This window comes from Thiobacillus sp., from assembly GCF_030696885.1.
GTDB lineage: Bacteria > Pseudomonadota > Gammaproteobacteria > Burkholderiales > Thiobacillaceae > Thiobacillus.
Genome location: NZ_JAUYRI010000021.1, coordinates 1 through 45,798, shown reverse-complemented (window position 1 = coordinate 45,798; position 45,798 = coordinate 1). Strand labels below are relative to the sequence as shown.

Below are 45,798 nucleotides of genomic sequence, written 5' to 3'. Positions count from 1 at the left end.
CGACGGCACCGCGCTGCTCGGCGACGACTATACGGCGGGACTGGTTTTCAGCAACGGCGTGACCCTCAGTGGCGGCAACGTCACGGTCCCGGCCGGCGTCACCAGCTTCACGGTCACGGTGCCCACGGTCGACGATGCGATCTACGAACCGACCGAAGCCTTCAATCTGTCGGTCGGCGGCGTCGCCGCCACCGGCACCATCACCGATAACGACGCGGCACCGGTTTTCAGTATCGCGGATGCCTCGATCACCGAGGGCGGATTGATGACCTTTACGGTCACCCGCAGCGGCGATGCCCAGGCCAGCCAGAGCGTGAACTTCAGCACCAGCATCGGCGGCAGCGACACCGCCAGCACCGCCGACTTCACCGCCAACTCGGGCACGCTGACGTTCGCTACCGGTGAAACCAGCAAGACCTTCACGGTGCAGACGACGCAGGATACGATCAACGAGGGCAACGAGACCTTCACCGTCAGCCTCGCCGGCGCCACCGCCGGTGCGACAATCAGCACCACCAGCGGCACCGCGTCCGGCACCATCATCGACGACGACACATCGACCTTGAGCATATCGAGCCCGAGCGTGGCGGAAGATGGTGGCTTTGCGCAATTCACGGTCAGTCTGTCCAATGCCAGTACCCAGAGCACCACATTAAGCCTGGCACTGACCAACGGTACGGCAACCGGCGGCGGTGTCGACTACGGCAGCACCGGTGCGGCCAATCTGCAGGTCTCGACCGACGGCGGCGCCACCTGGGTGAACGCGACCAGCGTCACTATTCCAGCACTGCAAACCAGTGTCCTGGTCCGCACGCCGATCATCAATGACACACAGGATGAGCCTAACGAGACATTCACCCTGACCGCTACGCGTACGGCAGGCACCTCGCTGACCAACGTCGGCGGTGCGGCGGCCGGCACGGCAACCATCACGGACGATGACCCGACACCCAGCCTCGTCATTACAGACGTGACGGTCAACGAAGGCGCAGGCACCGCAAGCTTCACCGTCACCCTGAGCGCGGCAAGCGGTCAGACCGTGAGCGTGAACTATGCCAGTGCAAACGATACGGCAACCAGCGGCGCGGGCAATGACTACACCGCAGTGACCGGCACGCTTACCTTTAATCCCGGCGTGACCAGCCAGACCATTACGGTGCCGATCCTCAACGATGCAGTGTACGAAGGTTCGGAACAGTTCTTCATCAACCTTTCAGGCGCAACCAATGCCACGATTGCGGATGCTCAAGGCGTCGGCACCATCCGCGACGATGGCACCGGCGGACCGCCCGGGACCGACAACGATACGCCGACCCTGAGCGTGACGAACACAACCGTAGATGAGAGTAGCGGCTTTGCGCAATTCACGGTCAGCCTGTCCAATGCCAGTGCCCAGAGCACCACATTAAGCCTGGCACTGACCAACGGTACGGCAACCGGCGGCGGTGTCGACTACGGCAGCACCGGTGTGGCCAATCTGCAGGTCTCGACCGACGGCGGCGCCACCTGGGTGAACGCCTCGACGGCGACAATTGCAGCAGGTTTGATCAGTGTCATGGTACGCACACCGGTCATCAGCGATGCACTGGATGAAGCCAACGAGACCTTTACCCTCACCGCCACACGTACGGCAGGCACACCAGTGACCAACGCCGGCAGCGCAGCCTCCGGCATGGCAACCATCGTAGACGATGATCCGACACCCTCGCTCATCATCAACAATGTGACGGTCAATGAAGGTGCGGGCACCGCAAGCTTCACGGTCACCCTCTCTGCCGCATCGGGGCAGACGGTGAACGTAAATTATGGAACCAGCAACGGCACCGCCACAGCAGGAGCAGACTTCACTACCGCCACGGGCAGTCTGACGTTCAATCCGGGAGTCACCAGTCAGACCATTACGGTGCCGATCCTCAATGATGCGATCTATGAAGGCTCAGAAACCTTCAACGTCACCTTGAGCACCCCGACCAATGCCACGATCGCCACCGCGACCGGCGTCGGCACCATCCGTGATAACGGCACCGGCGGACCGCCCGGGACCGACAACGATACGCCGACTCTGACAGTGTCGAGCCCGACTGTGGCGGAAAACGGCGGTTTCGCGGTCTTTACCGTCGCCCTGTCCAATCAGAGCACGCAGACCACCACATTAAGCCTGGCGCTGGCCAACGGCACGGCAACTGGCGGCGGTGCGGACTACGGCAGCACCGATGCAACCAATCTGCAAGTCTCGACCGATGGCGGCACCACCTGGGTGAACACGTCCAGCGTCACTATTCCAGCACTGCAAAGCAGCGTCCTGGTCCGTACGCCGCTCAACAACGATACGTTGGTGGAAGGCAGGGAAAACTTTACGCTCACGGCGACGCGTACAGCAGGTACCCCACTGACCAACGCCGGCGGTGCGGCGGCCGGTACGGCAACGATCACGGATGATGATACTTTCAGCGTTTCGGCAATCACGGGTGACGACGACGACGTCGACGAAAACCGCGATGCCAGCGGCACAAACGATATTGCCTACACGGGAACCATCAGCAATGTAGCGCCCTCGGTCGTTCTGTCCATCAATGACGCAGTGGCATCGGGGCTGACATCCAACGGCCAGGCGATCAGCTATTCCTGGAATGCAGGTACACAGACCTTAACCGCAAGCACCACTAGCGGTACGGCATTTACCGTAACGCTGAATGCAAGCAATAGCGGCTATACCTACAAGCAGTTCCTGGCGATTGACCATACAACCGTAGCAGGTGAAAGCCACAGCCTCACTATTCCCTTGACACTCATTGCCAAGGAGTCAGGCGGCACCACGATTACAAGCTCGACCCTGAATATCACCGTTTTTGACGATGCGCCCGCGGTGAGTGGCGCCAAGGCAATCTTGGCAGACAACGACGGCAGCCATTTTGAGTCGGGATTCCTGGCGCAGGCCACGTTATCCAATGACGTTACAAGCGTGAGCTGGACCACCACCGGTCTGCCCAACCTGGTATTCGAAGGCAAAGCCGTTCAATACGTGGATAACGGAAATGGCACCCTGACCGGGCAACTGGCCGATGGCACAGTCATTTTCCGCGTCGCAATCAACACAGCGGTCGTGGACGGCAACAACAGCCCTCAGTACACCTTCGAGCTGCTCAACACGCTTGGACGTCTGGGTGTGGCGGGTTCGGAAAACAACTACACGGTCATTTCGGGTGGCAACAACAGCAATCTTGACCTGGGCTTTGGTGGCTTCCTGATCGACCAGATGACCGCTACGGAAAATGGCTCTACAGCCACAGTCAACACCAACAATGGCTGGGTTGGCGTCGCGGGTAACTGGTTTGATCCAGGCGACACGCTGTTCATGAACTTTATCGACCCTTCTGGACAAGCCGGGCAGGTAACGGGCCTCAACATGTTGGTAGAAGGCCAAGGCAGCGGGGCCTATACCCTGAACTGGACCGTGACTGCTGCAATTGATGCAGTGGGGAATACGGTGACCTACTCAGGCAGCACCTCCGGTGCGGGGAATGCAGACGTACCATTCACCATTCCATTGCAAAATGGTGCGCTGTATTTCACCAACCTTACCGTCAGCGCCCCAGCAGGCTCAGGCGACTTCAGGATTTCCTTCGCGACCATTTCAGCAAACAACTACTTTGCTGATATCGCGTTGCCCTTGAGCTATACCCTGACCGACGCTGATGGCGACACGGCTACTGGCGCAATGAATATTGCGCTCGACACCAATGCCCCGCCTGTCATCGATCTGGACACAAACGACAGCAGCGGTGCGACAGGTACAAGTTATCGGGCCACCTACACTGAAAACGGTGCGGGCATACCCATTGCCGATGCAGACGTGCTCATTTCCGATGCGGATAGCACCACACTAGCCAATGCAACAATCCGTCTTACCAATGCGCAGGCTGGCGATGTTCTGGCTGTCGGCACGTTGCCCGCTGGCATCACCGCTAGCATCAACACGTCGGTAGCAGGCCAGATTACGGTCACGCTTACGGGCTCATCGTCGCTGGCGAACTATCAGGCAGCTATTCAGGCGGTTACCTACCGCAGCACCAGCGATGACCCAAGCACGATAGACCGCAATATCGACGTCACCGTAAACGATGGGAAGGCAAGCGCTTCTGCTTCGACGACGATTACGGTCGTTGCGGTCAATGATCCGCCGGTCAACACGGTGCCGGGGGCGCAGACTACGGCCGAGGACACGGCAAGGGTATTCAGCACGGCCAATGGCAATGCGATCACCGTGTCCGATCCGGACGCCAGTAGCCTGACCACGACCTTGACTGCCGCCAATGGCATTCTGACCTTGGGCTCGACTGCCGGTGTAACCGTCACCGGCAACGGCACCGCAACGGTCACCCTTTCGGGCTCGTCTTCCGCTATCAACACGGCGCTGAACGGGACGGCTTTCACCCCCGCAACCGACTACAGCGGTAATGCTCAATTTACCGTCAGCACGTCGGATGGCACGGCGACCGATGTCGATACGGTGAATATAACGGTCACCCCTGTAGCCGACATGCCAACTGTATACGCGCATCTCAGCAGCAACGGGATGATCGCATCGGCTTCCAACAACCTCTTCACCGCCGATTTCAACTCGGGCGGATTGACCGGGTGGACAGGTAATGGCCTCTTTGGCAACAGCTTTGCCGAGATTCCAGGCGGTACCGGCAAAGGCTCGAGCGAAGCCGCGTTGTTCAATTCTGTGGCGTGGAGCGGACAGACCGGTAGCAACACCAATGAGGAAGCCAACTTCTCGGCCCGCTGGGCCGTCAGGACCAATAGTGGCGAATCGGCCAATGGGACGCCGTTTGCCGTCTACAACCAGAGCGGTGCCGCTGGTTCCGACGATGCGCAAGGCTTCCTGCAATACACCGGTTCGGCCCTGACGACTGCCGAAAAGACATCGACAAGCTACGTCATCAATACGCAGATCTATGCGGATGCCAACTCGGCGCAGGCCAACGGTGTCGGATTTGTGTTCGGCTACCAGAACGACAGCAACTATTTCCTTGCGCGCTGGGAAAACCCAAGCCCCGATTACGCGCCCGGTGGATCGCTGTTCAATAGCTATCCGGGGCAATATCAGGAGCTTTCGCTGGTGCAGATCGTAGGCGGCGTGCCGATCGACCTCGCGCGGGCCGTGTTCAATGGCGACGACTGGTTCAGTCTGCGGATTGCTGTCAGCGATACGGGTATCGCTGTCACCGCAGTCGATCTCACCAGCGCAGTGACCACCAGCCTGAACTACAGCTACGGCTCGGTCACAGGGGGCGCCACGACCGCGCCGCCACTCAGGGAGGTCGGTTTTTATTCCTTCGACAACGACTCGGCAGTACGCTTCGACAGTCTGACCATCGATGCCGGCGTCTACAGCTACACGATGAAAACCATCACGAACCTGAGCGACACCGATGGCAGCGAGACGCTCTCAGCGATCACGCTGACGGGCCTTCCGTCTGGCGTCACGCTGACGAATGTGACGACCGGCACGGCCATTGCTGTCTCGGGCGGGACTGCGACCGTACCCCGCGGCGACGATGTGACCATGCTGTCGCCAACCCCGCTGACCAATGCCCAGATCAATGGCATGACGGCATCAGTCACTGCGACCGAAACCGTGGGTGGCAGCACTGCCACGAATTCGTCTTCGGTCAAACTGGACGTGCTCGGGACCAGCAGCGCGGACACGCTCAATGGCGGCACGGGTGACGACTGGATTTCCGGCGGCGCCGGCAACGATACACTCAGCGGCGGCAGCGGCAACGACGTCCTGATCGGCGGCGCCGGCAACGACACGCTGACCGGCGGCCTTGGCGCCGACGTCTTCAAGTGGGAACTCAGCGACCGCGGCACGCCGGGCACTCCGGCAGTCGACACCGTCACCGATTTCGACAGCGCGGTGAACAGCGACAAGCTCGATCTACGCGACCTGCTGCTGGGCGAAAGCCATGACGGCACGGATGCGGGCAACCTCTCCGACTACCTGCACTTCGAGGTGTCGGGCAGCAATACCGTCATCCAGATCAGCAGCACCGGCGGCTTCTCGGGCGGCTACAGCGCGGGCGCGACCGATCAGCGCATCGTGCTGAACAACACCGACCTCACCGGCGGTGGCACGCTCAGCGCCGACCAGCAGATCATTCAGGACCTGCTGAGCAAGGGCAAGCTGATCACCGACTGATGAGCCACCCTGCCTGCTGTATGCTGATGCCAGACGCTGATAAAAGGGGTAAAGCGTGCCTTATGTAAAACGTGACGAACAGGGCCGGATCTCCACGCTGAGCCTGGTGCCCGAAAGCGGGCTGGAAGAGATCCCGGCCACCTCGCCGGAGCTGCTCGATTTCATGCGCAATGCGGGCATGGAACAAAGCACGCTGCAGCAGTCCGACATGCGGCTGGTGCGGGTGCTGGAGGATTTGATCGATCTGCTGATCGACCGCGATGTGATCCGCTTTACCGACCTGCCGTTGCCGGCGCAGGAAAAGCTGATGGAGCGCCGCTCGATGCGTCAGTCGCTGGGCGCGCTCGACCTGCTCGGCGGCGCCAACGAAACCATCTGAGCCGGCGAGCCCGGTTCAGCCGAGCACGATGCCCGGCCCCGTCATGCCCTTGAAACCCAGCTCTTTCAGGCATGCAGCTTCCTGCTGATTGAGCACACCCTCAGCGATGGTCATCATGCCCATGGTGTGGGCAATCGTGCACAGGCCGCGCAGGAAGGTCTGGTTGCCGGGACTGTGGTCGATGTCGCGAATGATCGCACTGTCGATTTTCAGGTAGTCGAGCCCCACGTCATGCAGCTCGCCGATGTGGCATATATGGCTGCCGGCATGCTCGAGGCCGATGGTGCAGCCCAGAGGTTTGAGCGTATCGCAGAACATGCGGAACTCCCGGGCATGGCGATAGGCGACAAACTCCGGGATATCGATCCAGAGTTTTTTCGCCAGCGTGCGGTTGCCCCTGAGTGCCCGGTAATAACGCGCGCCCAACACCGGATCACATACGGATTGCGGCGACACGTTGATGCAAAGTGGACCCTCGTTCGCTTCCAGCCAGTCGAGCGCGCGGTCAAACACAGCCTGGTCGATACGCTCCGCCAGCCCCAGCCGGCTGGCCCAGGGCATGAAGGACTGCGCCGACATCCACTCGGACCGCTGTACGTTCTGCATGCGCGCCGGCGCTTCGTAATGAATCAGCGCCCCCTGCGCATCCAGCACCGGGTAGGTCACAAACTGGATCCGCTTCTGATTGATCGCCGTTTCGATCAGCACCTTCCAGGCGGCGGCCATGCTGGCAACCGGCTTCCATTCCCCTTCCGAATCACCTGTCTCGATCGCGCTGCCGCCTTCCATCTCGGCACGGGCCAGGGCCATGTCGGCACGCGACAGCACCTGCGATATCGGGTCGCCATGCCGGTAGACGGCAGCACCCAGCAGCACGGTGCGCTCCGCAGCCGCGCTCGGATCGCTGATCGACAGCTGCACCCGTGCACTGATCCGCTTTGCCAGCTCCTCGACCGACTCCGCATTGGAGGCAAGTACCGAGAAATCGGAACCGTTCAGGCGTCCAATCAGGCAGGATTCGTCCGCGCAGCAATCCTCTAGCGCACCCGCCACCCGTGTCAGCAGCGCATCGGTAGCCTCCCGCCCCAGCGTCTTGTTCAGCCCGATCAGGTCGGGCAGGCGCAGGATGAACAATGCGCCGGCTGGCGCTGCGCTTTCGTCTTCCAGCGCATGCTGCGTCTTCTTCAGGAAATGTTCGCGGTTGAGCACGCCAGTCAGCGCGTCATGCTGAGCCCCGCGACGCAGCTGCTCGAGCCGCGCCGACTCTTCGTCGAGCATGCTGCGCACCTGCGACGACAGGGTATTCATCGCACGCACCACGCTGCGAAACTCCCGCGTGCGCGGTTCGTCGATCGTGATGAAACGGCGTGCACCGATCGCCTCGGCCTGCCTGACCACGTCGCCCAGCGGGCGGGTAATGACCCGCAGCACCAGCGTGCCGATCAAGCCGCACAGCAAGGCACTGATCAGAAACCAGCCAAGCAACCTGAGGTTGCCGTGCCACAGCGCCTCATGGGCGAAGCGCTCGTGGCTGACCACTGTCAGCGTGCCATACTGCCGCCAGCCGTCCTGAACCTGGGCCACGCCGGGCTCGGTATTGAGGGGAATCATGCGGACAAACCAGGCCGGTATCTTGTCGGCGCCGGCCTCGCTGACTTTTTCCACCATCGGCGTGCCGGTGGGGGACACCAGGCTGATCCGCTTGTAGTGGCCGATGTCGAACTGGGCGGACAGCAGCAATTCGATCAGGACCGGGTCCTTGTCGATCTGCGACATCGACAGCGCCAGCGAATTGGCATTGTCGACGTTCTTCAGCCGCAGCTGATCTTCCAGATAGGTTTTTGCCGACCACGCACTGACCAGAAAACTGATCCCGAATGCGAGGGTCATGATGGCCGCGATGGCAATCCAGAGCTGCTTGTTGAGTGTCATGACGTTTCCCTGGGCACAAGATGGTTCATTCGATTCCTTCTTCACGCATCCGGACAAGCAGCGACTGCCATTTCGACAGCCGCTGCGACCCGCTGGCGGCACGCGGTACCACCCCACCTACCCACAGCCCCTCGGTGTTGAAACCGAAGATCGTGGTCAGGTCAGTGCGGCGCGATGCAGGCCGAATGTCCGAAATCAGGTTGTCCAGGACCAGCGGCTCGGCGTCTGGTGCCGGATAATAGCTCAGGACCATATGCGCCTGGACCAAGGCGCTTCGCGGTCCTCCGATGCGTGCCTTGACGTAGGTGAGCCGCATCTTGCCGGACGGCACGCCCAGCAGCTTCAGGGTCACATACTTGGCAATCGCAAAATCCTCGCAGTCGCCTTCCCCGCGTCCGAGCGTTTCCAGTGGCGTTGCCCAGTAATCCGGCTGGCCCCAGATCTCGCTGTCCTCGCCGAAACGGGTTCTGCGGTTGAAAAAATCATTTACCCGCTGCAGCTTGATGGCATCGGTCTGTTGCGCCGACTGGGTCACCAACTCGCGCCAGGCCGTCACCGCAGTCTTTCCCGATTCGCCATAACGCTGGCCAGCCAGGGTCAGCATGCGGTCCAGATCGGACTGGGCATACACCAGCCCCACGCCGAGAACCAGGAAAACAAATCGTTTCCAGAAGGCAAATTTTCCGACGAAGGGTCGATAATTCAGCATCTATCCGTCAGGCAGCGTGAATATCAGCGCGCAGGATGGCCGCTGAATCCATCGAATAGCAGCACCACACACACAGGACGCAGGCTGCCATGCAACTCAACATCAGGCAAAGCCGGCGTGCCCGGCACAGCCGAGGCGATGGGGAGAGCTCATGAGGTTTGTGCGGACAGGGCAGCCATGCTGGCGCCATAGCTGGTATGATTTTTGCGCATGACTTCCGGCATCACTCAATATTATTCAAAGTTAACGGACATGTTCCCCGAGGCTGAAGGAATGACCAGAAGAAAAACAGCGCTGTGCCTAATTGCATCGATCGTGGGCCTTCTTTCGCTCTCCGCTTTCGCCCAGCAACCGGCCACGCTTCAGGATGTGGTTAAAAAAGCCATTGTAAGCAACCCGGAAGTGCAGGCCCGCTGGCATGCCTTTCTCGCTGCCGGCCACGAGCAGGACGTTGCGCGCGGCGGGTATTTCCCGCGCCTGGACCTCACCTCGGGCGTGGGCCGCGAAAGCCTGAAGCAGCCCAATCTGCCGACCACCCAATATACCCGTCGTGGCGCGGCACTGACGCTGAACCAGATGCTCTACGACGGCTTTGCCACCCGCGACGAAGTCACGCGGCTAGCACACGCCAGGCTGGTGCGCTACTACGAGGTGCTCGACGCGTCCGAGACGACTGCGCTGGAAGCCACGCGCGCCTACACCGACGTGCTGCGCTACCGCGAACTTTCACGGCTGGCGCAGGAAAACTTTGCCCAGCACGATCAGGTGTTTGGCCAGATTCAGGAACGCGTGCAGGCCGGCGTCGGCCGGCGCGTCGACCTCGAGCAGGCCGGCGGCCGTCTGGCGCTGGCGCAATCCAACATGCTCACCGAGGCCAGCAACCTGCACGACGTCAGCGCGCGCTATCTGCGTATCGTCGGCGAATTGCCGCCCGGCGAGATGATTGCCCCCGCCCTGCTCGACCAGGGCATTCCGCCCGACGTCGAAGCCGCCCTCAAGCTCGCCTATCAGGGCAGTCCCGCGTTCAACGCGGCCATCGAAAATGTGCGCGCAGCGCAGGCCGAAGCACGCGGCCGCCAGTCGAATTTCCACCCGCGCATCGATCTGCGTGCCAGCAAGGATATTTCCTACAACCAGGAAGGCATTGCCGGGCGGCGCGACGACCAGGTGATCGAACTGGTGCTCAACTACAACCTGTTCAAGGGCGGCTCCGATCGCGCCCAGGCGCGCCAGTATGCCGAACAGCTGGCGCAGACCAAGGAACTGCGCGACAAGGTTTGCCGCGACACGCGCCAGACGCTGTCCATCGCCTACAACGACATCCAGAACCTGAATCGCCAGTTGGGCTACCTCGACCAGCACCAACTGGCCATCGAAAAAGCGCGCGAAGCCTATCGCAAGCAGTTCGACATTGGCCAGCGCACTCTGCTCGACCTGCTCGACACCGAGAACGAATACTTCCAGGCACGCCGTGCCTACGTGAATGCCACCCACGACCATGCCATCGCCCATGCGCGCACGCTGGCCGGCATGGGCACGCTGCTGTCCGCGCTCGACGTCGGGCGTGACGGAATGCCCACGCCGCAGGAACTGGGGCAGGACAAACAGGGCGTCGACACCGACGGCCAGTGTCCCGCTGTCGCCCCGGTGAGCGTGGCGGCGACGCAATTCCAGCCGACGCCCCGCACGCCCGCAGCCAGCGCGGCACAACCGGTCGTCCCGGCCGCCGTTGCGCCGGTTCCGGCCGTGCCGGCCCAATCCGTCCAGCAGGCGCTGGACAGTTGGGCTTTGGCCTGGTCGGCCAAGGATTTCCCGCGCTACCGCGGCTATTACGCGCAAAGCTTCGCCCCCGAAAACGGCCGCACGCTGGAGCAATGGGCCAGCGATCGCGCCGTGAATCTGGCCCGCCCAGGCAACATCACGGTCGGCATCGACAGTCTCAAGGTCGAGACCCTGACAGCCGACCGCGCGGTGACCGAGTTCCGCCAGACCTATACCTCGCCCAACTACCGCGATGTTTCAATCAAGCGACTCGACTGGGTGCGTGAAGGCGATCGCTGGAAAATCCAGCGCGAGCGGATGATCGGCGCCCCGCAGCAGGTCTGGGTACCGGACCTGATGAAGCCCAAGCCCAAAAAGAAGCGCGCAAGCAAAGCGGCCAACGACTGCAAGTGCGACTGACGAAGGCGTAAAAACAGGCGCCCGGCAACAGACCGGCGCGTCGGAGTACGGCAGCCTGTTAAAATGGCGTCCTGCTTCGTACCTGCTCCGCCTTCCCGATGGAATCCATTCCGACCGCACCGGCACACACCGGCGATCCCGCCCTGGTGCGCGACGTCAAAAAGCGCCGCACCTTCGCCATCATCTCGCACCCCGATGCGGGCAAGACCACGCTGACCGAAAAGCTGCTGCTGTTCGGCGGCGCGATCCAGATGGCCGGCACGGTGAAGGCGCGCAAGAGCGGCAAATACGCCACCTCCGACTGGATGGAAGTCGAGCGCGAGCGCGGCATTTCGGTGGCGAGCTCGGTGATGCAGTTTTCCCACGGAGACTGCGTCTTCAACCTGCTCGACACTCCAGGTCACAAGGACTTCTCGGAAGACACCTACCGCGTGCTGACCGCGGTCGACGCCGCCATCATGGTGGTCGACGCCGCCAAGGGCGTCGAAGAGCAGACCATCAAGCTGCTGGAAGTGTGCCGCCTGCGCGACACGCCCATCATCACCTTCATCAACAAGATGGACCGCGAAGTGCGCGAGCCGCTGGAACTGCTGGACGAGATCGAGTCGATCCTGAAAATCCAGTGCGCACCGGTGACCTGGCCAATCGGCATGGGCAAACGCTTTCATGGCGTATACCACCTGATCAACGACGAAATCCTGCGCTTCAAGGCCGGCGAAGAGAATGCCGGTCAGCAGTTCGAATCGCTGCAGGGCCTGGGCGATGAGGCGCTGCGTGAACGCTTCCCGCTCGAAGCCGATACCCTGCTGTCGGAAATCGAACTGGTGCGCGGCGCCGGCGTCGGATTCGAACTGGATGCCTTTTTGAAAGGCAAACAGTCGCCGGTGTTTTTCGGCTCCGGCATCAACAACTTCGGCGTGCGCGAAGTGCTGCGCGCGCTGGCCGACTGGGCGCCGCCGCCGCAGCCGCGCGAGGCCGTCGAGCGCGTGGTCGATCCCACCGAGCCCAAGTTCACCGGCTTCGTGTTCAAGATCCAGGCCAACATGGATCCGCAGCACCGCGACCGCATCGCCTTCTTCCGCGTCTGCTCCGGCCGCTATACGCCCAACATGAAAGTGCGCCACCGTCGCACCGGCAAGGACATGAAAATCGCCAACGCCGTCGTCTTCATGGCCAACGAGCGCACCCGCATGGAAGATGCGGTGGCCGGCGACATCATCGGCATCCACAACCACGGCCAGCTGCATATCGGCGACACCCTGACCGAGGGCGAGGCGCTGCAGTACAAGGGCATACCTTATTTCGCGCCCGAACTGTTCAGCCGCCCGCGCCTGCGCGACCCGCTGCGTGCCAAGCAACTGAACAAGGGTCTATTGGAACTCGGCGAAGAAGGCGCAGTGCAGGTGTTCGAGCCCTTCGTCGACAACACGCTATTGATCGGCGCGGTCGGTCAGCTGCAGTTCGAAGTCGTCGCCCATCGTCTGAAAACCGAATACGGCGTCGATGCCAGCTTCGAGAACGCCGGCATCTACACCGCGCGCTGGGTCACCTGCCCCGATGCCGCACATTTGGCCGAATTCACCAAGGCCAACACGCTCAAGCTGGCGAAGGACGTCGACGGCAACCTGGTGTATCTGGCGGATACGCGGGTGAACCTGCAACTGGCGCAGGAACGTTGGCCGAAGGTCGCGTTCCACGACACGCGCGAGCATGGGCAGGTGATGGGTTAGTCGCTCGCGCCGCACGTCAGGCAAGCCCACACTGCTCGCAAGGACTGAACGGGGGCCTGGCCGTTTTGGACAGGCAACGGCGTGCGCCCGACTTTGCTATACAAAGAGCGCGCCCGCCGCCATGGCTGGAGCCGCAAAACAAATAGCGAGGCAACCGTCATGATCAGCCCCAAGCGCATATTCGATTTGGGCCGCAAGGCCGTCGCGGCCTACATGGCCGATAACGCGATGAGCATGGGGGCGGCGATCGCCTATTACACGACATTCTCGCTCGCCCCGCTGCTGGTGATCGTGATCGCCGTGGCCGGCGCGCTGTTCGGTCGGGAGGCGGTAGAGGGACAAATCGTGACGCAGCTCGGCGGGTTGATCGGCCATGAAGGCGCGGTCTTCGTGCAAACCTTGCTGCGCAGCGCCAGCGATACCGGGCGCGGCATGGTAGCGGGGTTGGTGAGTCTGGCCGTGCTGGCAATCGGCGCTACGACTGTATTCGCCGAGTTGCAGCGGGCGATGGATCGCATCTGGAACGTGCCTGAGTCTGTCAAGCCTTCGGGCATCTGGGCACTGCTGAGGACGCGGCTGCTGTCTTTCGGGCTGATCCTGGGGCTGGCATTCCTGCTGATGCTGTCGCTGGTCGTCAGCGCTGGCCTCGCCGCGCTCGGCCAGTGGACCGACGGCCTGATGCTCGGATGGGAAACTGTGCTTCAGTGCCTCAACATGCTGGTGTCGGTGTTCATCAGCACCTTGCTGTTCGCGATGATCTTCAAGCTGATGCCGTCTGTCCGTATCGCCTGGCGCGACGTGTGGATCGGCGCGGGGGTGACCGCCGTGCTGTTCGAGATCGGCAAGCTGCTGATCGGACTGTACCTCGGCAAGAGCGCCGTGACCGAATCCTTCGCGGCCGCAGGCTCGCTGGTCGTGCTGCTGGCCTGGGTGTATTACGCCACGCAGATTTTCCTGCTGGGGGCGGAATTCACCAAGGTGTATGCGAACGAGGGCGGTTCGCTGAAAGCCGGCGCGATGCCCGACCCAGGTGACACGCGCCCCCGTCCGCCGTCTCCGGACTAAGCGGCTTCCAGATTTTCATCTCGATCAGGCCGCCACGGGGCAGGCGCTGACGGTGCCGCTTGAGCAGTCGGCTTATATGTGGGCATTCTTGCCCCGATACTTAAGATTCAGGCTCGGCTGTCCAGGTCGCCGCGCCCGATTCGATCGGCAGCTTGTGGGCCAGCCGAAGCGCCCGCAGCATGGACCGCTTTTTCGCCTGGTGCGCATGCATCCGCCGCAGGATGTCGTCCAGCGCCCGCACGGCGCTGAGGACATAAGGCCCCTTGTTGAGCATGACGCATTCGGCCCGTAGCCCCATCGCGGCATCGGTGATCTCGGCGCGCGAAGGTCGGCCTTCCTTGGCGAGCGTTTCCAGCACCTGAGTCGCCCAGATCACGGGGACGTGTGCCGCCTCGCACAGCCACAGAATTTCCTCCTGAACTTCCGCCAGCCGCTCGAAGCCGCACTCGACGGCGAGGTCGCCGCGGGCGATCATCACCCCGCACTGGGGCGCACGCATGGCGGTCAACAGCATGTCGGGCAGGTTCTCGAAGCCGCGCCGCGTTTCGATCTTGAGCACGATGGCCGGCTGCCGGCTCCCCAGGCTTGCCAGCCGCGCTTGAAGCGCGGCAACGTCCTGGGCGCAATTGGCGAAGGACAAGCCGACGATGTCCGCATGCTGGGCCACGAAGGGCAGGTCCTCGATGTCCTTGTCCGTCATGGCTGCAATGCGCAGGTCGCTGTCGGGCAGGTTGATCCCCTTGTCGGCGCGCAAGTTGACGGCCCTCAAGTATTCCTGCGTGATGCGGACGCGCACCTGCGACGGTTCCACTTTTTCGATGACGCCGCCGATCTTGCCGTCGTCGAACCAGATCGTCTCCCCCGCCCGCACGTGCTCGAAAACGTCCGGAATGGTGCAACCGATCATCGCCGGGGTCAGGAGTGCGCCCATGCTGTCGTAAGTTGCCGCGCGTCCCGGCTTCAGATCGCGGGTCACGATCAGCAGGTCGCCCCTTTGCAGGGCAATGGCGGTATCTCCCGGCGGCAACGCGCCGAGTCGGCACGCGCGCGCATCCGCGTCGCCTTCACCCGGCGCCGCCTGAAGACGCGTCCCCGGGACGAGGTAAGCAGTGCGGCCCGCTTCCGCCCAGCATCCCTGATCGGTCACGTCGACAATCTTGAAAGTGCGACGGGAATCCCGGGCATCGGTGAACTTCACGACCTCCCCGACCTGCAGCCGGGACAGCCAGTCGGACGGCACGGGCAGGCACGCACTCGCCGGCGAAGGCGGCTGCACAGGGGCGTCTTCCGGGCTCAACCAGACCCGCGCCGGCGCCGTGACCCGCCCGTAGGCATCGCGGCGAGGGTGGATCCGGATCACGGCGGGACCGGGTTCCAGCGGACCAGTACGCAACTTTGGACCGGCCAGATCCATGAATACGCGGCAGGCGCGTCCCAGCGCGCGCTCCGCCTGTTTCAAATGCTCGATCATGCGGGCCCAGGCTGCGGCATCGTCGTGCGCGCAATTGATGCGCATGCAGTCCATGCCTTGCTGCAGCAGATGATGAACCAGCAGATAATCGTCGGCCGCCTCGCTCGGCATGGTCACCATGATCCGCACCGGACGGCCGTTCGTCGCCGGCCCGAGCAAGGCGTCGGTGTGTTCGGCCAGCAGGCGCTCGCCGCGAGCGAACTCAAATTCGTCTGACGCCCGCGGAGCGTCCTGACAGGCGCCTCGTACAAGGGTGCCCAGCACCCGCAGCACCGCATCAACCGATGCCAGAACATTTGACTCGGCACGTCCGAGTGAAGACACCCCCATCGCGGCCAGGGCGCGCTGCAGCGGTCGCAGGTCGCGGCGCCGCAGCGCCAGGTAATGCAGGAGATTGCGGGAACTGTCACGGTAATTCGCGTGAATATCGGCAAGATGCGGCTGCGTCCTGGACTCGTTGGCGAGCATGTCCGCCCGAATGCGCGTGAGTTCCGTAAGGGCCAGCTCCACGCCCGGCGAATCCGGGCAGACCGGGTTGGGGCCGCTTGCCTCGGCGACCGTCATCGAAACCGCCTAGTGGACCGGCTTGAGCGCATAAACGCCCGTCGAACGGGACATGTCGAGATTGCGCACCAGGACCACTACGTTATGGGTGTCGAGGTGGTTGATGAACACTTCGCTGGCAAAAATCCGGCCATCGCGGCACCGGGCCTGGAAGGCAAAGGCGCAATGGCAGAGGAAGGCCAGACGCGAGTTGATGCGGCCTTCCTGAACCAGGTCGGCATCCGGCAGCTGCGGCAGGAGAACGGAAATGGGACGGCCGATCAATTCGTCCGGCCGATAGCCGAATACAGGCTCGCACGCCCGGCTGCAATCGCGGATCACGCCCAGATCATCCAGGGTCAGTGTTGCCAGATCGATGGCCCGCAGGCCGGAACTCTCCGACGGGGCATGTGGGTGGGGGTGAGGGGTTTTCAGCTGCAGGCTGCTTGCTCTCTCCATGGCGGACTCCAGTGCAAACAATGTTCCAGTGGGACTGAAATTTTGACGCCTGAAAATGAAGCATTCGTGACCCAAAAAAGAAGCTTTTTTTGCATGCTTCTCTTGCGCAAAGCGCGTGTAGCCTACCGGCCCGATTGTTACAGGCCGAGGTAGCCAATCAATCGCATATGGGTGTAGCTTTGAACCTGAGTTTCTAAAAATGAAGGAAACGTTGCGATGAGAAAACCCGCGGATGAATACCTCGAAAAAGCTGGGCAGCTGAAGCAGGAGGAAACCGAGCGCTTGTTGGCCAGAATGCGGACCAAGCTCATGCGCAGACTGGAAGACAAGAAAATGAGCGTGCAGGAAGCCGTGGCCATTCAGCTCGAAATCGAAGACGAGGAGCTGCAGGAGTGGCGCGCGCGTATGGCCGAAATCAGCAAGAAATCCAAGCAAAAATAGCAGCCGTGCCGACCGGATCGGCGACGCGCGCTGAAGTAAAGTCACAGGTGTCATCACCTTACAAAAACCCTAGCTGCCCGGTAGCCTGCATGCCGGCAGTCACACTCTAGCGCCCATGTCCGAAGCAACAAGCAAGACCGAAACCTTTATCCACAAGCCGCGGGTGGCGTATTTCTCCATGGAAATCGCGATGGAGAGCGATATCCCGACCTACAGCGGTGGCTTGGGGGTGCTGGCGGGCGACACCCTGCGCGCCGCGGCAGACATCGGGGTGCCAATGGTGGCGGTCACCCTGGTGTCACGGGCCGGCTACTTTCGCCAGGCGATCGATCCGCAGGGCCGGCAGGTCGAACTGGCCGACGACTGGGACCCCGCCCGCTACACCACCCGGCTGCAGGCCACCGTGGCGCTTGAGCTGGAGGGTCGCCAGGTGTGGGTGGGCGGCTGGCTCTACGTGCTGAATTCCTGGGTCGACGACGGCGTGCCGATCCTGCTGCTGGATACCGATTTGCCGGTGAACGATCCGCGCGACCGCGACATCACCCGCCATCTGTACGGCGGCGACGAAACCTATCGAATCAAGCAGGAAGCGGTGCTGGGCCTCGGCGGCATCGCCATGCTGCAGGCCCTGGGCTTCACGCTCATGGGCTACCACATGAACGAGGGTCATTCGGCCTTCCTCACCCTGGCGCTGCTTCGGCGTTTCACCCATCCCCACGAAGGCCTGCGGCCCGGCGAAAGCCCTTACGACCTGCCGCGTGTGCGGGAACTGTGCACCTTCACCACGCATACGCCGGTGGAAGCGGGCCACGACAAATTCGACTACGACCTGGTGCGGCGCATCTATGGCGACCAGCTGGACCTGGGCACGATCAAGCTGCTGGCCGGCGAGGACAGACTCAACATGACCCGCCTGGCCCTCAACCTCTCGGAGTACGTGAACGGGGTGGCCAAACGGCATGCCGAGGTCTCCCGGCAGATTTTCCCGGGCTACGCGGTCCACGCGGTCACCAACGGCGTGCATGCCTCCACCTGGACCAGCCCCTCCTTTGCCGAGATGTACGACCAGCATGTGCCGGGCTGGTGCCATGAGCCGGAGCTCCTGACACGTGCTGACCGCATCCCGGACGAGGTGCTGTGGGCGGCGCACCAGGAATCCAAGCAGACGCTGATTGGCAAGGTGCGGGAACTCACCGGCGTGAGCCTTGCCCTGGACCAGCCCATTCTCGGCTTTGCGCGGCGCATGACGGCCTACAAGCGCGCGGACCTGATGTTCACCGACCTTGCCCGTCTCAAGGCCATCGCCAGAGAGCACCCTTTCCAGATCGTCATGGCCGGCAAGGCTCACCCGAACGACACCGCGGGCAAGCAGCTCATCGAGATGCTGCACGCCCACATGCGCGAGCTGGCGGAAGACATTCCCATGGCCTTCCTGCCCGACTACGACATGGCCTTGGCGCTGCACATGGTGTCCGGATCGGACCTGTGGCTCAACACCCCGCTGCGACCCCTGGAAGCCTCCGGCACAAGTGGCATGAAAGCCGCATTCAACGGTGTGCCCCAGTTCTCGGTGCTGGACGGATGGTGGGTGGAAGGCTGCCTGGAAGGCGTCACGGGCTGGGCAGTGGGCGACGACACCCCCACCGCCAACGGCCACGATGCCGTGGCCCTGTACGACAAGCTGGAACAGGTGATCCTGCCGCTCTGGTACGAGGACCGTCCGGGCTGGTCCGCCGTCATGAAAGGCGCCATCAGCCGGAACGCGGCCTACTTCAACAGCCACCGCATGATGCGTCGCTACGCCACCGAAGCCTATCTGAGATAAACGCTTCTGCAACCGGGGTGCGGGATCGTGCGCCGCTGTCATAAATCCTTAACTTGAGCGCGATTTAAAACTATATAAACTGTTTATTTCGTATCGTTATTTGGAGTCCAGACATGGCAGAAAACGACAAGAAACCGACCGACGCGCAAGCCACGAAACCCGCGGCGAGCCCTGCGCCGACCGCCCAGAAAACCGTGGCCGCCAAGCCCGCCGCACGGCCCAGAAAACCCGCCGCAGCCGCGCCTGCAACCCGAAGCAAGGCAACGGCCGCAACGGCGAAAAAACCCGTCGCACGCGCCGCTGCCACAAGAAAATCGCCACCGGTCAAAAAGGCTGCAAGCAAACCCGCGCCCCTGGTTGCCAAAACGGCCAAGGCCGGCAAGCCCGTCAAAGTGAAAAAACCCAAGCTGGTCCGTGACAGCTTCACCATGCCGGAAGGTGAATACGCGCTGATTGCGGCACTCAAGAAGCGCTGCCTCGCTGCGGGCGTGCCGGCGAAAAAAAGCGAGATCCTGCGCGCAGCCGTGGCGAATCTGGCGAAACTGAGCGACGCCTCGGTCGCTGCAGCGCTGCGTCGCCTCGACGTCATCAAGACCGGACGCCCCGCCAAAGGGAACAAGTAAGCCCGCTTGTTTAAGCCGGAATACCTCCGGGCGTTCGCCGCGCCCGGCCGGCTGAACTCAGTGCTCCCGGAAAAACCGAATTGCCTCGTCCAGCCGATGCACGGGGTGAATTTCCATCCCGGCAATCTTCTGCTTGGGTTGGTTGGCCGCAGGCACGATGGCCTGGGTGAAGCCGAGTTTGGCGGCTTCCTTCAGGCGCTCCTGGCCGCGCTGCACCGGGCGGATTTCGCCGGCCAGGCCCACTTCGCCAAACATCACCAGCTTGTCGGGCAGCGGCTGGCTTCGGAGTGACGACACGATGGCCGCCAACACCGCAAGGTCAGCGGCGGGTTCGCTGATCTTCACCCCGCCGACCGCATTGACGAACACATCCTGATCGAAGCAGGCGATGCCGGCGTGGCGGTGCAGCACGGCGAGCAGCATGGCGAGGCGGTTCTGCTCCAGGCCCACGCTGAGACGACGCGGGCTCGGCGCGTGGCTCGCGTCGACCAGTGCCTGGATTTCCACCAGCAAGGGCCGCGTGCCTTCCTGCGTCACCAGCACACAGGAACCCGGCACCGGCTCGCCGTGGCGCGACAGGAAAATCGCCGAGGGGTTGGACACGCCCTTGAGGCCCTTCTCGGTCATCGCGAACACGCCGATTTCGTTGACCGCGCCAAAGCGGTTCTTGAACGCGCGCACCAGACGGAAGCTCGATCCGGTGTCGCCCTCGAAATACAGCACGGTGTCGACGATGTGTTCGAGCACACGCGGGCCGGCGATCGCGCCTTCCTTGGTGACGTGGCCGACCAGGATAATCGCGGTGCCGGTCTGCTTGGCGTGGCGCGTCAGCTGCGCGGCGCACTCCCGCACCTGCGCCACCGAGCCGGGGGCCGAGGTCAGCGCCTCGGAATACACGGTCTGGATCGAGTCGATCACGGCGACGTCGGGCTTCAGGTCGGTGAGTTGCGCGAGGATGGCTTCGAGCCGAATTTCCGGCAGCACTGGCAGATTGGTTTCGGGAAGGCTGAGGCGGCGTGCGCGCAGCGCCACCTGGCGCGCCGATTCCTCGCCGCTGACATAGAGGGTCTTCATGCGGCCTGAGAGGCCCGCCATGGCCTGCAGCAACAGCGTCGACTTGCCGATGCCGGGGTCGCCGCCGATCAGCGTCACCCCGCCCGGCACCAGGCCACCGCCGAGCACGCGGTCGAGCTCGCCGATGTCGGTGGCGATGCGCGACTCTTCGCTGCCCTCCACTTCGTGCAGCATCTGCACGGTGCTGGTCGCCGCCAGCGAGGCAAAACGCGGCTTGGCCGACTCAGCAATGGTCTCGACCAGCGTGTTCCAGGCGTTGCACGCCGGGCACTGCCCCTGCCACTTGGGCGACTGTCCGCCGCACTCGGTGCAGGTGTAGATCGTTTTTGTTTTGGCCATCAGGCGATGTGTTTCTTCGTTGGTATTTCGTTCATAGCCCGACCTCGCGCTGGTGACGGATCGCGAGCACGGTCACAACGTCTCGAATTTCGTGATAGCGGTACAGCGCAATGTAGCCCGTGCTTCCGCGCGAAATGACCAGTTCGCGCATCAGGCCTCCTCGACGTCTGCCTATGTTTGGATGCAATCGCAGGGTTTCAACTGCCGAGATAATAAGTGGAATGGTCTTTCTGGCGGCCGGAACATCCGCTTCAAGCAGGAAATCTTCCAGTCTGTCCAGATCATCAAGTGCTTGTAGGGTATAGACAACCGCCGTCATCGATCAGATCTTGATCGGTTTGGGACGCTTGACAGCTTTGCCTTCGAGCTTATCCAGCAGGTATTGATGCACATCCTCAGCGGCATAAGCGAGTCCCGTCTCGGTCATTATCCGGTCGGCCTCCAGGGCCTCGGCCATGAACGCGGCGTAGGCCTCGGATTGCGCGACGCGCTCTTCCAGCGCATCGATCATCCAGGCGTGAGGCGATTTGCCGGCCGCCTCGGCCAAGGGCGCAATCCGTGCCTTGAGCGGTTCGGGCAGTTTGAGTGTAGTGGTGGCAGCCATGACGCTCTCCTGTCAATAAGGTGACACCAAAGTATCACCACCATGAATCATCGTCAATTCAGGCCGGGAATACGCCTGTCGACAGATAGCGGTCGCCGCGGTCGCACACGATGGAGACGATCACCGCATTCTCGACTTCCTTCGACAACTGCAGCGCCGCCCACAGCGCACCGCCGGACGAGATGCCGGCGAAGATGCCTTCTTCGCGTGCGAGCCGCCGGGTGGTTTCCTCGGCATCCTGCTGGCTGACGTAGATCATGCGGTCGACGCGGCTCGGGTCGCAGATTTTCGGCACGTATTCCTCCGGCCATTTGCGAATGCCGGGAATCTGCGCACCTTCGGTCGGCTGCACGCCGACGATCTGGATCGCGGGGTTCTGTTCCTTTAGATAGCGCGAGCAGCCCATGATGGTGCCGGTGGTGCCCATGCTGGAAACGAAGTGGGTGATTCTGCCCTGGGTGTCGCGCCAGATTTCCGGTCCGGTGCTGCGGTAGTGCGCCTCGGGGTTGTCGGGGTTGGCGAACTGGTCGAGGATTCTGCCGATGCCCTGTTTTTCCATTTCGACCGCCAGGTCGCGCGCGCCCTCCATGCCGGAGGCCTTGCTGACCAGCTGCAATTCGGCGCCAAAGGCGCGCATGGTCTGCCGCCGCTCGATCGACAGGTGCTCGGGCATGATGAGGATCAGCTTGTAGCCGCGCATTGCTGCCGCCATCGCCAGCGCGATGCCGGTGTTGCCGCTGGTCGCTTCAATTAGCGTGTCGCCCGGCTTGATCTCGCCGCGCGCTTCGGCCCGCTCGATCATCGACAGCGCCGGCCGGTCCTTTACCGAACCCGCCGGGTTGTTGCCTTCGAGCTTGACCAGCACGGTGTTCGACGTCTCCCCCGGCATGCGCTTCAGCCGCACCAGCGGCGTGTTGCCGACCGTATCCTCGATTGTTTTGTAGCTGCTCATGGATTCAACTCAAGCATCGCATTCGAACGGTTTCTCTCGATTTCCCGGTAACCCGAATCGAGCATCCATGACAGGATATCCCGCTTCCAGGATTGCTGGCTGGTGTGTTCGATAATAAGCAGCCGGGGCCACAGCGAGCGCGGGCTGGTTTCGAAGAACGGAAACAGTACCGCGTCCTCCATCCCTTCCACATCGATTTTCAGCGCGTCGACCCGATCGATCTGCCCATCCTGCAACACCTTACTCAGCGGCGCCACCTCGACGCTGATCGCGCTGCCCGCCTCGCCGCCGTCATTTCCGATGCGGCTTCCCCCCATGTCGCGTTCCGTGACGATCAGGGTCATTGTCGCGGCTTCCGCGCCCAGGGCCATCTGCAAGGGCTTGACCCGGTTTTCCAGGGTATTGGCCGCAATGTTGAAACGCAGCCGCGCGTAGACCCGGGGGTTGGGCTCGAAAGCCAGTACGCGGCCGGCACCAAAGTGCGCAGCCATCAGCGCGTAGTATCCGATATTGGCGCCGATATCGAGAAACACGCCGCCGCCGGCTACTGCGCGACGCATCTGGCTCAGCTCCTGCTCATCCCTCAGCTTCGATCCGAACAGCATCTTGTTTTCGACGGTGTTGTCGAACGGATGCACCCTGAATTTCAGTCCGGCATAGCGGATATCGACCGGCGTGCCCAGGCCCATACGCGACCACAGCCTGCCGAGATGTTTTTTGGCAGACCCCCGGGCCAGCCCCCATTGCTTCAGCAGCAGCAGAACGCGCGCTGCACCCACAGGTGCAAGGGCGCCCCACGGCTTCGTCGTATCGTCAGTGTTCATTGGTTCGTGCGCCACCCGTGCCTAGGCTTTCCAGTAATCGCTGATCCAGGTCGCCGGCCGGATGTGCTTGTAGAATTTCTTGTACCACTTCTTCACGGGCCACAATCCCTGCACCGCCTCATGCGGATTGGGCACCCCCGGAAAGGCCACGACGCGCGCCATGGCGGGCAGCACCGGGGCTTTCCACCAGCGCTGCGGCATCGGCGGCACGCAATGCGTCTTGAACAACACGCACCATGCGTCCGGCCAGAATTTCATTTCACTGACGGTACGCGAAATATAAGTCTGCTCGATCCGGTATTGCCGGTAGATTTCGGGGAATTCGGGCGCCAGCCGGTCGTAGATGTAGGGATGAGCACCCACGCGGAAGCGGAACACCGACGTGTTGCCTATGCCCTTGCCCGGCTGGGTCCAGTTCTGCATCACGATGAAGGACACCTGAGGCTCGTAGTCGAAGAACACATCGAGCGAGCCCGTCACGATCACGTCCAGATCGAGAAACAGCCAGTCGCCTTCCATGCCAGGCAATTCCTTCGCCCACACGGCAATCTTGCGCCAGCCCGTACGATTGCGCGGCGGCGGCACGTCGACCTCGGGACACGGCATGCATTCCACTTCCTCGCGCACGCCCTGCACATCGTCAGTCATGCAGACGAAACGCAGCGGCCCTTCGGTGTTGCGGCGCACCATGCCATAGAGCTTGTTGACATAGTCGGCCGGGTAAAGCGGCCCCCATTTCATGCAGACTACCTGCTTCATCGTGCGCCGTGTACCGTGCCGATCCGCCGAATAGACAATACGATCACTGCCGCCCGATCGGCAGGTAGTCGAAACCCATGTCGCGCATCGCCTGCGGCTCGTAGAGATTGCGGCCGTCAAACACCAGCGGCGACTTCAGCAGCGACTTCATGGTGTCGAAATTGGGGCTGCGGAAGACTTTCCATTCGGTGACGATCAGGAGCGCATCGGCGCCCTTCAGCGCATCCATCGGGCTGTCGACCAACAGCAGATCAGCGCGCTCGCCGTAGATACGGCGCGTTTCCTCCATCGCCGCCGGGTCGTAGGCCGACACGCTGGCGCCCATCGCCCACAGCGCTTCGAGCATGCTGCGGCTGGGCGCTTCGCGCATGTCGTCGGTGTTGGGCTTGAACGCCAGGCCCCACATCGCGAAGCGCTTGCCCTTGAGATCCTTGCCCAGTTTTGCGGTCAGCTTGTTGACCAGCACCTGCTTCTGCGCGTCGTTGGCTTCTTCCACCGCGTCGAGCACACGCAGCGGGATGCCGTTCTCCTGTGCCGTGCGCCGCAGCGCCTGCACGTCCTTGGGGAAGCACGAGCCACCGTAACCGCAGCCAGCATACAAAAAGTGATAGCCAATGCGCGGGTCGGAGCCGATGCCGTGGCGCACCTGCTCGATGTCTGCGCCAAGTTTCTCGGCCAGCACCGCGAGTTCGTTCATGAAGGAAATGCGCGTCGCCAGCATCGCGTTGGCGGCGTATTTGGTGAGTTCTGCGCTTCTCACATCCATCACGGTCAGGCGGTCATGGTTGCGCTGGAACGGCGCGTACAGCTGGCGCAGCAGCTGGGTGGCGCGCTCGCTGTCGGTGCCGATCACGATGCGGTCGGGCTTCATGAAGTCGTCCACTGCGGCGCCTTCCTTGAGAAACTCGGGGTTGGAGGCGACGTTGAATTCGAGTGCGACCCCGCGCTTGCTCAGTTCCTCCTGCAGCGCTGCTTTCACCTTATCGGCGGTGCCCACCGGCACGGTCGATTTGTCGACCACCAGCTTGTAGTCGGTCATATGGCGACCGATGTTGCGCGCGGCGGCGACCACATACTGCAGGTCGGCCGAGCCGTCTTCGTCCGGTGGGGTGCCGACGGCGATGAACTGGATCTGGCCGAAGGCCACCGACTCCTCGACATTGGTGGTGAAAGAAAGCCGGCCCGCGGCGACGTTGCGCTTCACCATGTCCTCCAGCCCCGGCTCGTAAATCGGGATGCCGCCGGCCTTCAGCGTTTCGATTTTTTTCGAGTCGAGGTCGAGGCACAACACCTCGTTGCCGACTTCCGCCAGGCACGTCCCGCTCACCAGTCCTACATAACCCGTTCCAATTACAGTGATTTTCACAGCGTCATCTCCCTAGATATTGTGTATGTCTGCCTGAATCTGTTTGAGTGCGGCCAGCGGATCGGCGGCAGCGGTGATCGGGCGCCCGATCACCAGATCGGTCGCACCGGCGCGCAAGGCTTCTGCCGGCGTCATCACGCGGCGCTGATCGCCCACCGCAGCGCCGGCCGGACGAATGCCCGGCGTGACCAGGCGGAAATCTGCGCCCAGGGCTGCGCGCAGCAACGTGGCCTCCTGCGCCGAGCAGACGACGCCATCGAGTTTGCAGGCCTGTGTCAGACGCGCGAGGCGCAACACCTGGTCGGCCGGCGCAGCGGCAACGCCGACCTCATCCAGGTCCTCGGCGCTCATGCTGGTCAGCACTGTCACCGCGATCAGCAGCGGGCGATTACGCAGCCCCGCCAGCGCTTCCTGCGCCGCCACCATCATGCGGCGCCCGCCCGAGGCGTGCACGTTCATCATCCACACGCCCAGCCCGGCCGCCGCGCGACAGGCCGCCGCGACGGTATTGGGAATGTCGTGAAACTTGAGATCGAGAAAAACCTCGAAGCCGCGCGCAACCAGCATCCGCACCAGCTCCGGCCCCGACGCGGTGAACAGCTCCTTGCCGACCTTGAGCCGGCACAGCGCAGGGTCGAGCCGACCCACCAGCGCCAGCGCCGAGGCTGCGTCCGGAAAATCCAGCGCCACGATAATCTTGTGCGTCATCCCTATTCCCTGATCCCTAGCTCTCACCCTCACGCCGCTCCGGATCGAAGCTGTCCCAGCGCCCGCACGCCGGGCAGCGCCAGAAGAACTGCTTGGCCTTGAAGCCACAGCTGCCGCACTGGTAGCGCATCATGCGCTGGCTGTGCGACGCCACCAGAGTTTTTTCCACCTGCAACAGCTCACGGTCGTCGGGCTCGGCATTGATCAGCTGGGCTTCGAGCAGTCGATCCAGCGTCCGCAGACTGGGGTTGCGGCGCAACTCCTCGCGCGCCAACTGGCTGGCGGCGGCCGCGCCTTCGGCTTCGGACACGGCGAGGTACAGCGCGTTGAACACGTCCTGCGACGGTTGCCGCGCATGCAGTGCGCGCAGCCACTGCACGCCCTCGGCCAGCCGCCCGAGCTGGCGGTAGCTGCCGAGCACGCGCTCGACCACCAGTGCCATGTGCGCCGCGCTCTGCGCTTCGACCAGGCGCCAGTCGGCAATCGCGGCCTCGTGCTTGCCCGCAGCCGCATCGAGGTCGCCGGCCATCAGGTTAGCGCGCACCGACTGGCGGTTGGCCACCAACGCCTGCTGCAGATGGGCTGCGGCGGCATCGGGATCGCCCTTCGCCGCTTCGAGCAGCGCCAGTTCGCAATGGAAGTGGGCGATGTCGGCATTGAGCGGCTTGCTGGTGTCCTTTTCCAGCAGGCGCGCGGCGTCGATGGCTTTCTGCCAGTCCTTCTCCTGCACGTAGATTTCCAGCAGATAGGTGCGCGCCAGCCCATGCTGCGGCGTTTCAAGCAGCTTGCCGAACACCTGCTCGGCACGGTCGAGCAGGCCGGCCTTCAGGTAATCCTGGCCCAGTTCGCCCATCGCACGCAGGCGCTGCTCTTCAGCCAGGCCTTCGCGCTCGAGCAGGTTTTCGTGCATGCGGATGGCGCGATCGAACTCGCCGCGGCGGCGAAACAGCCCCCCCAGCGCGAAGTGCAGGTCGATGGTTTCAGGCTCGAGCTTGACGACTTCTAGAAAGGCCTCGATCGCCTTGTCGGGCTGCTCGTTGAGCAAAAAATTGAGCCCGCGGAAATAGGAATTGGGCAGCGCGCGCGATTCGGTCACCACCTGGCGGATGTCGATGCGCGCCGCCAGCCAGCCCAGCACGAAAAACAGAGGAAAGGCCAGCAGCCACCAGAACTCGAATTCCATAATCCTAGGAACCGCAGTTGGACGCGCCCGATGGTGCGTCTGAGCGCGTGTCTGGCGCATACGATTCCGCACGGACTTTAGCCCGTAGTGGATCGGAGTCCTTTAGGGCGAAGCGAGGAGACAGCAGGCTGATGCCTGCAACGACGAGCGACAAAGGCAGGCAGGCAGTCAGGCGTGCCAGCGGGTGCGTAGCGGACTCACCCTGCCGGTGACTCTGACCGAAGACGAAAAAGCCAGGGTTCATACTGCATTCCATGAAGTCATAAGCGGTCAACTGTGGTTTCTAGGATTAACTAGACGACAGGCATGTCGGTGGCTTGCGTGATCGTATCCAGTTCGGTCGGATGCGGCTTCCTGGCCGCTTCACGACGCAGCCTGAACAGGGTGGGCAGCAGGGCCAGCACGCCTGTCAGCGCACCCAGAAAGAACGCCAGGCCCAGCATGATGATCAGCGGCGCCTGCCACACATAGCCGAGGTAGGAATAGAACACGACCGATTGGCTGTTCTTGAGGGCAAAGCCCAGCACCAGCAGAAATACCAGCAGCTTGGCCAGCAAGCCCAGATAGTGCGTGAAGTTTTTCATAAGTGTGCGCCAGGAAGTTCGCCCATTTTACTCTCGCGGCGCCAATCGCCAAAGAAAACGGCGCCCGCGGGCGCCGTTTTCGATTGTACTGTCCGGACTGCCGGTCAGACCGGAAAATCCACCCGGTCGCGCAGTTCCTTGCCCGCCTTGAAGTGCGGCACATACTTGGCCGGCACCTGCACCCGCTCCCCCGATTTGGGGTTGCGTCCGATGCGGGCGGGACGAAAGCTCAGGCTGAAGCTGCCAAAGCCACGGATTTCGATCCGCTCGCCGCGCGACAGGTTCTTCGCCAGCGCGTCGAGGATCGTCTTCACCGCCATCTCGATATCCGCAACCGAAAATTGCGGATGCCGCGACGCCAGTTGAGCAATCAGCTCGGACTTGGTCATGGATTACTCGGCGTTCTTGTTGTCGAGCTTGGCTTTCAGCAGCGCGCCAAGGTTGGTCGAACCGGTGGCTGCCGCGGCGGATTCGGCGGCGAATTTCTTCATCGCGGAATCCTGCTCGGTCATGTCCTTGGCCTTGATCGACAGGTTGATCACACGGTTCTTGCGATCGACGTTGATGATCATGGCTTCGATTTCGTCGCCTTCCTTGTAGTGGCTGCGCATGTCTTCGACGCGGTCACGCGAGACTTCGGATGCGCGCAGGTAGCCTTCCATGTCGCTGTCGAGCTGCACGGTGGCGCCCTTGGCTTCCACGGTCTTGATGGTGCCCTTGACGATGCTGCCCTTCTCGTGACCGGTCGCGTAGCTGGTCAGCGGATCGCCTTCGAGCTGCTTGATGCCGAGCGAAATGCGCTCGCGCTCGAGGTCGATGCCGAGCACCACGGCTTCCACGTCCTGGCCCTTGCGGAAGTTGCGCACGGCTTCTTCGCCGGCAACGTTCCACGACAGGTCGGACAGGTGAACCAGGCCGTCGATGCCGCCCGGCAGACCGATGAACACGCCGAAGTCGGTGATCGACTTGATCGCGCCGCCGACCTTGTCGCCCTTCTTGTGGTTCATCGAGAAATCTTCCCACGGGTTCGACTTGCACTGCTTCATGCCGAGCGAGATGCGGCGCTTGTCTTCGTCGATGTCGAGCACCATGACTTCGACTTCGTCACCCAGCTGCACGATCTTGGAGGGGCTGACGTTCTTGTTGGTCCAGTCCATTTCGGAGACGTGCACCAGGCCTTCGATGCCTTCTTCGATCTCGACGAACGCGCCGTAGTCGGTCAGGTTCGCGACCTTGCCGAACATGCGGGTGCCCTGCGGGTAGCGGCGAGCGATGCCGACCCACGGATCGTCACCCAGCTGCTTGATGCCGAGCGACACGCGGTTCTTCTCGGTGTCGTAGCGCAGGATCTTGGCTTCCAGTTCCTGGCCGACGTGCACGACTTCGGACGGGTGCTTGACGCGACGCCAGGCCATGTCGGTGATGTGCAGCAGGCCATCGATGCCGCCCAGATCCACGAACGCGCCGTAGTCGGTGATGTTCTTGACCACGCCCTTGACGATGGAGCCTTCCTTCAGGTTCTCCATCATCGCTTCGCGGTCGGCACCCATGGTCTCTTCCAGCACGGCACGACGCGACACCACGACGTTGTTGCGCTTGCGGTCGAGCTTGATGACCTTGAATTCCATTTCCTTGTATTCGAACGGCGTGGTGTCCTTGACCGGACGCATGTCCACCAGCGAACCCGGCAGGAAGGCACGCAGGCCACCCACCAGTACCGTCAGACCGCCCTTGACCTTGCCCTGCACCATGCCGGTGACGATGCGGCCTTCGTTCATTGCTGCTTCCAGGTCCAGCCATGCGGCCAGTTTCTTGGCGCGTTCTCTGGAGAGTTTGGTTGCGCCGAAGCCGTCTTCGATCGACTCGATGGCGACGGAAACAAAATCGCCGACCTTGGCTTCGATCTCGCCCAGGTCGTTCTTGAATTCTTCAACAGGAATCAGGCTCTCGGATTTGAGGCCGGCGTTCACCGTGACGAAATTGTGGTCGATGCCGACGATTTCGGCGGTGATGACTTCACCCTGGCGCATCTCCTGATGCTCAAGGGATTCCTCGAACAGGGCGGCAAAGCTTTCCATGGACTCGGGGGCGGAAGTAGCGGTAGCAGTAGACATTAAAACCTTCAGTCCGTCGGTAAGGACGGGGTTAGTTGCACATCGCCAGCCTGCGGGCGCAGGTCTGACACGAGAATGACACCAATCAATTGCCTTGCTTGCGCTGATAGTGCGACAGCACCGCCCGCACCGCCGACTCGATATCCATCTGGGTGGTATCGAGCAACAGCGCATCGGCCGCGGGTTTCAGCGGCGCCACGGCGCGGGCCGTGTCGCGCGCATCGCGCGCCTGCATATCAGCGACAAGGGCGGGGAGATTAGCAGAGTTCCCCTTTTCGATCAACTGCTTATACCGCCGCTCGGCACGCGCCTCGGCACTGGCGGTGAGGAAGACCTTGGCCAGCGCGTCGGCGAACACCACGGTACCCATGTCGCGGCCGTCGGCCACCAGGCCGGGGGCCTGCCGGTAGGCCCGCTGGCGGTCGAGCAGCGCCGCGCGCACCGCCGGCAACGCCGCCACTTTCGACGCGCCCTCGCCCACCGCCTCGGCACGGATGGTGTCGGTCACGTTTTCCTCCGCCAGCCACACCGCGCCGTCGCGAAAGGTGGCCGGCAGCGCGGCCGCCAATTGCGCCACGGCGGCCTCGTCGTCCAGCGCCACGCCCTGCTTCATCGCCGACAGCGCGGTCAGCCGGTAGAGCGCGCCGCTGTCGAGGAAATGGAAACCGAGCGCGGTCGCCACCCGCTCGGCCACGGTGCCTTTACCGGAGGCTGAGGGGCCGTCGATGGTAATGACCGGGAGGGAGGCGGATGCGGTGTTCATTGGGCTATCGTCGAAAAAATCTTGAAGTACGTCGGAAAGGTCTTGTTCACGCACGCCGGGTCGTTGATTCGCACCGGCACGCCACCGAGCGCCACCAGCGACAGGCACATCGCCATGCGATGGTCGTCGTAGGTGTCGATGACGGCGTTGGGAATCAGGCTTTGCGGCGGGGTGATGCGGATGAAGTCCGCGCCCTCTTCCACCGTCGCGCCGACCTTGCGCAGTTCGGTCGCCATCGCCGCGATACGGTCGGTTTCCTTCACCCGCCAGCTGGCGATGTTACGGAGCGTGGTCACGCCGTCGGCAAACAGCGCCGCCACCGCCAGCGTCATCGCGGCGTCGGGGATGGCGTTGCAGTCAATATCGATTGCCATCAGGCGGCCCGACCGCGGCGCACTGGCCTCGATCCAGTTCGGCCCCATGTCGATCTGCGCGCCCATTTTCGCCAATGCGTCGGCAAAGCGCACGTCGCCCTGCACGCTGTCGCGGCCCACACCCTGCACCCGCACCGGGCCACCGCCGATCGCGCCCGCTGCAAGAAAATACGACGCCGACGACGCATCGCCTTCGACCCAGATTTCGCCGGGGCTCCGGTAGCGCGCCGCAGCCGGCACGCCGAAGCCTTGCCAGCCGTTGCGCGCGATGTCGACGCCAAAGCGGCGCAGCATCGCCAGCGTGATGCCGATATAAGGCTTGGAAATCAGTTCGCCCACGACTTCGATCGTGGTGTTGCGCTGCCGCAGCGGCAGCGCCATCAGGAGGCCGGTCAGGAACTGGCTCGACACGTTGCCGCGCACCTCGGTGGTGTCGCCGGCGATCTCTGCCGGATGGATCTTCAGCGGCGGAAAGCCCTCTTCGCCCAGATAGTCGATGCGTGCGCCCAGCTTCCGCAAGGCGTCGACCAGATCGCCGATCGGCCGCTCGTGCATCCGCGCCACGCCTTTCAGCACATACTCGCCGCCCGACAGGGCGCACGCGGCGGTCAGCGACCGAAAGGCGGTGCCCGCATTGCCCAGGAACAGCTCGGCCTGCTTGACCGGAAACGCGCCGCCGCCCCCGGTGATTTCATAGTCGTCGGAATCGCTGACCCGCGCCACGCCCACGCCCAGCGCACGCAAGGCGTCGAGCATCACCCGGGTGTCATCGGAATCGAGCAGCGCGCGCACGATGGTCGTGCCTTTCGCCAGCGCCGCCAAGAGCAGCACGCGGTTGGAAATGCTTTTGGAGCCGGGCAGACGCACCGTGCCGCGCGCGGCGGTGCTGGGGGGTAAATCGAGAAATTCCATCAAGCTTGTGTATCGGCCCAGTGAATGCGTGCCGCGCGGGCACGCGAGAAAATCGCCAGCAAGGCCTCGGCGTTCTCGTCCGAGACCGTGCTTCGCAACGCCTGTAGTGCGGCGATGTAGGCATCAAGTTCGGTCAACACCGCTGCCCGGTTTGCCAGCGCGATGTCGCGCCACATTTCCGGGCTGCTGCCGGCGATGCGGGTGAAATCGCGGAAGCCGCTGGCGGCAAAGCGGAAGAAGGTATCGCCGTCGGCGCGCTGTGCCAGTTCGTCCACCAGCGCGAACGCCGCCAGATGCGGCAGATGGCTCACTGCCGCGAACACGCGGTCGTGCAGGTCGGCATCCAGCGTCTCGACCTGGGCACCGGCCGCCTGCCACAGCGCCGTGACGGTGGCGAGCGCGTCGGCGCGGGTGTCGACCTGCGGCGTCAGCACCACCTTGCGGCCCTGGTACAGGTCGGCGCGCGCGGCGCCGGGCCCGCTCTGTTCGGAGCCGGCGATCGGGTGGCCCGGCACGAAATCGGCGAAGCGCTCTCCAAGTACCGCACGCGCCGTCGCTACAACATTGACCTTGGTGCTGCCGGCGTCGGTGACGATGGCGCCCGCCTTCAGATGCGGCACCAGTTTTTTCAGCACGGCCGCGGTCTCGCCCACCGGCAGCGCGAGCAGAATGCAGTCTGCCTGCCCGGTCTCCGCCCAATCGACGACACGGTCGATCAGGCCGCGCTCGAGCGCGGCATCCAGACTCGCCGGATTGCGCCCCACCCCGAACACCGTGCGCACTGCGCCGGCCTGTTTCAAGGCCAATGCAAATGAGCCGCCGATCAGGCCGGTACCGACGATGGCGAGTTTTTCGACGATCACAGGCAGGCTTTCAGCGCGTCGAGGAAACGCGCGTTCTGGCCGGCCAGGCCGACCGAGACACGCAGGAATTCGGGCAGTCCGTAATTGCCGACCGGGCGCACGATCACCCCACGCTTAAGCAATTCGGTATTGATGCGGGCGGCATCGCCCACTTTCGCCATCAGGAAATTGCCTTTCGACGGCACGGTTTCGATGTTCAGTCCGGCGAGTCCTGCCTCCAACTGTGCCATGCCGGCACGGTTGAGCGCATAGCTGCGGTCAAGAAAATCGGCGTCGTCCAGCGCGGCCTCGGCTGCAGCGAGTGCGGGCGCGTTGACGTTGAAGGGGTGGCGCACCCGGTTCAACAGATCGATCACATCGGGATGCCCGACCCCATAGCCGACGCGCAGGCCGGCCAGGCCATAGGCCTTGGAGAAGGTACGGCTGATCAGGAGATTGGGGAAGCGCCGGATCCACGCCAGGGTATCGCAGCGATCCCCGGCGGGGAGATATTCGCCGTAGGCTTCGTCCAGCACCACCAGCACCTGCGGCGGCACGGTGGCGAGAAAGGCCTCGATCTCGGCCCACGGCAGGAAGGTGCCGGTCGGGTTGTTGGGGTTGGCGAGCCACAGCACGCGGGTGTCGTCACGGATCGCTGCGCGCATCGCAGCCAGGTCGTGGCCAAACGCTTTGGCCGTCACCGCGATGCCCCGTGCGCCCACGGTCTGCGTGGCGATTGCATACACCGCGAAGGCATGCTGCGCGTACACCGCAGACGACCCGGACGTCAGGAACGCGCGCGCCGCCATGTCGAGCACATCGTTGGAGCCGTTGCCCAGCACGATCTGATTCGCCGTCACGCCCAGCTTGTCCGCCAGTTTCGCCTTCAGTGCAAAGCCGGCGCCGTCGGGATACAGGGCCATGTCGTAGAGAGCATCCTGCGCCGCTGCCAGCGCGCGCGGACTGGGGCCGAGCGGGTTTTCGTTCGACGCCAGTTTGACGATGTCGGCCTCATCGAGGCCCAGTTCGCGCGCCAGCTCGGAAATGGGTTTGCCGGGCAGATACGGCGCAATAGCGCGCACGTGCGGCGGGGAAAAATCGCAGCAGTGCGTCACGATGCGGCGGGGTAGGAGCCCAGCACTTTGAGGAAAGCGGCGCGCGATTCGATTTCGGCCAGCGCAGCCGCCAGGCTGGCGTCTTCGCGATGGCCTTCGCAGACGACGAAGAACAGATAGCCCCAGTTGCCCAGGCCCACATGATCCAGCCGCGCCGGGCGCGACTCCAGCTTGCTCATGGAAATGCCGGCGTCGGCCAGCGGCTGCAAAAGCTTGACCACCGCACCCGGCTGGTTCTTCACGCTCATCACCAGCGAGGTCTTGTCGCGTCCCGACGGTGCCGAGTCGGTCCGGCCCAGTACCAGAAAACGCGTGGTGTTGCTGGCCTCGTCTTCAATGCGCGCCTCCACCACGACCAGGTCATACAATTCGGCGGCGGTTTTGCTGCCCAGGGTTGCGGCGTCCGGCTCGGCGGCAGCACGACGTGCGCCATCGCTGTTGCTGACGACGCTGATGCGCTCGGCGTTGGGCAGATGGCGGGCAAGCCATTGCTGGCACTGGGCGAGTGACTGCGCATGGCCATACACTCGCGCGATCCCATCAAGTCCGGCGCCGTCCAGTCCGCTGCGCTTGCGCATCAGCATCTGGTGGATCGGCAGCATCACTTCGCCGCAGATTTTCAGCGGGCTGGCAACAACGAGGTCGAGCGTGCGGCCGACCGCGCCCTCAGTCGAGTTTTCAACCGGAACCACGGCAAACTCGGCGCGTCCGGTTTCCACCGCCTGAAAGCAGGCGTCGATGTCCGCCTCGGCGAGCGCCTCGACCTCATGGCCAAAATGCTTGTGGACGGCCTGCTGGCTGAAGGTGCCGGCGGGACCGAGGTAGGCGATGCGGGTGGTTTCCTCGAGCGCACGGCAGGCCGACATGATTTCGCGGATCAGGCGTTCGATGGTGTCGCCCGACAGCGGGCCGGGGTTGGTCTCGCGCAGGCGACGGATGATTTGTGCCTCGCGCTCGGGCCGGTAGATTTTTTCGCCGTTCTTGGCGCGCCCGACCTGCTGGGCAATGCCCGCGCGCTCCGACACCAGCTTCAGCAGGGAGTCGTCGATGCTGTCGATACGCGCACGCAGTGCGCCAAGGTCCTTGGACGCGCCGTCTGTCATGCAGGCAGATACCTCACGGCAAGCACGCCGGCGATGGCGGCAAGCTGCTGCTGCACCGCAGCGGTCACGGCGCTGTCGACGTCAACCAGCGTATACGCCATGTCGCCCTTGGACTTGTTGACCATGTTGTGGATGTTGAGTCCTGCGGCAGCCAGCAGCGATGAAATCTGACCCACCATGTTGGGCACGTTGGCATTGGCGATCGCAACGCGGTAAGCGGATTCGCGCGGCATGCTGACGTTGGGGAAATTCACCGAATTGAGGATGTTTCCGTTTTCCAGATAGTCGGCGAGCTGCTCGGCCACCATCACCGCGCAGTTCTCCTCGGCCTCCTCGGTGGAGGCGCCCAAGTGCGGCAGCGCCACCACTTTGGCGTGGCCCTTCAGCGCATTCGCGGGGAAGTCGCAGATGTAGGCATGCAGCTTGTTGGCATCGAGCGCCTCGATCACGGCGGCATTGTCGACCACGCCTTCGCGCGCGAAATTCAGCAGCACCGCACCGGGGCGCATCGCACTGATGCGCTGCGCGTTGATCAGGTTGCGGGTGCTATCGATCAGCGGCACGTGCAGCGTGACGAAATCGGCCATGCGCAGCACATCTTCGACATTCTCGGCGCGCTTGACCTGCGACGGCAGCCGCCAGGCGGCGTCCACCGTGATTGCGGGGTCGAAGCCGACCACGTTCATGCCGAGCTTGATCGCGGCTTCGGCGATATAGGAGCCGATCGCGCCCAGGCCGATCACGCCAAGCGTGCGGTGCGGCAGCTCGGTGCCGGCAAACTGCTTCTTGCCGGCTTCGGTTGCCTTGTGCATCTCCTCATCCGAACCGGACAGGCCTTCGACAAACTTGATCGCAGGCACGATATTGCGCGCGGCCAGCAGCATGCCGGTGATGACCAGTTCCTTCACCGCGTTGGCATTCGCACCCGGCGCATTGAACACCGGCACGCCGCGTTCCGACAGCTTTTTCACCGGAATATTGTTGGTGCCGGCCCCAGCGCGGGCGATCGCGCGCACCGACGCCGGAATCTCCATCTCATGCATGTTGGCCGAGCGCACCAGGATGCCGTCAGGATCGACGATGTCGCCGCCCACGGTGTAATGCTCGGGCAGGCGTGCCAGGCCGCGTGCGGAAATCGCGTTGAGCGTGAGAACCTTGCGCGGCTCAGCCATGACTTTTCTCGAAGTCGCGCATCATGTCGACCAGCGCGCGCACGCCCTCGATCGGCATCGCGTTGTAGATCGAGGCCCGCATGCCGCCCACCGAGCGGTGACCCTTCAGCTGCAGCAGGCTGCGTTCCTTGGCCAGCTTGAGAAAGGCTTCGTCGAGCGCGGCGTCTTTCAGGGTAAACGGCACGTTCATCAGCGAGCGGTTGTCCTTCGCCACCGGCGAATTGTAGAAGTCGGTCGCGTCGAGATAGTCGTACAGCAGGTTCGCCTTCTCGCGGTTGGTCTTTTCCATCGCAACCAGCCCGCCGCGCCTCTTCAGCCACTTGAACACCAGTCCGGCCGTATACATGGCAAAGGTCGGCGGCGTGTTGTACATCGATTCGTTGTCGGCGTGCGTCTTGTAGTCGAACATGGTCGGCGTGCCCTTCAGCGTCTCGCCGATCAGGTCGTCGCGCACGATGACGATGGTGAGTCCGGCCGGGCCGATGTTCTTCTGCGCGCCGGCGTAGATCACGCCAAATTTCGACACGTCGATCGGGCGCGACAAGATGGTCGACGACATGTCGGCCACCAGCGGCACGCTCCCGGTGTCGGGGATCCAGAACATTTCCACGCCGCCGATGGTTTCGTTGGGCGTGTAGTGGACGTAGGCCGCGTTCGGATCTAGCTTCCACGTATCCTGTGCTGGCGCGTAGCTGAAGTTCTTGTCCTCGCTCGATGCAACCACATTCACCGCGCCGAATTTCTTCGCTTCCTTGATGGCCTTTTTCGACCATTCGCCGGTGTTGAGGTAATCCGCGCTGGCTTTGCCACGCAGCAGGTTCATCGGCACCATCGCGAACTGGGAGGACGCGCCGCCCTGCAGGAACAGCACCTTGTAGTTGGCGGGGATGCCCATCAACTCGCGCAGGTTGGCTTCCGCCTCGGCGGCAATGCCCATGAATTCCTTGCCGCGATGGCTCATTTCCATCACCGACATGCCGCTGCCGTGCCAGTCGACCATCTCGGTCTGCACCTGCTGCAAAACTTCCCTGGGCAGCACGGCCGGGCCGGCACTGAAGTTGTAGATTGTCATGCGTGTTGTCTCCCTTTATTCCTCTTCGACTTCCGCTTCGGCCAGTTTTTCCAGGCTGATCAGCGTTTCGCCCTTGTCCAGATTGATCAGCGTCACACCCTGCGTCGCACGGCTCATGGAACGGATTTCCTTGACCCGGGTGCGGATCAGCACGCCGCCGGTGGTGATCAGCATGATCTCGTCGTCCGCCTTCACCAGCGTGGCGGCGACCACTTTTCCATTCCGTTCGCTGGTCTGGATCGCGATCATGCCCTGCGTGGCGCGGGCATGGCGGGTGTATTCGGCAATCGACGTGCGCTTTCCGTAGCCGTTTTCAGTCGCGGTCAGCACAAAGTCGTTCTCGTCTTCGGCCACCAACAGCGAAATCAGTTTCTTGCCCTTGGCGAGCTTCATGCCGATCACGCCGCGCGCGGTGCGCCCCATCGGGCGCACGTCGTTTTCATCGAAGCGCACCGCCTTGCCACCGTCAGAGAACAGCATCACATCATGGCGGCCGTCGGTGATCGACGCGCCGATCAGGAAATCGCCGTCATCCAGCCCCACCGCAATGATGCCGGCAGTGCGCGGACGCGAGAAGTCGGACAGCGGCGTCTTCTTGACGATGCCGTTCGCGGTCGCCATGAACACGTAGTGATCGTCGTCGAAGGTCTTGACCGGCAACAGCGTGTTGATCTTTTCCCCGTCTTCCAGCGGCAGCAGGTTGACGATGGGCTTGCCGCGCGCGGCACGCCCGCCCTGCGGCACGTTGTAGACCTTGAGCCAGTACAGCCGCCCGCGGTTGGAGAAGCAGAGAATGTAGTCGTGGGTGTTGGCGAGGAACATCTTCTCGATGAAGTCTTCATCCTTGGTGCCCGCCGCCTGCTTGCCGCGCCCGCCGCGCTTCTGCGCACGGTAGTCATCGATCGGCTGCGATTTCATATATCCGCCGTGCGACAGCGTGACGACCATCTCCTCCGGCTTGATCAGGTCCTCCATCGACATGTCCTGCGCGTTCTCGACGATGGCCGAGCGACGGCCGTCGCCGAACTGCTCCTGAATCTGCGTCAGCTCCTCGCGGATGATCTGGGTGATGCGCGACGGGTTGGCCAGGATATCGAGCAGGTCGGCGATCTTGGTCATGATCTCCTTGTACTCGCCGATGATCTTGTCCGATTCCAGGTTGGTCAGGCGCTGCAGCTGCATTTCAAGAATGCGCTGCGCCTGGATCTCGGACAGGCGGTAACCGTCGGCGTGCAGGCCGAACTCGGGGCCGATGTTCACCGGCCGCGAATACTCGGGATCAATGCGCGCCAGCATTTCCTCGACCATCGCCGACTTCCAGGCGCGGTCCAGCAGGCGCGACTTGGCGATCAGCGGGGTTTCCGAACTCTTGATCAGCTCGACGATTTCGTCGACGTTGGCCAGTGCCACGGCCAGGCCTTCCAGGATATGGCCGCGTTCGCGCGCCTTCCTGAGGTCGAACACGGTGCGGCGAGTGACGACTTCACGCCGATGGCGCAGGAAGGCGTCGAGCATTTCGCGCAGGTTCAGCAATCTGGGTTGCCCGTCGATCAGCGCCACCATGTTCATGCCGAAGGTGTCCTGCATCTGCGTCTGCTTGTACAGATTGTTCAGGATCACGTCGGCGTTCTCGCCGCGCTTCAGTTCGATATAGACGCGCATGCCCGACTTGTCGGATTCGTCCCTGAGGTCGGCGATGCCGTCGATCTGCTTTTCGCGCACCAGCTCGCCGATCTTGATCAGCAGGTTGGCCTTGTTCACCTGGTAGGGCAGCTCATCGATGATGATGGCCTGCTTGCCGCCTTCCCTGCCCACGTCTTCAAAGTGGCAGGTGGCGCGCATCACCACGCGGCCGCGGCCGGTGCGGTAGCCGTCGCGCACACCCGACAGGCCATAGATGATGCCGGCGGTCGGGAAGTCGGGTGCCTTGACGATCGCGATCAGCGACTCGATGTCGATCTCGGGGTCGTCCAAGAGCGCAAACAGCGCGGTGCAGATGTCGGTCAGGTTGTGCGGCGGGATATTGGTCGCCATGCCCACCGCGATGCCGGACGAGCCGTTGATCAGGAGGTTGGGGATCTTGGCCGGCAGCACCAGCGGCTCGTGCTCGGAACCGTCGTAGTTGGGACCGAAGTCGACCGTTTCCTTGTCCAGGTCGGCCAGCAGCTCGTGCGCGATCTTCGCCATCCGCACTTCGGTGTAACGCATCGCCGCTGCATTGTCGCCGTCGACCGAGCCGAAGTTGCCCTGGCCGTCGATCAGCGGATAGCGCAGCGAGAAATCCTGCGCCATCCGCACCATGGTGTCGTACACCGCAGTGTCGCCGTGCGGGTGGTATTTACCGATGACGTCGCCGACCACGCGGGCCGACTTCTTGTAAGCCTTGTTCCAGTCGTTGCCGAGCTCGTTCATGGCAAACAGCACTCGGCGGTGCACGGGTTTCAGGCCATCGCGCACATCCGGCAGTGCGCGCCCCACGATCACGCTCATCGCGTAATCGAGATATGAGCGCCGCATCTCCTCTTCGAGGCTGACCGGGAGGGTTTCCTTGGCAAACTGTTCCATAACCGGCTTTTATTTATCAGGCTTCAAAGCCCGCGATTTTAGCATGGTCGGTGGCCCCGCCCGCCATTGCCCAACCGCGGCCGCCTTTGCCTATCCCATCGTAAACGGCGAGAATGCAGCCCACCATGAAAGCCCCCGCCGATCTCCTCCTCCTGCCGCAGTGGGTGGTCCCCGTCGACCCCGCAGGAACCCTGACGGACCACGCCGTGGTCGTGCAGGACGGCCGGATTCTCGACGTGCTGCCCGCCGATGCCGCCCAGGCCCGCTACGCCGCAGCGCAGACGCTGACCCTGCCCGGCCAGGCGCTGATCCCCGGCCTGATCAACCTGCACGGCCATGCGGCGATGACGCTGCTACGCGGCATGGCCGACGACCTGCCGCTGATGAGCTGGCTCAACGACCGCATCTGGCCGGCCGAGAAGCAGCACGTCTCCGAAGCCTTCGTGCGCGACGGCACCCTGCTCGCCGCCGCGGAAATGCTGGCGGGCGGCATCACCACCTGCAATGACATGTATTTCTTTCCGCGGGCTGCGGCCGAAGCCTTCCAGCAGGCCGGCATGCGCGCCGTGCTGGGCATGATCGTGCTGGAATTCCCCAGCGCCTATGCCTCTGACGCCGACGACTACCTGTCCAAGGGGCTCGCCCTGCGCGACGAACTGAAAGACGAGCCCCTGCTCGGCTTCACCTTCGCGCCGCACGCGCCCTATACTATTTCCGACGCCAGCTTCGGCCGCATCGGCACCCTGGCCGAACAGCTCGGGCTGCCGATCCACACCCACCTTCACGAAACCGCCGACGAAATCCAGCACAGCCTGAGCCAGCACGGCGTACGTCCGCTGGAACGGCTGGCGCGGCTGGGCCTGCTGGGTCCCCATTTCATCGGCGTCCACGCGGTCCATGTGACCGATGCCGAAATCGACCTGCTGGCGCAGCACGGCTGTCACGTGGCGCACTGCCCGAGTTCCAACCTCAAGCTCGCCTCTGGCATCGCGCCGCTGGCTCGCTTCGCCGCAGCCGGCGTCAACACCGGCCTCGGCACCGACGGCGCCGCCAGCAACAACCGCCTCGACCTGTTTGCCGAGATGCGCCTGGCCGCGCTGCTGGCCAAGGGGGTCAGCGGCGATGCCGCCGCCCTGCCCGCCGCCGCCGCCCTGAAAATGGCGACGCTCGACGCCGCCCGCGCGCTCAACCTCGACGACCGCATCGGCAGCATCGTGCCGGGCAAGCGCGCCGACCTGGTCGCGGTCGATCTGCGCGATCTCGCCTGCCAGCCGGTGTTTGACCCCGTCTCGCACCTGGTTTACGTTGCCGGACGCGAGCACGTCACCCACGTTTGGGTCGACGGCATCCTGAAACTGCATGACCGCCGTCTGGTCGATCTCGACCCCGACGACCTGACCACCCGCGCCGCCTACTGGCGCGGCAAACTGACCGCATAAGGAATGCCATGAGCAACGTCGACGCTGCCGAAATCGCCAAGTTTTCCGAACTCGCCCACCGCTGGTGGGACCCGAATTCCGAATTCAAGCCGCTGCACGAAATCAATCCGCTGCGGCTGAAATGGATCGACCAGCAGGCCGCGCTCGCCGGCAAGACCGTGCTCGACGTCGGCTGCGGCGGCGGCATCCTGGCCGAGGCGATGGCCGGCGCCGGTGCCACGGTCAGCGGCATCGACCTGTCGGAGAAGGCGCTCAAGGTCGCCAAGCTGCACCTCTACGAATCCGGCAAGCAGGTCGACTACCAGCTGATCTCGGCCGAGGACTACGCAGCGCAGCACGCCAGCGAATTCGACGTCGTCACCTGCATGGAAATGCTCGAGCACGTACCGGATCCGGCGTCCGTCGTTGCTGCCTGTTCGCGGCTGGTCAAGCCCGGCGGCTGGGTATTTTTCTCGACGCTCAACCGCAATGCCAAGAGCTATCTGTTCGCCATCGTCGGCGCCGAATACATCCTCAAGCTGCTGCCGCGCGGCACCCACGACTACGCCAAGTTCATCCAGCCCGCCGAGCTTGCCCGCATGACGCGCGAAGCCGGGCTCGACACCCAGGAACTGATCGGCATGACCTACAACCCGCTGACCAAGGTGTACAAGCTGGAAGCGGACACCGACGTCAACTACCTGCTGGCGACGCGCCGTGGGGCGTGAGGACATGAAGCTGACCGGCATCCGCACCGTCCTGTTCGACCTCGACGGCACCCTGGTCGACACCGCACCGGACTTGGGCTACGCGCTCAACCTGCAGCGCGCAGCCCACGGCCTGCCCGGGCTTGCTGACGCGGTGATCCGCCCGCAGGCCTCGCACGGCGCACGCGGCCTGCTGGGCATCGGCTTTGACCTGCAGCCCGACGATGCGCGCTTCGCAGCCATGCGTGAGGAATTCCTGCAGCTGTACGCCGATAACATCTGCCGCCATTCGCGGCCCTTCCCCGGCATTCTTGAGCTGCTGGCCGAACTCGAGGCGCGCGGCCTGAAATGGGGCGTCGTCACCAACAAGCCGGCGGCCTTTACCGAACCGCTGATGTCCATCCTCGATCTGGCCGAGCGCGCCGCCTGCATCGTTTCCGGCGACACCTGCCCCCAGTCCAAGCCCCATCCGGCGCCGATGCTCGCCGCCGCCGAATTGTGCGGCGCCACCTCGGCACAATGCCTGTACCTGGGCGACGCCGAACGCGACATCGAGGCCGCGCGCGCCGCCGCGATGCCGGCGCTGGTCGCCGCCTGGGGTTACCTCGACGCGGCCGACGAACCGCACACCTGGGGCGCCCACGCGCAGATCCGTCACCCGCTCGAAACCCTCGACTTCCTGGCCTGAACGATGATCTACCTCGCCCTCAAGAACCTGCACCTTGCCACTCTCACCATCACGCTGGCGCTGTTCCTGCTGCGCGGTGCCTGGATGATGGCGGATTCGCCCCGGCTGCAGGCGCGCTGGGTGCGCATCGTGCCGCACGTCAACGACACCCTGCTGCTGGTCAGCGGCATCGCGCTGGCGGTACTGATCCAGCAATATCCGCTGGTCCACGGCTGGCTCACCGCCAAGCTCTTCGCGCTGATCGCCTACATCGTGCTCGGCACCCTTGCGCTCAAGCGCGGCAAAACCAAACCCCAGCGCATCGTCGCCTGGTTCGCCGCGCTGCTGGTTTTCGGCTACATGGTCGCTGTGGCCCTGGCGCACGACCCGCTCCCTTTCCTGCGCTAAGTCGGCCCGCCCCCCGCCGGAACTTTCCTGCGGGGGCCCCCTCTATGCGTTACACTTGTTGCAGCAACACACAGGGGCCGACCTGGCTTCGACGTGGGTCGCAAAGCAGCGTAGGGCATACCGAGGGTCAGAGCACCTCGTAAATCCAACTGAAAAAAACTTAGTCGCAAACGACGAAAACTACGCCCTGGCCGCTTAAGGTCCAGGACTCACACTAGCCTGTTCATGGGCTGGGTCGGGGCAACCCGACAGTGAGTTAATTCACATGAAATCGTGCTTGTCCGGGTCGCTTGGACAGGTGCTAAATCCAAGGCGACTCGGCGAGATCCAGCCTGTCTGGCGGGCGTGATGGAGCTTAAAGCTTGAAAACACCGGACTAAGTATGTAGAACTGCCTGTAGAGGGCTTGCGGACGCGGGTTCGATTCCCGCCGGCTCCACCAACACCCTAAACCCCGACCGGAAACGGCCGGGGTTTTTCTTTTCGCGTCCAAGCGCCCTGACACCCGTCTGAAGCTCAAGATCAAGCCGAATTCACCGATAAATTCAAGTATTGAACGGCTTTCCGACATCCGGCAGGAAAAAACACTCCGCATGACCTCCCTGCGCCCCCTTCCCCTGCCAGTATCGGGCTGCCTGCGGCCCGGCATTCCCTGGTAATACCCATGCACCCCCCCTCCCTGCCCGATAACGAATTGCAGCGCCTGCAGGCCCTGCGCGCGCGTGACATTCTTGACACGCCGGACGAGGAGCGCTTCGACCGCCTGACCCGGTTGGCGAAGAATGTGCTGGGCGTGCCGATCGCGCTGGTGTCGCTGGTGGATTCCGATCGCCAGTGGTTCAAATCGCGCCAGGGCCTGGAGGCCTGCGAGACAGGGCGCGACATCTCCTTCTGCGGCCACGCCATTCTGGGCGGCGACATCTTCGAGGTGACCGATGCCCGCCTCGACCCGCGCTTTTCCGACAATCCGCTGGTTACCGGGCCGCCCAACATCCGCTTTTATGCCGGCGCGCCGCTCAGCACGCCGGAAGGCTATCGCCTCGGAACCCTGTGCCTTATCTCCGACCAACCGCGACAGCTGAACGCATCGGAGCGCCAGGTTTTGCTCGATCTGGCCGCCTGCGTGGAAGCGGAACTCAACCAGGCGGTGTTGATTCACCAGGGCCGTGCGCTGAAGCAGGCGCAAAAGCTCGGGGAAGTCATCGTTCGCGCGCAGTCGGAATTCATTCGGGAACAGGATCGCCACCAGGCCTTCAACGGCCTGCTCGATGACTTCCTGTCCCTGACTGAAAGCGAATACGGTTTCCTGGGTGAAGTCTTGCGCAACCCGCAGGGCGAGCCCTATTTGAAATCCTACGCCATCACCAACATCGCCTGGGACGAGCCCACTCGCGACTTCTACGCGACCCACGCACCTCAGGGCATGGAGTTCCACAACCTCAAGACGCTGTTCGGGGCGGCCATGACCAGCGGCGAGCCCGTCATCGCCAACACGCCCTATCAGGATCCACGTCGCGGCGGGTTGCCCAAGGGCCACCCCGCGCTGAATGCCTTCCTCGGCATTCCGGTCCACCACAACGGCGAACTGGTCGCCATGATGGGCGTCGCCAACCGCGCAGGCGGATATGACCAGGCCTTAATCGATTTTCTGCAGCCCCTGCTGGTGACATTCGGACAACTGGTCGATGCCGCACGCATCAAAAGACAGTTTCGTAAAGATCAGCTCGAGATTGCCCGCCTGTCACGCGTCGCCAGCCAGACCACCAACGGCGTGATCATTACCAACGTGCAGGGGCAGGTGGAGTGGATCAATGAGGGCTTCACCCGCATCACCGGCTACACGCTGGAAGAAATGCGCGGCCGCAAGCCTAGCGAGTTATTGCAGGGCGAGGCCACCGATCTGGCAACAGTCGAAGTGATGCGCGAGGCGCTGGCCCGGCAGGCGCATTTCGAAGTCGACATCGTCAACTACACCAAGTCGCACCGGCCCTACTGGGTACGCATCAGCTGCAACCCGCTGCGTGATGCAAACGGTGAACTACAAGGCTTCATGGCGATCAAGTCGGACATTTCCGAGCGCAAGGAGGCCGAAGAACGCCTGCATGAAACAAGCCAGCTCCTGCAGGGCATTCTCGAGAACGTCCCCAACATGATTTTCCTCAAGCGCGCGTCCGACCTGCGCTTCGAGTACTTCAACCGCGCAGGGGAGATCTTGCTGGGCCGCGGGCGGGAAAATTTGCTGGGGTACAACGACTACGACCTGTTCCCCAAGGAGCAGGCCGACCAGTTCACCCGCAAGGACCGTGATGTTCTGACGCAGGACGGGGTAGCCAACATCCCGGAAGAGACCATTGAAACGCCCCATGGCACCCGTATCCTGCACACCCAGAAGCTGGTCCTGCGGGATGACGCTGGCAGACCTCAGTACCTCCTTGGCATTTCCGAGGACATCACCGAGCGCAAGCGAATGGAACGCATGAAGAGCGAGTTCGTCTCCACGGTGAGCCACGAGCTGCGCACCCCGCTGACCTCGATTTCGGGTGCACTGGGTTTGATCAACGGCGGCGTGCTCGGAGAACTGACGCCGCAGGCGCAGCAGATGGTCGAG

The 45,798-nt window shown here is 63.2% G+C and carries 37 protein-coding genes and 1 other RNA gene; 14 read left to right on the top strand and 24 right to left on the bottom strand.

Annotation, left to right across the window (positions count from 1 at the left end; translation table 11 throughout):
* The first annotated feature begins 58 nt into the window (after positions 1-58).
* Together Q8R61_RS10855 and Q8R61_RS10850 are read left to right on the top strand one after the other, a co-directional pair.
* Positions 59-6,208 (top strand): Calx-beta domain-containing protein, encoded by a 6,150-nt coding sequence (locus tag Q8R61_RS10855; protein WP_305537089.1) that lies wholly within the window; start codon positions 59-61, stop codon positions 6,206-6,208.
* 55 nt (positions 6,209-6,263) lie between these two features.
* Complete coding sequence (locus Q8R61_RS10850; RefSeq protein ID WP_305537087.1) at positions 6,264-6,587, top strand: hypothetical protein; 324 nt, start codon at positions 6,264-6,266, stop codon at positions 6,585-6,587.
* Between the two features lie 15 nt (positions 6,588-6,602).
* Here Q8R61_RS10850 and Q8R61_RS10845 read toward each other — a convergent pair whose 3' ends face one another.
* Together Q8R61_RS10845 and Q8R61_RS10840 are read right to left on the bottom strand one after the other, a co-directional pair.
* The gene (locus tag Q8R61_RS10845) at positions 6,603-8,519 is read right to left on the bottom strand and encodes an EAL domain-containing protein (RefSeq protein WP_305537085.1); all 1,917 of its coding nucleotides are present in this window, start codon (positions 8,517-8,519) and stop codon (positions 6,603-6,605) included.
* A gap of 25 nt (positions 8,520-8,544) precedes the next feature.
* Complete coding sequence (locus Q8R61_RS10840) at positions 8,545-9,150, bottom strand: transglutaminase-like cysteine peptidase (protein ID WP_305537083.1); 606 nt, start codon at positions 9,148-9,150, stop codon at positions 8,545-8,547.
* Positions 9,151-9,438: 288 nt separating this feature from the next.
* Between Q8R61_RS10840 and Q8R61_RS10835 the strand changes: the two genes are divergently transcribed.
* From Q8R61_RS10835 to Q8R61_RS10825, 3 genes are all read left to right on the top strand, one after another.
* Complete coding sequence (locus Q8R61_RS10835; RefSeq protein ID WP_371133607.1) at positions 9,439-11,409, top strand: TolC family outer membrane protein; 1,971 nt, start codon at positions 9,439-9,441, stop codon at positions 11,407-11,409.
* 98 nt (positions 11,410-11,507) lie between these two features.
* Positions 11,508-13,139: a peptide chain release factor 3 gene (locus Q8R61_RS10830; protein ID WP_305537079.1), complete on the top strand. Its 1,632-nt coding sequence runs from the start codon at positions 11,508-11,510 to the stop codon at positions 13,137-13,139.
* An 81-nt stretch (positions 13,140-13,220) separates the two neighbouring features.
* The gene (locus Q8R61_RS10825) at positions 13,221-14,204 is read left to right on the top strand and encodes a YihY/virulence factor BrkB family protein (protein WP_305537077.1); all 984 of its coding nucleotides are present in this window, start codon (positions 13,221-13,223) and stop codon (positions 14,202-14,204) included.
* Between the two features lie 100 nt (positions 14,205-14,304).
* Here Q8R61_RS10825 and Q8R61_RS10820 read toward each other — a convergent pair whose 3' ends face one another.
* A complete protein-coding gene (locus Q8R61_RS10820; RefSeq protein ID WP_305537075.1) occupies positions 14,305-16,239 on the bottom strand; it encodes a pyruvate kinase in 1,935 nt (644 codons plus the stop codon).
* A gap of 9 nt (positions 16,240-16,248) precedes the next feature.
* The gene (locus Q8R61_RS10815) at positions 16,249-16,677 is read right to left on the bottom strand and encodes a PAS domain S-box protein (protein WP_305537073.1); all 429 of its coding nucleotides are present in this window, start codon (positions 16,675-16,677) and stop codon (positions 16,249-16,251) included.
* A 216-nt stretch (positions 16,678-16,893) separates the two neighbouring features.
* Between Q8R61_RS10815 and Q8R61_RS10810 the strand changes: the two genes are divergently transcribed.
* The 3 genes from Q8R61_RS10810 to Q8R61_RS10800 all read left to right on the top strand — a co-directional run bounded on the left by Q8R61_RS10810 (position 16,894) and on the right by Q8R61_RS10800 (position 19,566).
* On the top strand, positions 16,894-17,118 hold the full coding sequence (locus Q8R61_RS10810) for a hypothetical protein (protein ID WP_305537071.1): 225 nt from the start codon (positions 16,894-16,896) through the stop codon (positions 17,116-17,118).
* Between the two features lie 115 nt (positions 17,119-17,233).
* A complete protein-coding gene (glgP, locus tag Q8R61_RS10805) occupies positions 17,234-18,943 on the top strand; it encodes an alpha-glucan family phosphorylase (protein WP_305537069.1) in 1,710 nt (569 codons plus the stop codon).
* A gap of 113 nt (positions 18,944-19,056) precedes the next feature.
* Positions 19,057-19,566, top strand: coding sequence for a hypothetical protein (locus tag Q8R61_RS10800; protein WP_305537067.1), 510 nt, complete (start codon positions 19,057-19,059; stop codon positions 19,564-19,566).
* 57 nt (positions 19,567-19,623) lie between these two features.
* Here the strand turns inward: Q8R61_RS10800 and radA are convergent, their stop codons facing one another.
* From radA to gyrA, 20 genes are all read right to left on the bottom strand, one after another.
* A complete protein-coding gene (radA, locus tag Q8R61_RS10795; protein ID WP_305537065.1) occupies positions 19,624-20,979 on the bottom strand; it encodes a DNA repair protein RadA in 1,356 nt (451 codons plus the stop codon).
* A 31-nt stretch (positions 20,980-21,010) separates the two neighbouring features.
* Positions 21,011-21,298 carry a type II toxin-antitoxin system RelE/ParE family toxin gene (locus tag Q8R61_RS10790; protein ID WP_305537063.1) on the bottom strand — a complete coding sequence of 96 codons (288 nt, stop codon included), beginning with the start codon at positions 21,296-21,298 and terminating at the stop codon, positions 21,011-21,013.
* Between the two features lie 3 nt (positions 21,299-21,301).
* Complete coding sequence (locus tag Q8R61_RS10785) at positions 21,302-21,583, bottom strand: CopG family ribbon-helix-helix protein (protein WP_305537061.1); 282 nt, start codon at positions 21,581-21,583, stop codon at positions 21,302-21,304.
* A 58-nt stretch (positions 21,584-21,641) separates the two neighbouring features.
* Positions 21,642-22,535 carry a cysteine synthase CysM gene (gene cysM, locus Q8R61_RS10780; protein ID WP_305537059.1) on the bottom strand — a complete coding sequence of 298 codons (894 nt, stop codon included), beginning with the start codon at positions 22,533-22,535 and terminating at the stop codon, positions 21,642-21,644.
* Positions 22,532-23,359 carry an FkbM family methyltransferase gene (locus tag Q8R61_RS10775; RefSeq protein WP_305537057.1) on the bottom strand — a complete coding sequence of 276 codons (828 nt, stop codon included), beginning with the start codon at positions 23,357-23,359 and terminating at the stop codon, positions 22,532-22,534. Before Q8R61_RS10775 ends, cysM begins: the two co-directional genes overlap by 4 nt.
* Before the next feature lie 21 nt (positions 23,360-23,380).
* Entirely contained in the window at positions 23,381-24,100 is a 720-nt protein-coding gene (locus tag Q8R61_RS10770; protein ID WP_305537055.1) for a hypothetical protein, read from the bottom strand.
* Positions 24,101-24,161: 61 nt separating this feature from the next.
* Positions 24,162-25,484: a UDP-glucose/GDP-mannose dehydrogenase family protein gene (locus tag Q8R61_RS10765; RefSeq protein ID WP_305537053.1), complete on the bottom strand. Its 1,323-nt coding sequence runs from the start codon at positions 25,482-25,484 to the stop codon at positions 24,162-24,164.
* A gap of 12 nt (positions 25,485-25,496) precedes the next feature.
* The gene (pyrF, locus tag Q8R61_RS10760) at positions 25,497-26,192 is read right to left on the bottom strand and encodes an orotidine-5'-phosphate decarboxylase (RefSeq protein ID WP_305537051.1); all 696 of its coding nucleotides are present in this window, start codon (positions 26,190-26,192) and stop codon (positions 25,497-25,499) included.
* A 16-nt stretch (positions 26,193-26,208) separates the two neighbouring features.
* Positions 26,209-27,375 carry a lipopolysaccharide assembly protein LapB gene (gene lapB / locus Q8R61_RS10755; protein WP_305537049.1) on the bottom strand — a complete coding sequence of 389 codons (1,167 nt, stop codon included), beginning with the start codon at positions 27,373-27,375 and terminating at the stop codon, positions 26,209-26,211.
* 293 nt (positions 27,376-27,668) lie between these two features.
* A complete protein-coding gene (locus tag Q8R61_RS10750) occupies positions 27,669-27,959 on the bottom strand; it encodes a lipopolysaccharide assembly LapA domain-containing protein (protein WP_305537047.1) in 291 nt (96 codons plus the stop codon).
* Positions 27,960-28,063: 104 nt separating this feature from the next.
* Positions 28,064-28,348 (bottom strand): integration host factor subunit beta, encoded by a 285-nt coding sequence (locus tag Q8R61_RS10745; RefSeq protein ID WP_305537045.1) that lies wholly within the window; start codon positions 28,346-28,348, stop codon positions 28,064-28,066.
* 3 nt (positions 28,349-28,351) lie between these two features.
* On the bottom strand, positions 28,352-30,073 hold the full coding sequence (gene rpsA / locus Q8R61_RS10740) for a 30S ribosomal protein S1 (protein WP_305537043.1): 1,722 nt from the start codon (positions 30,071-30,073) through the stop codon (positions 28,352-28,354).
* Positions 30,074-30,158: 85 nt separating this feature from the next.
* Positions 30,159-30,836: a (d)CMP kinase gene (gene cmk / locus Q8R61_RS10735; protein WP_305537041.1), complete on the bottom strand. Its 678-nt coding sequence runs from the start codon at positions 30,834-30,836 to the stop codon at positions 30,159-30,161.
* A complete protein-coding gene (gene aroA, locus Q8R61_RS10730; RefSeq protein ID WP_305537039.1) occupies positions 30,833-32,122 on the bottom strand; it encodes a 3-phosphoshikimate 1-carboxyvinyltransferase in 1,290 nt (429 codons plus the stop codon). The genes cmk and aroA overlap by 4 nt, the downstream gene beginning before the upstream one ends.
* Positions 32,122-32,985 carry a prephenate dehydrogenase/arogenate dehydrogenase family protein gene (locus Q8R61_RS10725; protein WP_305537037.1) on the bottom strand — a complete coding sequence of 288 codons (864 nt, stop codon included), beginning with the start codon at positions 32,983-32,985 and terminating at the stop codon, positions 32,122-32,124. Before Q8R61_RS10725 ends, aroA begins: the two co-directional genes overlap by 1 nt.
* Positions 32,982-34,079 carry a histidinol-phosphate transaminase gene (gene hisC / locus Q8R61_RS10720; protein WP_305537035.1) on the bottom strand — a complete coding sequence of 366 codons (1,098 nt, stop codon included), beginning with the start codon at positions 34,077-34,079 and terminating at the stop codon, positions 32,982-32,984. Before hisC ends, Q8R61_RS10725 begins: the two co-directional genes overlap by 4 nt.
* A complete protein-coding gene (pheA, locus tag Q8R61_RS10715; RefSeq protein WP_305537033.1) occupies positions 34,076-35,182 on the bottom strand; it encodes a prephenate dehydratase in 1,107 nt (368 codons plus the stop codon). The genes hisC and pheA overlap by 4 nt, the downstream gene beginning before the upstream one ends.
* Positions 35,179-36,354 carry a phosphoglycerate dehydrogenase gene (locus Q8R61_RS10710; RefSeq protein ID WP_305537031.1) on the bottom strand — a complete coding sequence of 392 codons (1,176 nt, stop codon included), beginning with the start codon at positions 36,352-36,354 and terminating at the stop codon, positions 35,179-35,181. Before Q8R61_RS10710 ends, pheA begins: the two co-directional genes overlap by 4 nt.
* Entirely contained in the window at positions 36,347-37,426 is a 1,080-nt protein-coding gene (gene serC, locus Q8R61_RS10705) for a 3-phosphoserine/phosphohydroxythreonine transaminase (protein ID WP_305537029.1), read from the bottom strand. Before serC ends, Q8R61_RS10710 begins: the two co-directional genes overlap by 8 nt.
* A 15-nt stretch (positions 37,427-37,441) precedes the next feature.
* Positions 37,442-39,991 carry a DNA gyrase subunit A gene (gyrA, locus tag Q8R61_RS10700; protein WP_305537027.1) on the bottom strand — a complete coding sequence of 850 codons (2,550 nt, stop codon included), beginning with the start codon at positions 39,989-39,991 and terminating at the stop codon, positions 37,442-37,444.
* A gap of 125 nt (positions 39,992-40,116) precedes the next feature.
* On the opposite strand from gyrA, the gene Q8R61_RS10695 reads away from it, so the two are divergent.
* From Q8R61_RS10695 to Q8R61_RS10670, 6 genes are all read left to right on the top strand, one after another.
* Positions 40,117-41,430, top strand: a complete 1,314-nt coding sequence (locus tag Q8R61_RS10695; RefSeq protein ID WP_305537025.1) for a TRZ/ATZ family hydrolase — start codon at positions 40,117-40,119, stop codon at positions 41,428-41,430.
* A gap of 8 nt (positions 41,431-41,438) precedes the next feature.
* On the top strand, positions 41,439-42,137 hold the full coding sequence (gene ubiG / locus Q8R61_RS10690; protein WP_305537023.1) for a bifunctional 2-polyprenyl-6-hydroxyphenol methylase/3-demethylubiquinol 3-O-methyltransferase UbiG: 699 nt from the start codon (positions 41,439-41,441) through the stop codon (positions 42,135-42,137).
* Positions 42,138-42,141: 4 nt separating this feature from the next.
* Entirely contained in the window at positions 42,142-42,804 is a 663-nt protein-coding gene (locus tag Q8R61_RS10685; protein WP_305537021.1) for an HAD-IA family hydrolase, read from the top strand.
* A gap of 3 nt (positions 42,805-42,807) precedes the next feature.
* Entirely contained in the window at positions 42,808-43,191 is a 384-nt protein-coding gene (locus Q8R61_RS10680; protein WP_305537019.1) for a SirB2 family protein, read from the top strand.
* A 73-nt stretch (positions 43,192-43,264) separates the two neighbouring features.
* Positions 43,265-43,632, top strand: a transfer-messenger RNA (tmRNA) gene (ssrA, locus tag Q8R61_RS10675).
* Positions 43,633-43,854: 222 nt separating this feature from the next.
* A partial coding sequence (locus tag Q8R61_RS10670; protein WP_305537017.1) for a PAS domain-containing protein occupies positions 43,855-45,798 on the top strand: 1,944 nt, incomplete at its 3' end.

Bases quoted from the DNA above. Each gene is read 5' to 3' on its own strand.
- Q8R61_RS10845 (WP_305537085.1), bottom strand. From the start codon at position 8,519: ATGACACTCAACAAGCAGCTCTGGATTGCCATCGCGGCCATCATGACC.
- Q8R61_RS10835 (WP_371133607.1), top strand. From the start codon at position 9,439: ATGACTTCCGGCATCACTCAATATTATTCAAAGTTAACGGACATGTTC.
- Q8R61_RS10830 (WP_305537079.1), top strand. From the start codon at position 11,508: ATGGAATCCATTCCGACCGCACCGGCACACACCGGCGATCCCGCCCTG.
- Q8R61_RS10820 (WP_305537075.1), bottom strand. From the start codon at position 16,239: ATGACGGTCGCCGAGGCAAGCGGCCCCAACCCGGTCTGCCCGGATTCG.
- Q8R61_RS10815 (WP_305537073.1), bottom strand. From the start codon at position 16,677: ATGGAGAGAGCAAGCAGCCTGCAGCTGAAAACCCCTCACCCCCACCCA.
- Q8R61_RS10810 (WP_305537071.1), top strand. From the start codon at position 16,894: ATGAGAAAACCCGCGGATGAATACCTCGAAAAAGCTGGGCAGCTGAAG.
- glgP (WP_305537069.1), top strand. From the start codon at position 17,234: ATGTCCGAAGCAACAAGCAAGACCGAAACCTTTATCCACAAGCCGCGG.
- Q8R61_RS10800 (WP_305537067.1), top strand. From the start codon at position 19,057: ATGGCAGAAAACGACAAGAAACCGACCGACGCGCAAGCCACGAAACCC.
- radA (WP_305537065.1), bottom strand. From the start codon at position 20,979: ATGGCCAAAACAAAAACGATCTACACCTGCACCGAGTGCGGCGGACAG.
- Q8R61_RS10790 (WP_305537063.1), bottom strand. From the start codon at position 21,298: ATGACGGCGGTTGTCTATACCCTACAAGCACTTGATGATCTGGACAGA.
- Q8R61_RS10785 (WP_305537061.1), bottom strand. From the start codon at position 21,583: ATGGCTGCCACCACTACACTCAAACTGCCCGAACCGCTCAAGGCACGG.
- cysM (WP_305537059.1), bottom strand. From the start codon at position 22,535: ATGAGCAGCTACAAAACAATCGAGGATACGGTCGGCAACACGCCGCTG.
- Q8R61_RS10775 (WP_305537057.1), bottom strand. From the start codon at position 23,359: ATGAACACTGACGATACGACGAAGCCGTGGGGCGCCCTTGCACCTGTG.
- Q8R61_RS10770 (WP_305537055.1), bottom strand. From the start codon at position 24,100: ATGAAATGGGGGCCGCTTTACCCGGCCGACTATGTCAACAAGCTCTAT.
- pyrF (WP_305537051.1), bottom strand. From the start codon at position 26,192: ATGACGCACAAGATTATCGTGGCGCTGGATTTTCCGGACGCAGCCTCG.
- lapB (WP_305537049.1), bottom strand. From the start codon at position 27,375: ATGGAATTCGAGTTCTGGTGGCTGCTGGCCTTTCCTCTGTTTTTCGTG.
- Q8R61_RS10750 (WP_305537047.1), bottom strand. From the start codon at position 27,959: ATGAAAAACTTCACGCACTATCTGGGCTTGCTGGCCAAGCTGCTGGTA.
- Q8R61_RS10745 (WP_305537045.1), bottom strand. From the start codon at position 28,348: ATGACCAAGTCCGAGCTGATTGCTCAACTGGCGTCGCGGCATCCGCAA.
- rpsA (WP_305537043.1), bottom strand. From the start codon at position 30,073: ATGTCTACTGCTACCGCTACTTCCGCCCCCGAGTCCATGGAAAGCTTT.
- cmk (WP_305537041.1), bottom strand. From the start codon at position 30,836: ATGAACACCGCATCCGCCTCCCTCCCGGTCATTACCATCGACGGCCCC.
- aroA (WP_305537039.1), bottom strand. From the start codon at position 32,122: ATGGAATTTCTCGATTTACCCCCCAGCACCGCCGCGCGCGGCACGGTG.
- pheA (WP_305537033.1), bottom strand. From the start codon at position 35,182: ATGACAGACGGCGCGTCCAAGGACCTTGGCGCACTGCGTGCGCGTATC.
- Q8R61_RS10710 (WP_305537031.1), bottom strand. From the start codon at position 36,354: ATGGCTGAGCCGCGCAAGGTTCTCACGCTCAACGCGATTTCCGCACGC.
- serC (WP_305537029.1), bottom strand. From the start codon at position 37,426: ATGACAATCTACAACTTCAGTGCCGGCCCGGCCGTGCTGCCCAGGGAA.
- gyrA (WP_305537027.1), bottom strand. From the start codon at position 39,991: ATGGAACAGTTTGCCAAGGAAACCCTCCCGGTCAGCCTCGAAGAGGAG.
- Q8R61_RS10695 (WP_305537025.1), top strand. From the start codon at position 40,117: ATGAAAGCCCCCGCCGATCTCCTCCTCCTGCCGCAGTGGGTGGTCCCC.
- ubiG (WP_305537023.1), top strand. From the start codon at position 41,439: ATGAGCAACGTCGACGCTGCCGAAATCGCCAAGTTTTCCGAACTCGCC.
- Q8R61_RS10685 (WP_305537021.1), top strand. From the start codon at position 42,142: ATGAAGCTGACCGGCATCCGCACCGTCCTGTTCGACCTCGACGGCACC.
- Q8R61_RS10680 (WP_305537019.1), top strand. From the start codon at position 42,808: ATGATCTACCTCGCCCTCAAGAACCTGCACCTTGCCACTCTCACCATC.